At 33.6% G+C, this 57671-nt stretch carries 64 protein-coding genes and 1 tRNA gene (1 of these 65 running past the window's edge); 57 read left to right on the top strand and 8 right to left on the bottom strand.

The features are described 5' to 3' along the window. A protein-coding gene (locus tag NSA47_RS05980) for a beta-galactosidase (RefSeq protein ID WP_257530016.1) crosses the window boundary here: on the top strand, positions 1–326 show its 3' end. 1624 nt of this gene lie to the left of the window's left edge; only the last 326 of its 1950 coding nucleotides appear in the window; the start codon falls outside the window, past its left edge; its stop codon occupies positions 324–326. 160 nt (positions 327–486) lie between these two features. Further along, on the top strand, positions 487–1494 hold the full coding sequence (locus tag NSA47_RS05975; protein WP_257530014.1) for a LacI family DNA-binding transcriptional regulator: 1008 nt from the start codon (positions 487–489) through the stop codon (positions 1492–1494). Positions 1495–1547: 53 nt separating this feature from the next. Here the strand turns inward: NSA47_RS05975 and NSA47_RS05970 are convergent, their stop codons facing one another. From NSA47_RS05970 to NSA47_RS05960, 3 genes are all read right to left on the bottom strand, one after another. Next, complete coding sequence (locus NSA47_RS05970; RefSeq protein ID WP_257530012.1) at positions 1548–2039, bottom strand: spore coat protein; 492 nt, start codon at positions 2037–2039, stop codon at positions 1548–1550. Between the two features lie 299 nt (positions 2040–2338). Further along, positions 2339–2734, bottom strand: a complete 396-nt coding sequence (mscL, locus tag NSA47_RS05965; RefSeq protein ID WP_257530010.1) for a large-conductance mechanosensitive channel protein MscL — start codon at positions 2732–2734, stop codon at positions 2339–2341. 99 nt (positions 2735–2833) lie between these two features. Further along, positions 2834–3529: a beta/alpha barrel domain-containing protein gene (locus tag NSA47_RS05960; protein WP_373370311.1), complete on the bottom strand. Its 696-nt coding sequence runs from the start codon at positions 3527–3529 to the stop codon at positions 2834–2836. A 526-nt stretch (positions 3530–4055) separates the two neighbouring features. Here NSA47_RS05960 and NSA47_RS05955 point away from each other — a divergent pair. From NSA47_RS05955 to NSA47_RS05915, 9 genes are all read left to right on the top strand, one after another. After that, a complete protein-coding gene (locus NSA47_RS05955; protein ID WP_257530006.1) occupies positions 4056–4490 on the top strand; it encodes a CBS domain-containing protein in 435 nt (144 codons plus the stop codon). Between the two features lie 143 nt (positions 4491–4633). Next, complete coding sequence (locus NSA47_RS05950) at positions 4634–5131, top strand: AI-2E family transporter (RefSeq protein WP_257530004.1); 498 nt, start codon at positions 4634–4636, stop codon at positions 5129–5131. 189 nt (positions 5132–5320) lie between these two features. Next, the gene (spoVAC, locus tag NSA47_RS05945; RefSeq protein ID WP_257530003.1) at positions 5321–5800 is read left to right on the top strand and encodes a stage V sporulation protein AC; all 480 of its coding nucleotides are present in this window, start codon (positions 5321–5323) and stop codon (positions 5798–5800) included. Then, on the top strand, positions 5801–6802 hold the full coding sequence (gene spoVAD, locus NSA47_RS05940; protein WP_257530002.1) for a stage V sporulation protein AD: 1002 nt from the start codon (positions 5801–5803) through the stop codon (positions 6800–6802). 15 nt (positions 6803–6817) lie between these two features. Further along, on the top strand, positions 6818–7171 hold the full coding sequence (spoVAE, locus tag NSA47_RS05935) for a stage V sporulation protein AE (protein WP_257530001.1): 354 nt from the start codon (positions 6818–6820) through the stop codon (positions 7169–7171). A 244-nt stretch (positions 7172–7415) separates the two neighbouring features. Continuing rightward, complete coding sequence (locus tag NSA47_RS05930) at positions 7416–8135, top strand: ABC transporter ATP-binding protein (protein ID WP_257530000.1); 720 nt, start codon at positions 7416–7418, stop codon at positions 8133–8135. Beyond that, positions 8128–9729 carry a hypothetical protein gene (locus NSA47_RS05925; protein ID WP_257529999.1) on the top strand — a complete coding sequence of 534 codons (1602 nt, stop codon included), beginning with the start codon at positions 8128–8130 and terminating at the stop codon, positions 9727–9729. Before NSA47_RS05930 ends, NSA47_RS05925 begins: the two co-directional genes overlap by 8 nt. Positions 9730–9833: 104 nt before the next feature. Next, positions 9834–10259 carry an NUDIX hydrolase gene (locus tag NSA47_RS05920; protein ID WP_257529998.1) on the top strand — a complete coding sequence of 142 codons (426 nt, stop codon included), beginning with the start codon at positions 9834–9836 and terminating at the stop codon, positions 10257–10259. A 149-nt stretch (positions 10260–10408) separates the two neighbouring features. Beyond that, entirely contained in the window at positions 10409–11023 is a 615-nt protein-coding gene (locus tag NSA47_RS05915; RefSeq protein ID WP_257529997.1) for a lysozyme inhibitor LprI family protein, read from the top strand. A gap of 63 nt (positions 11024–11086) precedes the next feature. Here the strand turns inward: NSA47_RS05915 and NSA47_RS05910 are convergent, their stop codons facing one another. After that, positions 11087–11578: a prolyl-tRNA synthetase associated domain-containing protein gene (locus NSA47_RS05910; protein WP_257529996.1), complete on the bottom strand. Its 492-nt coding sequence runs from the start codon at positions 11576–11578 to the stop codon at positions 11087–11089. Between the two features lie 180 nt (positions 11579–11758). Here NSA47_RS05910 and NSA47_RS05905 point away from each other — a divergent pair. The 3 genes from NSA47_RS05905 (at position 11759) to uppS (ending at position 13122) form a co-directional block, all read left to right on the top strand. Further along, positions 11759–11835, top strand: a tRNA-Lys gene (locus tag NSA47_RS05905). Between the two features lie 122 nt (positions 11836–11957). Next, positions 11958–12305 carry a DUF1292 domain-containing protein gene (locus NSA47_RS05900; protein ID WP_257529995.1) on the top strand — a complete coding sequence of 116 codons (348 nt, stop codon included), beginning with the start codon at positions 11958–11960 and terminating at the stop codon, positions 12303–12305. A 148-nt stretch (positions 12306–12453) separates the two neighbouring features. Next, a complete protein-coding gene (gene uppS, locus NSA47_RS05895; RefSeq protein ID WP_257529994.1) occupies positions 12454–13122 on the top strand; it encodes a polyprenyl diphosphate synthase in 669 nt (222 codons plus the stop codon). Between the two features lie 53 nt (positions 13123–13175). On the opposite strand, the gene NSA47_RS05890 is transcribed toward uppS, so the two are convergent. From NSA47_RS05890 to NSA47_RS05880, 3 genes are read right to left on the bottom strand one after another with little or no spacing between them, the layout of a single operon-like run. Beyond that, the gene (locus tag NSA47_RS05890; RefSeq protein ID WP_257529993.1) at positions 13176–13700 is read right to left on the bottom strand and encodes a hypothetical protein; all 525 of its coding nucleotides are present in this window, start codon (positions 13698–13700) and stop codon (positions 13176–13178) included. Positions 13701–13704: 4 nt separating this feature from the next. Continuing rightward, entirely contained in the window at positions 13705–13875 is a 171-nt protein-coding gene (locus NSA47_RS05885) for a hypothetical protein (RefSeq protein ID WP_257529992.1), read from the bottom strand. Between the two features lie 10 nt (positions 13876–13885). After that, positions 13886–14059, bottom strand: a complete 174-nt coding sequence (locus NSA47_RS05880) for a hypothetical protein (protein ID WP_257529991.1) — start codon at positions 14057–14059, stop codon at positions 13886–13888. A 184-nt stretch (positions 14060–14243) separates the two neighbouring features. On the opposite strand from NSA47_RS05880, the gene NSA47_RS05875 reads away from it, so the two are divergent. The 3 genes from NSA47_RS05875 (at position 14244) to fakB (ending at position 16100) form a co-directional block, all read left to right on the top strand. Continuing rightward, entirely contained in the window at positions 14244–14456 is a 213-nt protein-coding gene (locus NSA47_RS05875; protein WP_257529990.1) for a heavy-metal-associated domain-containing protein, read from the top strand. 141 nt (positions 14457–14597) lie between these two features. Then, positions 14598–15119, top strand: coding sequence for a peptidylprolyl isomerase (locus NSA47_RS05870; RefSeq protein WP_506323673.1), 522 nt, complete (start codon positions 14598–14600; stop codon positions 15117–15119). A gap of 105 nt (positions 15120–15224) precedes the next feature. Next, positions 15225–16100: a DegV family protein gene (fakB, locus tag NSA47_RS05865; RefSeq protein ID WP_257529989.1), complete on the top strand. Its 876-nt coding sequence runs from the start codon at positions 15225–15227 to the stop codon at positions 16098–16100. A gap of 62 nt (positions 16101–16162) precedes the next feature. On the opposite strand, the gene NSA47_RS05860 is transcribed toward fakB, so the two are convergent. After that, complete coding sequence (locus NSA47_RS05860) at positions 16163–17005, bottom strand: DegV family protein (RefSeq protein ID WP_257529988.1); 843 nt, start codon at positions 17003–17005, stop codon at positions 16163–16165. Positions 17006–17182: 177 nt separating this feature from the next. Here NSA47_RS05860 and NSA47_RS05855 point away from each other — a divergent pair, with 177 nt between their 5' ends. The 40 genes from NSA47_RS05855 (at position 17183) to NSA47_RS05660 (ending at position 57152) form a co-directional block, all read left to right on the top strand. After that, entirely contained in the window at positions 17183–19201 is a 2019-nt protein-coding gene (locus tag NSA47_RS05855; RefSeq protein ID WP_257529987.1) for a penicillin-binding transpeptidase domain-containing protein, read from the top strand. A gap of 137 nt (positions 19202–19338) precedes the next feature. Continuing rightward, positions 19339–20670, top strand: a complete 1332-nt coding sequence (locus NSA47_RS05850) for a PhoH family protein (protein ID WP_257529986.1) — start codon at positions 19339–19341, stop codon at positions 20668–20670. Positions 20671–20809: 139 nt separating this feature from the next. Further along, entirely contained in the window at positions 20810–22156 is a 1347-nt protein-coding gene (locus NSA47_RS05845) for a glucose-6-phosphate isomerase (RefSeq protein ID WP_257529985.1), read from the top strand. A gap of 105 nt (positions 22157–22261) precedes the next feature. Next, the gene (locus tag NSA47_RS05840) at positions 22262–23314 is read left to right on the top strand and encodes a BMP family lipoprotein (RefSeq protein WP_257529984.1); all 1053 of its coding nucleotides are present in this window, start codon (positions 22262–22264) and stop codon (positions 23312–23314) included. A gap of 83 nt (positions 23315–23397) precedes the next feature. After that, positions 23398–24939, top strand: a complete 1542-nt coding sequence (locus tag NSA47_RS05835) for an ABC transporter ATP-binding protein (RefSeq protein ID WP_257529983.1) — start codon at positions 23398–23400, stop codon at positions 24937–24939. Continuing rightward, on the top strand, positions 24929–26071 hold the full coding sequence (locus NSA47_RS05830; RefSeq protein WP_257529982.1) for an ABC transporter permease: 1143 nt from the start codon (positions 24929–24931) through the stop codon (positions 26069–26071). Before NSA47_RS05835 ends, NSA47_RS05830 begins: the two co-directional genes overlap by 11 nt. After that, a complete protein-coding gene (locus NSA47_RS05825; protein ID WP_257529981.1) occupies positions 26061–26990 on the top strand; it encodes an ABC transporter permease in 930 nt (309 codons plus the stop codon). The genes NSA47_RS05830 and NSA47_RS05825 overlap by 11 nt, the downstream gene beginning before the upstream one ends. A 198-nt stretch (positions 26991–27188) precedes the next feature. Continuing rightward, positions 27189–28262: a rod shape-determining protein gene (locus NSA47_RS05820; protein WP_257529980.1), complete on the top strand. Its 1074-nt coding sequence runs from the start codon at positions 27189–27191 to the stop codon at positions 28260–28262. Positions 28263–28447: 185 nt separating this feature from the next. Next, positions 28448–28993 (top strand): hypothetical protein, encoded by a 546-nt coding sequence (locus NSA47_RS05815; RefSeq protein ID WP_257529979.1) that lies wholly within the window; start codon positions 28448–28450, stop codon positions 28991–28993. Between the two features lie 40 nt (positions 28994–29033). Further along, positions 29034–29429 carry a holo-ACP synthase gene (gene acpS, locus NSA47_RS05810; RefSeq protein WP_257529978.1) on the top strand — a complete coding sequence of 132 codons (396 nt, stop codon included), beginning with the start codon at positions 29034–29036 and terminating at the stop codon, positions 29427–29429. A gap of 97 nt (positions 29430–29526) precedes the next feature. Then, positions 29527–30147, top strand: coding sequence for a LolA family protein (locus NSA47_RS05805; protein WP_257529977.1), 621 nt, complete (start codon positions 29527–29529; stop codon positions 30145–30147). 45 nt (positions 30148–30192) lie between these two features. After that, positions 30193–31356, top strand: a complete 1164-nt coding sequence (alr, locus tag NSA47_RS05800; protein WP_257529976.1) for an alanine racemase — start codon at positions 30193–30195, stop codon at positions 31354–31356. A gap of 140 nt (positions 31357–31496) precedes the next feature. After that, positions 31497–31772 carry a CopG family ribbon-helix-helix protein gene (locus NSA47_RS05795; protein ID WP_257529975.1) on the top strand — a complete coding sequence of 92 codons (276 nt, stop codon included), beginning with the start codon at positions 31497–31499 and terminating at the stop codon, positions 31770–31772. 1 nt (position 31773) lies between these two features. After that, the gene (locus NSA47_RS05790; RefSeq protein ID WP_257529974.1) at positions 31774–32124 is read left to right on the top strand and encodes a type II toxin-antitoxin system PemK/MazF family toxin; all 351 of its coding nucleotides are present in this window, start codon (positions 31774–31776) and stop codon (positions 32122–32124) included. A 361-nt stretch (positions 32125–32485) separates the two neighbouring features. Next, a complete protein-coding gene (locus tag NSA47_RS05785; protein WP_257529973.1) occupies positions 32486–34063 on the top strand; it encodes an ATP-binding cassette domain-containing protein in 1578 nt (525 codons plus the stop codon). A 710-nt stretch (positions 34064–34773) separates the two neighbouring features. Then, positions 34774–35475 (top strand): hypothetical protein, encoded by a 702-nt coding sequence (locus NSA47_RS05780; RefSeq protein WP_257529972.1) that lies wholly within the window; start codon positions 34774–34776, stop codon positions 35473–35475. Positions 35476–36202: 727 nt separating this feature from the next. Next, complete coding sequence (locus tag NSA47_RS05775; protein ID WP_373370306.1) at positions 36203–36346, top strand: cyclic lactone autoinducer peptide; 144 nt, start codon at positions 36203–36205, stop codon at positions 36344–36346. Further along, on the top strand, positions 36346–36936 hold the full coding sequence (locus NSA47_RS05770; protein WP_257529971.1) for an accessory gene regulator B family protein: 591 nt from the start codon (positions 36346–36348) through the stop codon (positions 36934–36936). The genes NSA47_RS05775 and NSA47_RS05770 overlap by 1 nt, the downstream gene beginning before the upstream one ends. Positions 36937–37222: 286 nt before the next feature. Beyond that, the gene (locus NSA47_RS05765) at positions 37223–37954 is read left to right on the top strand and encodes a LytR/AlgR family response regulator transcription factor (RefSeq protein WP_257529970.1); all 732 of its coding nucleotides are present in this window, start codon (positions 37223–37225) and stop codon (positions 37952–37954) included. Beyond that, positions 37945–39246 carry a sensor histidine kinase gene (locus NSA47_RS05760; protein ID WP_257529969.1) on the top strand — a complete coding sequence of 434 codons (1302 nt, stop codon included), beginning with the start codon at positions 37945–37947 and terminating at the stop codon, positions 39244–39246. The genes NSA47_RS05765 and NSA47_RS05760 overlap by 10 nt, the downstream gene beginning before the upstream one ends. Before the next feature lie 216 nt (positions 39247–39462). Next, positions 39463–40194 (top strand): C39 family peptidase, encoded by a 732-nt coding sequence (locus NSA47_RS05755; RefSeq protein WP_257529968.1) that lies wholly within the window; start codon positions 39463–39465, stop codon positions 40192–40194. Further along, complete coding sequence (locus NSA47_RS05750) at positions 40188–41339, top strand: hypothetical protein (protein WP_257529967.1); 1152 nt, start codon at positions 40188–40190, stop codon at positions 41337–41339. The genes NSA47_RS05755 and NSA47_RS05750 overlap by 7 nt, the downstream gene beginning before the upstream one ends. Positions 41340–41401: 62 nt before the next feature. Next, the gene (locus NSA47_RS05745; protein WP_257529966.1) at positions 41402–41998 is read left to right on the top strand and encodes a hypothetical protein; all 597 of its coding nucleotides are present in this window, start codon (positions 41402–41404) and stop codon (positions 41996–41998) included. A 104-nt stretch (positions 41999–42102) separates the two neighbouring features. After that, on the top strand, positions 42103–42213 hold the full coding sequence (locus NSA47_RS05740; RefSeq protein ID WP_257529965.1) for a putative holin-like toxin: 111 nt from the start codon (positions 42103–42105) through the stop codon (positions 42211–42213). A 275-nt stretch (positions 42214–42488) separates the two neighbouring features. Beyond that, on the top strand, positions 42489–43370 hold the full coding sequence (locus NSA47_RS05735; protein WP_257529964.1) for an alpha/beta hydrolase: 882 nt from the start codon (positions 42489–42491) through the stop codon (positions 43368–43370). 471 nt (positions 43371–43841) lie between these two features. Next, positions 43842–44507, top strand: coding sequence for a response regulator transcription factor (locus NSA47_RS15435; RefSeq protein WP_257529963.1), 666 nt, complete (start codon positions 43842–43844; stop codon positions 44505–44507). A gap of 110 nt (positions 44508–44617) precedes the next feature. Then, positions 44618–45478 (top strand): sensor histidine kinase, encoded by an 861-nt coding sequence (locus tag NSA47_RS05725; RefSeq protein WP_257529962.1) that lies wholly within the window; start codon positions 44618–44620, stop codon positions 45476–45478. A 187-nt stretch (positions 45479–45665) separates the two neighbouring features. Next, positions 45666–46343 (top strand): ABC transporter ATP-binding protein, encoded by a 678-nt coding sequence (locus NSA47_RS05720; protein ID WP_257529961.1) that lies wholly within the window; start codon positions 45666–45668, stop codon positions 46341–46343. Between the two features lies 1 nt (position 46344). Beyond that, entirely contained in the window at positions 46345–48840 is a 2496-nt protein-coding gene (locus tag NSA47_RS05715) for an ABC transporter permease (RefSeq protein ID WP_257529960.1), read from the top strand. Between the two features lie 349 nt (positions 48841–49189). Beyond that, complete coding sequence (locus NSA47_RS05710) at positions 49190–49600, top strand: sensor histidine kinase (RefSeq protein ID WP_257529959.1); 411 nt, start codon at positions 49190–49192, stop codon at positions 49598–49600. Between the two features lie 304 nt (positions 49601–49904). Continuing rightward, a complete protein-coding gene (locus NSA47_RS05705) occupies positions 49905–50546 on the top strand; it encodes a hypothetical protein (RefSeq protein WP_257529958.1) in 642 nt (213 codons plus the stop codon). 70 nt (positions 50547–50616) lie between these two features. After that, complete coding sequence (locus NSA47_RS05700; protein WP_257529957.1) at positions 50617–50715, top strand: putative holin-like toxin; 99 nt, start codon at positions 50617–50619, stop codon at positions 50713–50715. A gap of 480 nt (positions 50716–51195) precedes the next feature. Next, complete coding sequence (locus NSA47_RS05695; RefSeq protein WP_257529956.1) at positions 51196–51660, top strand: hypothetical protein; 465 nt, start codon at positions 51196–51198, stop codon at positions 51658–51660. A 17-nt stretch (positions 51661–51677) separates the two neighbouring features. Continuing rightward, positions 51678–51971, top strand: coding sequence for a hypothetical protein (locus NSA47_RS05690; protein ID WP_257529955.1), 294 nt, complete (start codon positions 51678–51680; stop codon positions 51969–51971). A gap of 217 nt (positions 51972–52188) precedes the next feature. Beyond that, the gene (locus NSA47_RS05685) at positions 52189–52362 is read left to right on the top strand and encodes a hypothetical protein (RefSeq protein ID WP_257529954.1); all 174 of its coding nucleotides are present in this window, start codon (positions 52189–52191) and stop codon (positions 52360–52362) included. Between the two features lie 114 nt (positions 52363–52476). Continuing rightward, a complete protein-coding gene (locus NSA47_RS05680; RefSeq protein ID WP_257529953.1) occupies positions 52477–52980 on the top strand; it encodes a hypothetical protein in 504 nt (167 codons plus the stop codon). Continuing rightward, on the top strand, positions 52958–54304 hold the full coding sequence (locus NSA47_RS05675) for a TrkH family potassium uptake protein (protein ID WP_257529952.1): 1347 nt from the start codon (positions 52958–52960) through the stop codon (positions 54302–54304). Before NSA47_RS05680 ends, NSA47_RS05675 begins: the two co-directional genes overlap by 23 nt. 11 nt (positions 54305–54315) lie before the next feature. Beyond that, entirely contained in the window at positions 54316–54996 is a 681-nt protein-coding gene (locus NSA47_RS05670; RefSeq protein WP_257529951.1) for a potassium channel family protein, read from the top strand. 75 nt (positions 54997–55071) lie between these two features. Then, a complete protein-coding gene (locus tag NSA47_RS05665; RefSeq protein ID WP_257529950.1) occupies positions 55072–56460 on the top strand; it encodes a sensor histidine kinase in 1389 nt (462 codons plus the stop codon). Next, positions 56460–57152, top strand: a complete 693-nt coding sequence (locus tag NSA47_RS05660; protein ID WP_257529949.1) for a response regulator — start codon at positions 56460–56462, stop codon at positions 57150–57152. Before NSA47_RS05665 ends, NSA47_RS05660 begins: the two co-directional genes overlap by 1 nt. The last annotated feature ends 519 nt before the right edge of the window (positions 57153–57671 follow it).

Raw genomic sequence — 57671 nt, 5'->3', positions numbered from 1 at the left:
TAATTATTCCAGAAAATGCAAGGGTGCTCTATGGCTATGATGATCAATTCTATGGGAACAGAGCTTGTATTACAGAGAATTCCTATGGGAAAGGCAAAGTGTATTATATAGGTGGTGCTATAGATGAGGATACATTGCAGTCCATTATGGATAAAATTATTCATGAAAAGTCTATAGTCCATATCAAATCCCCTAAAGGTTTAGAAGTATATGAGAGAGAGTATAATCACAAGAAATGGTTATTTATAAATAACCATACTAGCCAAGAAATTATTTTTGAAAATAGGACGATTTCCCCTTACGGAAGTAAGATTATGGAAAAGTAGAATTCTAACGAATTAGGATAGTTAGATATAAAAGGTTGCATAGGGAATTTTTCTGTGAGAATGTATTATTTTAACCTGTAGTGTTGGTTAAGTGGGAATTTAACCAGCACTACAGAGAACTTTACCTTATTTGAGGCTAAATATTAAAGGAGAGAAAGGTATGGCTACGATAAAAGACATTGCTAATATTACTGGGGTTTCCCCTACTACAGTATCTAGAGTATTGAATTTTGATACCAGTCTTTCTGTAGCTGACGAAACAAGAAGACGTATTCTTGAAGTAGCAGAGGATTTAGATTATAAAACTCCAAAACAAAGATCCAGAGCTGTGGATAAACTTATCAAGATTGGATTGTTACACTGGTATTCTCAAGAGGAGGAATTGGGAGATCCCTATTACCTATCCATTAGGCGGGGAATTGAAAAAGAATGTTTTCATAGAAAAATTGAAATGGTAACTATTTTTAAACAAGATGATCGATATAGAATCAATGAGTTAAATGATTTGGATGGTGTGGTAGCCGTAGGGAAATTTAGCAAAGAAGATATTGAGGAGTTTATGTATTATTCTAAGAATATTTCCTTCGTGGATTTTTCTCCTAATGAAAAGCAGTTCGATTCTGTAGTCATAGATTTCAAGAATGCCCTAAGAGAGGCTTTAGAGTATTTATACCATAGTGGACATAGGGAAATAGGCTATATTGGGGGAAGGGAATATATTGGACGCAAAAAAGAATTAATAGAGGATGAAAGAGAAATAGAATATCATAGATTTGTAAAGGAAAAGGGAATTTATAATCCTGAACATGTTTATTTTGGTCAGTTTAATTCTGCCTATGGTTATCAAATCATAAAAAAAGCCATTCAAAAGGGTCCACTACCTTCAGCCTTTTTTTTGGGCAATGATTCTTTAGCCATTGGAGCCATGAAGGCCCTCTATGAATCAAATATTAAAGTCCCTGATGATATCAGTATTATGGGATTCAATGATATACCCACAGCAAAATATTTAACTCCTCCTTTAAGCACCATAAAAGTTCATACAGAATTTATGGGAGAAACAGCTGTAGGATTATTATTGGAGAGAATAAAGGGAAATAGAAAAATTCCTAAAAAAGTAGTCATACCTTGTGAATTAAAAATAAGAAAAAGTATTAAATCCATGTAAAAGGGGCTGCCACACTAAAAATAATTAGTGCCCAGCCCCTTTTAAAAAGTTGTTTATTGAGGATTATACATTCCATGACTTTGCATGTAGTTGAAGATACTTTCCCCATGTTCCTGTTCTTCTTTTTGGATATGATTTAATACATTTCTAATATCCTTTTGTGTACATTCAAAAATCGTGGTATCATAAGTACCGGAAACGTATTTTTCTGTTGCCAAAAGGTCGTTACAAAGATAAGCATCACTTGCATTGGGCATACCGCTTCCTGAAGCACTTTGGTTTTGCATATTCTGCATGTTTTGCTGATTTTGTTGTTGATTTTGTTGTCCCTGTTGCTGTTGGTTCATATTAGGGACTTGGCCGCTAAGTATACTATTAATGGTATCTAAATGTTGCTGTTCGTGCTGACCAAGGCTTGTGCATAATTGTTTAAGCTGAGGGTCTTGTGCTTTATTTGCATAATCATTATATTTTTTTATACACAATTCCTCATGACTCTTTTGATCTTCTAAAAGCATTCTTTCCTTCTGCGTTAAATTTACCATTTTATCACCTCCTCTTTTCTTAGTATTGTATAATTTCAAGAAATAATGCATCATAAAATACTTTTGATTTTTTGATGCGAGCAGAAATATAACCAACTTAATTGAGATTAAAGGAGGTAATGGGAATATGTCTGCCCATCATAGTGCTTTTTATAGAAATACAGGCGAACCAAAAAACAATAACTGATTTGCACTTCGTGGAGGGAAAAGTGATTGTTGGAAGATGAACAAAGTCCATATAATGAATAACAAAAGCATGGCTTATGCATAAGCCATGCTTTTGTTATTTATTATAATCTTTATACTTTATCCTTAAGCAGATCCCTAATCTCCATCAATAATTCTTCCTCTGGAGAAGGTACTTTGGGGGATTCTTCCTTTTCTTTTTCCTTTTTGTGAAGAAGGGAATTAATAAGTTTTATAAATACAAAGATAGAAAGGCCAATAATCAAGAAATCTACAATAGATTGAATAAAGGATCCATAGGATATGGACACCACATCCCCATTGGGATTTCTAATATGCCATTTTAAATTTGTAAAATTAATTCCTCCCATAAATATGCCTAGGACAGGCATAAGCACATCATCTACCAGGGAAGATACAATTTTCCCAAAAGCCCCGCCTATGATCACTCCTATTGCAAGATCAAGTACATTACCTCGTAGAATAAATTTCTTAAATTCTTCTAACATTCTATCACTCCAAATAAAAAAATAAATTTCTATTAGCCAAAATTACTGTATGGATTAATTTTTTAGTAGATATTACTTGTAGCTAGAGATAGAATATATCTATTTGTTATACTTTGCATTTTCTTCTGCCCTATAGATTTCCATTCTTTCTTTGAATAGTTCTGCAGTAGATGGAGGAGTAAAGCTAATGGCATTGGCGCCAGCCTTTATGGTAGCCTTGATAGACTCCTCAGTATTTCCTCCAGTGGCAATAATGGGTATATAGGGAAAACTCTTTCTAATAGCTGTCACAATACTGGGCGTTTTAGAGCCTCCACTTACATTAAGCATGTCCACTCCTACATCAAGTTTTTCTTGGATATTGGTATGCTCAGAAACAATAGTAATGGCAACAGGAATATCCACTCTTTCTTTCACCGCTTGAATGGTCTCATTAGGTGTAGGCGCATTCATTACAACACCTAAAGCCCCTTGAAATTCAGCATGTAGTGCAATATCCGCTGAGCGTATTCCTTGGGTAAGCCCACCCCCTACGCCGCAAAGAACGGGTATATCTGCTATTGTTAAAAGAGCTTGGGTGATAGATGGTTGTGGTGTAAAAGGATATACAGCAATGACTGCATCCGCATTGGTATTTTCAATAATAGCTACATCAGTGGTGAAAATAAGAGAACGTATTGTCTTGCCGAAGATATTTATACCAGACGCAGTTTGAATAATGGGCGGTACACTCACATAATTTCTGCGCAATCTGCTAGTAAGATGTGGAATATAAATTTGATTATTGTCCACAATTATTCCCTCCTATTCTAATAAAGTCTAGAACATTCATATTATATTATATACCCCTTATATGTACAAGTTAAAAAGGGGAGTATAAATCCTAGGGGATTTTCCTTTGTTTCGTTCTATTTTATCATGGGAATAATATATTTATAAAGGTTAATGAGGATTAAAAAAATAACAATATGTAAATAATGATAGGGAGAATGAATATAGAAAGGAAGTCGGAATAAATGGTAAGATTTATTTTAGTTTTTATCAGTTTTTTATTTTTATTAATTGGATTGTCCTTAAGCCCCATTCCATTAATAGAGAGTTTTTCTAAAAAGCTAACTCCCCGCACAGAAGAATGATTCCTTAGGGTAATCATTCTTTTTTTTTATTTTACATATTGCTCACAAATTAGTTATATGAATATAGTACAATCTAATAGGTATAAAATTAGTAGAGAAGAGATTTTGTATAAAAGAGATAATCGATTAGAATACAAGTAGAGGGAATGATTTCAATCAGTCTGACGTAAGAAAGGAGCAGGGCTATGAATGTGATATTTTTTCTAACTCCCAAAAATGAGGTCATTTATGAAACACCAGATTCCACTATGAGGCAAGCATTGGAGAGAATGGAGTACCATCGTTATTCAGCTATTCCATTAATTGATGGGAAAGGTAAATATGTAGGAACCATAACCGAAGGGGATTTGTTATGGAAATTAAAAAATACACCGGATTTAAATTTTATGAATACCAGTAAGATACTTCTTAAGGACGTACCTAGACATGCGGATAATGTTCCAGTATCTATTGATTCAAATATTGGGGATCTCATTTATTCAGCTATCAATCAAAACTTTGTTCCTGTAGTAGATGATCAAGGAATTTTTATCGGGATTATAAAAAGAAGCGATATTATTAATTATTGCTATGAATCCTTATATGGAAAAAGAGAAGAGAATAGTGTAATATTTAAGTAATCTATAGCTAAGGATAAATTTCACAAGACAGTGGCTATCGCCGCCCTAGTGATATGGGAAAATTTACTTCCTTGTTAGCAAGAATAACTTTCCCATAGCATAAAATAATATGAAATGATAAACTAAAAATGAGGGAAATTAAAGTGAATAAACCTGAAGAATATCCTAAAGGAAAAAATAATGATAGGGATAGCCTATTTAAAGAAATTAAAAATGTATTTTTCACCTATTTTAAAGGGAAATTAACCATTGCACTAATATTAGGAGCACTAGCCTGGGGAATGCTTTGGATTTTAAAAATTCCCTATAGTGGGATAATGGGCGTACTTATTGGAGGATTAAATCTTATTCCCTATATTGGCCCTTTGCTAAGTGCCATTCTTGTGGTGGGGACAACACTAATTTTGACCAATCTAAAAAAGGCATTATGGGCATTAGCCGTAGTCATTCTTTTACAGATAATGGATGACTGGATTTTACAACCTAAAATCCTCGGTAAAGCCTTTGGAATTAACCCTATTATGATTTTTGTTTTGGTTTTTGTGGGTGGTCTAGCCTTTGGTATTCCCGGTATGATTCTAGCTGTCCCTATTGGGGCGATATTAAAAATAATATTTAAAAAATATAAAAGAAATTTATAATCATCAAGCCTTCTAACAAAGTTTAGAAGGCTTTTGTTATGCCGTCATAGCATTATTTTAGAAAAACTGGGGAAAATAACTCTCAAGGTCATATATTTACTATTTAGATTATTGGAGGTGCATAACAGCATATTAAGATTTTCATCATTATTGCATAAAATTATATCGACAAGATTAGAGGGTGAAATAATGGCAAATAAACAAAAAAATAATTTAACTGCGCAGCAACAGCAATATCAAGAATTTGCAAAAGTCAAAGAGGCTAAAAGGCCGATATTGAAAAATTGTCTCAAGGCCTTTGTATCTGGAGGATTAATTTGTACCCTAGGTCAATTTATAACATGGATATTTACAACATATTTTGATTTTACAGATACAACTGCCGCCAGTCCCACTTCAGCGGTGCTCATTATTATTGCTATGCTACTTACTGGGTTTGGGGTTTATGACCATATAGCCCAATGGGCAGGGGCAGGTACAGTTGTACCCATTACAGGCTTTGCCAATGCTATGACTTCTGCGGCCATAGAACATAGAAGTGAAGGTTATGTTTTAGGGGTAGGAGGAAATATGTTCAAGTTGGCAGGCTCAGTTATTGTATTTGGGGTATTTTCTGCCTTTGTAGTGGCGATTATTAAAATTACAATTATGAAGTTGGGTGGGATGTAGATGCTAGTAGGAAAGCAAACGTGGAAATTTGATTCCCAACCTGTTATTCTTTCTTCGGCTGCTGTAGGTGGACCCTTTGAAGGACAGGGAGCCTTAGCACAGGATTTTGACGTGATTAATGATGACATATGGATGGGACAGGATAGTTTTGAAAAAGCCGAGCAAATACTACAGGAACAATGTTGTCAAAAAGCCATACAAAAAGCCAATTTAAAAGAAGAAAATATAGATTTTTTAATTAGCGGTGACTTAATTAATCAGATTACAAATAGCAGCTTTGCTGCCCGTACATTGGGAATACCTTATTTAGGAATATTTGGGGCTTGCTCTACTTCTATGGAAGGTCTAGCTCTAGCATCCCTAATCGTGGATAGTAAGGCAGCCAATTATGTGCTAGCCGCTACTTCTAGTCACAATGGTACCTCAGAAAGGCAGTTTCGTTATCCCACTGAATATGGGATCCAAAAACCTCCTACAGCTCAATGGACGGTTACTGGGGCAGGAGCAGCGTTAGTGGCTCAACAGGGAAAGGGACCTAAGGTTACCCATGCTACCATTGGGAAGGTCGTAGATATGGGACTTACTGACCCCATGAATATGGGGGCAGCTATGGCGCCCGCAGCTGTAGATACGATTAGAGCACATTTTCGAGATTTAAATATACAGCCTACAGATTATGATTTAATTGCCACAGGGGATTTAGCCAGTGTTGGATTTGAGATTACTAGTGAAATATTGGAAAAGGAAGGATTGATTATTCCGCCAGAAATATTTACAGATTGTGGAATGTTAATATACAAAGAAGACCAACCAGTCTTTGCAGGAGCCAGTGGATGTGCATCCGCTGCTACAGTTACCTATGGACATCTTCTCAATAGAATGCGTAGGGGAGAACTGAAAAAAATATTAATTATAGCCACTGGGGCTTTGCTCTCCCCTCTTTCCTATCAGCAAAAGGAAACTATCCCCTGTATAGCCCATGCAGTATCCATAGAAATGTAGAAAGGAGTGACAAATTTGGAAAAATTTTTTTGGGCTTTTGTGGTAGGTGGAGGTATTTGTGTACTGGGTCAAATTTTAATTGATGTATTTCGGTTAACCCCTGCCCACGTTACGACTAGTTTTGTATCCGCAGGAGCTATATTAGGAGGTTTGGGTTGGTATGATCCTTTAATTAAATTTGCAGGAGCAGGAGCAAGTATACCCATAAGTAGTTTTGGTAATGCCCTTTTAAAGGGAGCAATGATGGAGTTTGAAAGAGATGGCTTTGTCGGAGTTCTGACAGGAGTTTTTGATATTACCAGTGCCGGGGTATCGGCAGCTATTATTTTTGCCTTTATTGCCTCCTTGATCTTCAGGCCCAAGGGATAGGCTAGAACCTTGTAAACCATATATAGACCATAAAATAGATTTCAAGAAATAAAGTGAAAGCATTTGGTTTTTCCTTACAAAAACCAGATGCTTTTTTATGTCGCAAGTAATAGAAATTATCTTAATTTTTCTATTGAAATGATGCAAAATCTATTGATATGATAGGAGGAAAGGAATAGAATAAAATGGAAGATTTTCCAAAGGGCAAATTAGATGCATACATAAAGTCGGAGGAGGTTCAAAGATGCTATCTTTAAAAAATGTCAGTAAAAGTTATGATAATAAGAAAAATGCAGTGGATAGTTTAAATTTAGAAGTAAAAAAAGGAGAAATCATGGGATTTATTGGCCCCAATGGAGCCGGTAAAACCACAGCCATTAAGATGATTACAGGTATTCTCTCTCCCTCGGAAGGGGAAATTACTATAAATGGCGTAGATATAGATAAATCCCCCTTAAGAGCCAAGATTAATTTTACTTATGTACCTGATCATCCAGCTATTTTTGATGCCATTAAGGGCATTGATTATTTAAACTTTATTGCGGATATGTACGATGTAGCAGTAGAGCAAAGAAGGGAAAGGATTGAAAGATTTACTAAGGCTTTTCAAATTGACCATGCCCTAGGTCAACCCATTAACTCATTTTCCCATGGAATGAAACAAAAACTACTGGTTTCAGGCGCATTAATTCCCGATCCCAAACTATTTATATTGGATGAACCTTTGGTAGGGCTAGACCCCCAATCAGCAAAAATATTAAAGGATGTCATGAAAGAACATTGTAATAATGGAGGCACAGTATTTTTCTCCTCCCATGTGTTGGAAGTCGTAGAAAATCTATGTGATCGGGTGGCCATAATTAATAAAGGGAAATTAATAGCCTGTGATACCCCAGAAAATATTAAGAAAAATACCAATGCTACGCTAGAACAAATTTTCTTGGAGATGACCAAAGATGAATAAATTTATGTCTTTAACCAAATTACAATTAAAGGATTTTTTTAGTCGATACCAGAGTGGACTAAATCTGAAAAAAGGAATACTGGGAAAAGGACTTTTTATAGTGGTTGGGTTGTTATTACTATTTCCTGCCATTCAATTATCCCAGAGTCTTTATACTCCCTTGGCCATGGTGGGTTATCCTCAAATACTGGTTACCCTTGCCTATATAGGTGCTGTGATTGCTATGTTATTTGCCGCAATACCTTTTATCATGTCTATCTTTTTTTATTCTAAGGACATTACATTTTTATCTTCCCTACCTATAAAAGAAAGTGCAATAGTTTTGTCAAAATTAAGTGCGATTTATATTTATCTTTTAGGGATGAGTGCATTTATCTTTGGACCAGCTTTAGCAATCTACACCATAAATCAGGAAATGAATATTTTACTGATTTTGTTATCTCTTATTGCCTTTATTGTTTCGCCTATATTACCTCTAACCATTGCCACTTTGATTATTTTACCTATTATGCGATGGGTGGGGGGAAGCAAAAGGAGGAATTTATTTTCCATATTGGGAAGTATCCTTTTTCTATTTTTCATTGTTGCCTTGCAATTAATATTGTCAAGATTTCAGTCTGATCCAGAAAGGATGCAACAATTACTAGCCCAACCAGAGGGGTTATTAAAGGCAGTGGGGAAACCCTTCCCCCCTAGTCTATGGCTTACCAATATGGTCCAGGGTTCATTTGTAGACATGATATTGTTTTTAGGAATAACCATTATTCTGGTTTTGCTTCTACAGGGTCTATCCAAAGCCATTTATAGAAAGGCTATGATGTCCTTTAGTCAAGAAGGTAGTGTAAGCATAAAAGAAGGAAGCATTTATTATAAAAAGAGAAGTGTAGGATTACAACTCATTAGGAGAAATTTTTTCATTATTACCTCCAATCCCACATTTTTTCTCAATACTTTTTTGAATATGTTGGTCCCCGTATTAGTTTTTGGAATAAGTATGTTTACAGGAGAAACATCTATAGAGGCTTTAAATTCACCTTTATTAGCCCCCTATAGAGTGCTTATATTTGCAGGGGTATTATCTTCTCCTGCTATCATTAGCAATATATCTGCTACGGCGATTACAAGGGAAGGAAAGGCTTTTTGGGAGACCAAAGTTTTACCTATTTCTTTGAAGGATAATCTTCGCTATCGGGTAATCACTACCATGATTTTAAACTTATTTGGTTCATTATTATTAGGTATAGGCAGTATGTTTATTATGGATCTTTCGGCCATGGATATTCTTTTAGGCATAGTGGTTACCATTTCTTTAACCCTATTTTTAGCCACTGTGGATATTGTGATCAATATTTTTAGACCGATGTTGAATTGGACCCATCCCACTGCGGCAGTGAAAAACAATATGAATGTGATGATTTCCTTGGCTTTACGAGTAGTTATAGGCTTTGGTATATATGGAATATTTATGGTGGTAAAGGCCAAAAATGAAACAATGATTATTCTTATATCAGGTATATTTTTCCTTCTTTATCTTCTTGCAAGACATCTTGTGTATAAGGTTTTTGTGAAAAAATTTAAAGAAATTTCAATTTAGGGAGGACAGGTTGGAAAGTAGAAATAGATGTTAGTAACTTAGAGATAGAACGTTAAGGGTAGGGGAGTGTATAGGAAAGATAATACTTAAGTGGGGGAAACGCTATGAATTGTAAAGCCTATGAACTAAACGATTTAAAGAATTATAAATATGTAGTCATTATAGCAAAGTACCATGGGAAATGGGTTTTGTGTAGACATAAAAAGAGAGAGACATGGGAAACCGCTGGTGGACATATAGAGTTAGGTGAAACTCCCTTGGATGCTGCTAAAAGAGAATTGTTTGAAGAAACAGGTGCTACTTCATTTGATATAAAACCCATATTTGATTATTGGGCTGGCGATGAAACTTCATGGGCTAATGGAATGGTCTTTTATGCAGAGATAAAGGAATTAAATGACTTACCCGAAAGTGAAATGGAAAAAATAGAATGTTTTGAAACATTGCCATCTAACTTAACATACAAAGATATTACGCCAAAGCTATTTCAGCATTTAGAGAATAACTTTAAGCATATATTTTCAGCATAATCTATTGGATTCTTGTGTGTTCTTGTATCAGTAGAGCTATATGAATTTGATAAAAATGTTCACAAAATAGTAGAAAAAAACTCCTTAATTTTGGACTGTTATTATGTTAGGATAAAATGTAATGACAAAAAATCAAAAGGAGCTTACTCATGAAGAATAAAAAAATTGTATTTCTTATTGTCATAGCATTATCAATCCTCACATTGGTAGCATGTACAAAAGATAGTAAAAAAGATCAAGAGTCTGCAAGTGAAACAGGAGAAAATCAGCAAGTAGAAGATAATCTGAATAAAGATGATGATACAGGGAAAACAGCTCTGCCAGATGGAGAATCTGATGAAAAAGCAAATGAAAATGTTTCGGAAAGCAACACACCAAATTCAATAACAAAAGTAAAAGGAAGAAAAGAATTTCTGACAAGATTAGATGACATACAAGAAGAACTTGATACCTTACCAGAAAAAAAGGATTCAGATGCTGGAGCAACAAATGCTATGCGCAGTTTCTACGGAAAATCCTATGATATGTATGATGAAGCCTTAAATGATATCTATGCTTTATTAAAAAAGCAGTTGTCCTCAGAAACAATGAAAAATTTAAAAACTGAACAAATTAAATGGATAGAACAAAAAGAAGCTTTAGCAGATCAAGAAGCTTCCCAATACAAGGGTGGAACCTTTGAATTTGTTGCCTATCATTCATCCCTTTACCAATCAACAAAAGATAGATGTTATGAGTTAGTGAACAAGTATATGACAGAATAAAAAATAGAAGTGAATGTTAGTGAGGGCAGATGGATCGCTTTATCCATCTGCCCTCATTATTTTCTAAATATCAATATAAGAAACCGAATTCTCTGTCCAATCTAAAAATTTCCCAAAATCTTGCCCACTGATGGTCACTGTTGCTGTATTGACATTGGGATGAAAGTTTATTTTATCAGCTTCTTTTAAATCCTTATCAATCAATACCTCAACCGCATCCTGTTCATCATTAATGAGGCCAAAGGGAGAAACCGCTCCAGTTTCCAATCCTAAATATTTAGTGAGGCGCTTATCCGAGGCAAAGCTAAGTTTTTCTCCACCTACATAACTAGATAAACGACTAAAATCTACTTTTTTTGAATCGGTTAATACCACGAGAAAGTGTCTTTTTCCCTTTTGATTTCTTAAAAATAAATTTTTACAATGCACACCTTCAATATCTGCCCAATATTTTTCCGCTTCTTCCACCGTATATACGGGAGGATGTTCATGGCGTTGATAGACAATACCTAACTCATCTAAAACTTCATAAACGCTTTGTTCTTTTTGATCCATTTATACTTCCTCCTATGCTCATCAATATACTGTTAGAAATTACAATTATGCCTATTATACCAAATAATGAAGAATTTAACAATTTTATGGGAATTTGCTAATCATTCCACAGATTCCCTGTGGACAAAATAAAGGTTTTATTTTATAATAAATAGGTAATTGAGAGAAAGAATCATTTTCACTCCCTTAGCTCAGCTGGTCAGAGCACCTGACTCTTAATCAGGGTGTCCAGGGTTCGAATCCCTGAGGGAGTACCATACATAAGATAAATATATAATGCAAGGAAGAAATTCCTTGCTTTTTTGTTTTTAAAAGACTTATAATAGGATATCCTTAAGAAGAAGGATAATATAGAAAACAATTTTAAGGAGGGGTATTTATGGGTTGTAATTGTAACGGAGATCACGATCATAAACATGACCATGATCATGGGGAGTGCCAATGCCATGGAGATCATCATCATGAAGATGCTGAGATGATGTATTTGACTTTAGAAGATGGTAGTGAATTGGAATGCGAAATTGTGGTTGGATTTGAAGTGGATGGAAAGGATTATATTGTTTTGCTTCCTGAAGGGGAAGAAACAGTATTTATTTATGGCTACCAAGAAACTGAAGAAGGGCCAGTGTTATCTGTTATTGAAGATGATGATGAATTTGAAAAGGTAGCTGAAGTATATGACGCCATGCTGGACGAAGAATTTGAGGATGAATTAGAGCAAGAATAATGACTTTGCCTTTAGCTTATTCTTGGAAAATTTTATAAAGTAGGTTTATTATAACACTCCTGTGGAATAATCATAATAAGAAAGTTTGATCCCTTACATACAAATCAACTTTCTTATTTTACAAAATGATTGCAGGAGTGTTGTATTTATGAGAAAATTTAAGCGATTACCTCAGCATATAGGGGTCATCCCTGATGGCAATAGAAGATGGGCAGTAGCCCAGGGGATGGAAAAACAAGAGGGATATGACCATGGTATTGATCCGGGTTTTCAGCTTTATCAAATGTGCCTGGACTTAGGAGTCAAGGAGCTTACCTTTTATGGATTTACCCAAGACAATACAAAGAGACCAAAGCAGCAAACCACAGCCTTCCAAAAGGCCTGTATAGATGCAGTAAATAGTTTGGCCCATAGAGACGCTGAACTTTTGGTCATTGGAAATACCTCCTCTCCCTTATTCCCCAAAGAACTTCTTCCTTATACCAAACCTGTAAAATTTGGGGAAGGAAAAATAAGAATTAATTTTTTAGTAAACTATGGATGGAATTGGGATTTAAGTCATGCTTTAGATAAGCAAGGGCAGTGTTCCCAAGCTTTAGGAAAACAAATGATTAAAAATATAGCCTCTTGTGATATCTCACGGGTAGATCTTATTTTAAGGTGGGGTGGGCGAAGAAGGCTAAGTGGATTTTTACCTGTACAATCCATTTATTCAGATTTTTATATTATAGAGGACTATTGGCCAGACTTTAAACCCGAACATTTTTATAATGCTTTGGATTGGTATGAAAATCAAGATATTACCCTAGGAGGGTAGTAAATTTTCGTGTAAAATTGCAAAACTAAGCACTTGTTGATATCAACAAGTGCTTAGTTTTGTTTGCTTCTATTAAGGGTATTTTTTAGGTGTTCGGCTTTCCCTTTGGTAAGAGATTTAAGGGCAGGGACATGATAGTATTCGAGTACTTTATCCTTATCAATATTTTTATTGGATAATAAGGCCTCTAGTTTCTTAGCCTCCACATCAGATATAATATTTGAGGAATCATCCTTTGATGAAGAATCATCCTCTCCTAGTTCTTCCAGAGCAGTCATTCCTATATTGGTAAGGTCACGAAGAGCTCTGGCTTTTGCTCTAGTCTCTGCCATACGGATGATATGCCTAGAGATCATTCTATTGACATTGGTGGTATCCGCATCCCCATAGCCAGTGAAAGATCCTTCCTTGGTGTGGGCAACAGCCCTAAAGATGGCTCTATGTTCCTGGGGATCATAGCTTACCATCTGGGTTTCTATGCCTGTTAAACCTTTTTGATGGGCAGTATCTAATAATCCTTCATAGGTAACAAATTCTTTTCCTTGCAAATTGACAATAAATCTTTTATCTATAGACACCTTATCATTCCTCCTGTCTATCATTAATGGTATGTCTTAAAATCATCTTTTCATAGCGACTTCTCATTTCTTCTTCAATTTCTTTATTGGCTAAGTAGAGCTTTTCGGATTGTTTTTTATTGGAAATATAGTGAAATAATAATTCGCTATCGGTCATTTCATTAGGAATTTTCATGTTTTCACTCCTAAAAATCTTCTGGGATTCTAATATCCTTAGGCAAATACTTTGCCATATACTTTATTTGCTGTTGGGAACTTTCATATCTTTGTTTCCAATATTCTTTTTCTATAAATAATTCTTGCATATATTTATCTTTTTTTTGCAAAATAGTTAATGTATCATCAGTAAGATTGATCATAATCTAACCTCCAATATCTATTCCTTAATCTATTTTTCCCAGACTTTAAAAACTTAACTCAGAATTTAGTCTATCAATTAATGGTAATAAACAAGAAAATAAAGGGAATTATATTTATTTAAAGTCGGTGGAATATCAATTAATATATTTGTAAATGTGAATACTATTTTTAGGAGGTGAGATGATGAAGGCAAAAAAATTTAAGCTTTCTAATTTTGAAATACCCCATGATTTACGGGACAAAGCTCAAAGTATTGAAACACAAATAGGTGAACTATCAGGTGTTAATGCAGTAAGAGTAGATCCATTTGCCCAAACGGTGACAGTTGACTTTAATGAAGGGGAAGTATCTGAAAAAGAGATTACCTCTATATTAGAGGAAAATCAATTTATGTAAGGTTCCTCAATAGGGATACAAAGCAAGTCCTTTGGGACTTGCTTTGTAAAAATAATTCTAATAAATCAAGACAAATTTATGTTATAATCATATCTAAACAATAGCTATAATATAAAAAGGGAAAAAGAAGGGATGATCATATTGACTAAAAATCCAGTGGTTACTATTGAAATGGAAAAGGGAGGTACAATCAAGGTAGAACTATACCCTGATGTAGCACCTAATACAGTGAATAACTTTATTGATCTTGTAAATAAGGGATTTTATGATGGCACAATTTTCCACCGTGTTATTCCAGGATTCATGATACAAGGAGGCGACCCTCAGGGATCTGGAATGGGGGGACCTGGATATGGAATTAAGGGAGAATTTAAAATTAATGGCTTTAATAATGATTTAACTCATACTAGAGGGGTAATTTCTATGGCAAGAGCACAAAACCCTAACTCTGCTGGTTCACAGTTTTTTATCATGCATGAAGATTCACCTCATTTAGATGGACAGTATGCTGCCTTTGGCAAGGCCATAGAGGGCATGGAAGTCGTGGATGAAATAGCAAATGTAAAAAAGGATTTTGCAGATCGTCCCAGAGAAGAACAAAAAATGAAAAAGGTAACTGTAGAATTATTTGGGCAAGAATATCCAGAACCTGAAAAAATATAAATCTGCAAAGCAGAGGGTAATCAACGGATTACTCTGCTTTTTTGCTTCTTTTCATCATAGGATTGTATTATAATAAAGAAAATAGAGGAAAGAGGTGGTTATAGAGTGGCTGTTCAAATCATTACTGACAGTGCGGCAGATTTACCTAAGGAATTAATTCAAGAATACAGTATAGATGTTATGCCCCTAAGGGTCTATCTAGGGGAGAAAGAATACATAGATGGGGAAACCATTCAGCCCCTGGAGGTATTTCAAAATATGCGGGAGGGTACCCAATACAAAACGGCTCAAGTGCCCTTGCAAGTATTTGAAGATATCTTTAGTAAATATGCCGAAAAGGGGCAAAGTTGCATTTATATCGCTTTTTCTTCAGAATTATCCGGTACATATCAATCCTCTGTAATGGCAAAACAACAGGTATTAGAGGAATACCCAGATTTTGATATAGAAGTCATTGATACCAAGGCAGCTTCTATGGGATTTGGCTTGATTGTAAAATATGCTGCCCAAATGGCCCAAAAAGGTAAAACAAAAGAGGAAATTGTAGAAGCCATACACTTTTTTTCCAACCATATGGAGCACATCTTTACCGTAGATAATTTAGAATATCTCTATCGGGGTGGAAGGGTAAGTCGTACTGCTGCCTTCGTAGGGGGAATTCTCAACATAAAACCTGTTTTACATGTGGAAGACGGGAAATTAATTCCCCTTGAAAAGATTAGAGGAAGAAAAAAAGTGATTAAAAGAATGGTAGACATTATGGAAGAAAGAGGAGTAGATTATTCCAATCAAACCATTGGAATAAGTCACGGAGATGATATGGAGGCAGTAGAAGCTCTCATGGACCAGATCAAAGAAAGATTAGGTTGTAAGGAGTTTATCATCACCCTAGTAGGATCTACCATAGGCTCCCATTCCGGCCCAGGTACATTGGCACTGTTTTTCTTGAATAAAGAAATTCCAGATAGGTATAAATCATAAGAAAAAATACATACAAATGAAACAATAGGACCATGGAAATTAAATTTCCATGGTCCTATTGTTTAAAAGGCTATAATAACTCCCCCATCATTGGCATATACCGTACTGATACCTGCTGTTTCTACAATAATAATATCTTTGAAGTCATAACGCTTAAGAATTTCCTCTTTTAGTTCTTTGGCTTTTTCAAAGGCATTACAGTGGGCAATACCCAGAATCTTATCTTCGAATTTTTCTCCTTGATCTCCGATGATTTCCACTAGGCGTCTAAAGGCTTTTTTGGAGCTGCGCACCTTTTCCACTTCTTTGATGTTCCCATGTCCATCCTCTCCCATAATGGGTTTTATATTTAATGCAGAGGCAATTTTTCCCTTTAACTTGCTCAAACGTCCTGCTTTTACAAGATTATCTAAGGACTCTAAAATGAAAAAGGTTTTTAATTCAGAAATATAATGATTTGCCTTTTCTACAATGCTTTCTTTCTCTAAATTTCCATCTATTAATTCCTGTAACTTCATGGAAATAAGAGTTTCTGCAATGGAAGCACTTAAAGAGTCAAAAACGTGGATGAACTTATCCCCTATTTGCTCTAAAAACATCTTTTTTGCCAGCATAGCACTATTATAAGAGCCGCTTAAAGCAGAGGAAAGGGTGACCACAAAGATATTGTCTGCTTCTGCCCTTTTAAATCTTTCCATGTAATCTCCAGGAGATGGACAAGAGGTTTGGGGAGCAGTAGGACTATCTTTCATTAATTTAACTAATTCCATAGAATCTAAACTCTTATCATCTACAAGCTTATGATCTCCCACCCTTATTGTTAATGGAATTAGGTCAATGTTTAATTTTTTTTCTAGCTCTCCATTTAGATCACAACAACTATCTGCTAATAATTTAAAACTCATATTTGTAACCCTCTCCTCTCAGGTTGATTAGATTTATCATAACATAAAACAAGAAAAATGCATCAAAAATTAAATTAATTATTTATATTCCCAAATAATTAATTTATATTCATATTTTTTGGGGCTAGTCTGTTACAATGTTATAATAAATATAACAATAAAGAAAGAGGGGAGAAGATGAAGTTTAAAAAGACTATTTTACTTTTACTTATACTTGTAATCATGATATTTACAGGATGCTCAAAGTCATCAAAAGCAGAAGACATATTTGAAAGTTATTTTTCCCAATGGCAACAGGGAGAATATAGTGCCATGTACGATTTACTCACTAGAGACATAAAGGAACAGCTATCTAAAGAAGATTTTATAAAAAGATATGAGAACATATTTGGAGGAATTGAAGCAAAAAATATAAAAGTTGAAATAAATAAAGAGGAGAAGACCAAAAAAGAAGATGATCGCCTCATTATTCCATATACTGTGAAAATGGATACCCTTGCCGGGAAAATTGAATACTCCCACCAGGCTCTACTCACTAAGGAAAAGGAAAATGGCTGGCGGCTAAGTTGGGATGAAAAAATGATTTTTCCTCAAATGGAGAAAAATGATCAAATAAGAGTAGAGACCGTTGCAGCCAAAAGAGGAATAATCAAGGATAGAAACGATATCGAGCTTGCAAGCAATGGACAAATTCAGATGATAGGCATTGTCCCTGAAAAACTTGGAGATCAGGAAGAAGAAGTAAAGAAAAAACTTTCTGAGCAATTGCATATTACTGTAGAAGATATTGATAAAAAACTAAGTGCAACTTGGGTAAAACCGGAATTATTCGTACCTATTCGGGCTATAGCTAGCGAGGAAAAAGGAAAACTTGAAGAATTAACCCAACTATCAGGAGTCACCAATCAAAGACAATCAGCTAGAGTCTATCCCTTAAAGGAAAAAGCCGCCCATCTCGTGGGGTATATAGGAAACATCAATCAGGAAGAACTAGAAAAATTAAAAGATGAAGAATACAATTCAAATAGCATCATTGGTAAGAGTGGTCTAGAATCTCTTTATGAAAAACAATTAAGAGCTATAGATGGTAAAAAAATAAATATTGTTGGAGAAGACAATAAGATAAAAGAAACCCTTGCACAAAAAGAACATAAGGATGGACAAGATCTACAATTGACCATCGATGTTTCTCTTCAGGAATCCATTTACGGAGAAATGCAGGGGGAAGTAGGTACTGCGGTAGCAATGCACCCTAAAACAGGGGAAGTTCTTGCTTTGGTCAATAGTCCGTCCTATGATCCAAATGCCTTTATCCTAGGCCTATCCAGTGAACAATGGGAAAACTGGAATGAAGATCCTGCTAAACCCTTATTAAACCGTTTTACCCATACCTATACGCCAGGATCGGTATTTAAACCCATCACTGCCGCTATTGCCTTAGAGGAAAAGGCTATTGATTCTAATGAAAAGGTCAATATCTCCGGATTACAATGGCGTAAGGATTCATCTTGGGGAGATTATTATATCTCTCGGGTAAAGGATCCTGGTAAAGCAGTGAATCTTAGAGACGCTTTTGTGTATTCTGATAATATTTATTTTGCTCAAGCGGCTTTAAATACAGGAAAGAAAGCCTTTATAGAGGGCACCAAAAAATTTGGAATAGGAGAAAAAATTCCCTTTACCTATTCGATAAATTCATCCCAACTGGCTAAGGATGAGTCCCTAGGAAAGGGAGATGTACAACTGGCAGATAGTGGTTATGGTCAGGGAGAAGTATCCATGAGTCCTCTCCATCTTAGTATGGTGTATACCACCTTTATTAACGATGGAAACATCCTTCAACCTACTTTAAATAAAAAGGATACCTTAGAGAATACAAAACCATGGAAAGAAGGAATTATCTCCAAAGAAACCGCTCAAAGAATAAAAGATGATTTAGTAGAGGTAATAGAAAATCCAGAGGGAACGGGCAATCCCGCAAAAATCCCTGGGACTACCCTGGGAGGGAAAACTGGCACGGCAGAACTAAAGGGAAGTAAGGAAGAAAAGGGCCAGGAACTAGGATGGTTTGTTGCCTTCAACCACGATGAGCCAGAGATATTAGTCACCATGATGATAGAACAAGTTGAAAACAAAGGTGGAAGCGCCTATGTAGTGCCAAAGGTAAAGAAAGTAATAGAAAACTATGGGCAATAAATAGGAAAAATAATGAAATAACGAGGGATCTTTATGAAGATCCCTTGCCCTCTAAATAACTTTCCAAAATAAAGTAGGAAAGTTATTTTTTCTTTTTGAATACACTTAAACAAAGAGCATATTGAGGGGGCAGAAAATTGAAAAAAACTTTTGTTTTGGACACTAGCGTCTTATTAGAAGACCCAAATGCACTATATCAGTTTCAAGATAATGAAATCATCATTCCCATAGTGGTGCTGGAAGAATTGGATGGGAAAAAAAGATTAGAAAATCAATTGGGACGCAATGCCAGGCAAGTTTCAAGGGAATTAGATAAGCTAAGAGAAAGAGGGGATTTACAAACAGGAGTTACCTTAGAAGGGGGAGGATGCATAAAGGTTGAAATCAACCACAAGCATTTAACAGCAGTAAAGGAATATTTCCCTCAGGTAACCAATGATAATAGAATATTGGCAGTGGCCTTTAATCTCATGGAAGAAAGAAAAAACCAAGAAGATGCTGAAAAGGTGATATTGGTCAGTAAAGATATTTTGGTGCGGGTAAAAGCTCATGCCCTAGGCATTATAGCCCAAGATTATATGGCAGGAAGAATGGTACCCAAAAGAGAATATTATCAAGGCTACATCACTTTGGAGGTTCCTTCCTCCCTAATCAATGATATCTATAGCCATGGAAAAATAAATCTACCAGAAGAATATTTTGAGTTGTATGATTTTTACCCCCATGAGTTTATCATATTAAAGGATCAAGAGGGAGGCTCTCAATCTGCAGTAACCTATTATGAATATGATACCATGGCATTGAGACTCATGCCCTTTCCCACCCAAGATGTTTGGGGCATCCATCCTAGAAACCTTCAGCAGAAAATGGCCATAGAATTATTATTAAATGAGGATATTCCCTTGGTGACCCTTACGGGGAAAGCTGGTACAGGAAAAACTCTATTGGCCCTTGCCGCAGGATTATATAAGACTGAGGATCTAAATGTTTACAAGAAGTTATTGGTTGCCAAACCCATTGTACCCATGGGCAAAGATATTGGATACTTACCCGGGGATAAAGATCAGAAATTAAAACCTTGGATTCAACCAATTTATGATAATTTAGAATATATTTTTGGGGACTATAAGGGAGGGGCAGGAGATATACTCGTAGGGCTAAGAAAGATAGCGATCGAGCCTTTAACCTTTATTCGAGGCAGAAGTATACCCCAACAATTTATTATTATTGATGAGGCCCAAAACCTCACCAAACATGAAATCAAGACCATAATATCAAGAGTAGGAGAAGGGAGTAAAGTTGTATTAATTGGAGATCCAGAACAAATTGATAACCCTTATCTGGATTCTTGCAATAATGGTTTGACCTATGTGGTAGAAAAGTTAAAAGAATATCCTGAGGCTGGTCATGTGACTTTTACCAAAGGAGAACGCTCTAGGTTAGCCCAATTGGCGGCCGATGTATTGTAAAGAGACAGCAAAAAGGGAAAGGGGCCTACACCCTTAAAAAGTTTCGATATAATCCTAAAAATGAGATATAATAATTCCTAAGGATAAATTGTTTTTTAAAAAAACAAAGGGGTAAAATGATATTCAAGGAGGCTGAGTGATGAATAAAATTAAATTTGATTTTTCCCATGGGGGAATCGAGGAGCATGAGCTAAACCAAGTACAAGCACAGGTACAATGTGCCCACAATATTTTACATGACAAAAAGGGTGCCGGCAGTGATTATTTGGGCTGGTTAGATTATCCTATTTCTTATGACCAAGAAGAATTTGCAAGGGTGAAGAAGGCTGCGAAAAAAATTAAATCCAACTCTGATGTACTGATTGTCATAGGTATCGGGGGATCATATTTAGGGGCTCGAGCAGTTATAGAGGCTTTTAATCATTCCTTTTATGATCTATTGCCCAAGGAAAAGCGTAGTCATCCTACGGTTTTATTTGCAGGACATCATATCAGTGGTACATATTTAAAGGAATTATTAGAGTATGTAGAGGATAAAGACATCAGCGTTAATGTGATTTCTAAATCAGGAACCACCACTGAACCTGCGATTGCTTTCCGAGTTTTCAAAGATTTATTAGAAAGAAAATATGGCAAGCAAGAGGCTAAAAATAGAATATATGTGACTACAGATAAGGAAAAGGGAGCCCTAAAAAAATTAGCCAATGATGAGGGCTATGAAACCTTTATTATTCCTGATGATGTGGGAGGCAGATATTCAGTGTTAACCCCTGTAGGACTTCTCCCCATTGCGGTAGCGGATATCAATATTGATGAGCTGATGGAAGGGGCAAAAGCTGCTAGAGAAGAATATGCAATAGAGGATCTTGAGCAAAACCCTTGTTATCAATATGCAGCTATACGGAACATCCTATACAATAGGGGAAAAGACATAGAGATTTTAGTGAACTATGAACCTTCTTTGCATTATTTTTCAGAATGGTGGAAACAATTGTTTGGGGAAAGTGAAGGTAAGGACGGCAAGGGAATCTTTCCAGCAGCAGTAGACTTTTCTACCGACCTTCATTCCCTGGGGCAGATTATTCAAGAGGGAAAAAGAAACTTATTTGAAACCAATATTCAAATTAAAAAGCCACAAAAAGATATGGAAATTCTTCACGATCCAGAAAATATTGACGGGTTAAACTTTATCAGTGGAAAAACCATGGATGTTGTAAATAAAATGGCCTTCCAAGGAACCTTATTGGCCCATATAGATGGGGGCGTGCCCAATCTAGTTTTAGAAATACCAGAAATGAATGAATATTACATGGGCCAACTCATTTATTTCTTTGAAAAAGCCTGTGGATTAAGCGGATACATTTTAGGGGTAAACCCCTTTAACCAACCAGGGGTAGAAGCCTATAAGAAAAATATGTTTGCCCTTTTGGAAAAGCCTGGATTTGAAGAATTAAGAGAGCAATTGCAAGCTAGGATAAACAGATAAGATCTTTAAATTTTTGTGAACAAAGAAGGATTTTTACTGTTCGTATCGAATAGTTTATAGGAGTCATAAGTATCACAATATAAAAATTTAAGGGGGAAATACAACATGACTAAGAAGTTGCTAGTATTGCTTTTGGTATTAGGACTTGTGATGACTGCATTTGTTGGCTGCAGCAGTGGTGATACAACACCAGAAGGCGAGCCAGAAGACCAAGAGCCAGCTGCTGGAGAAGACGCAAAAATCACAATGGTTACCGATGTTGGTGGAGTAAATGATAACTCCTTTAACCAATCTGCATGGGAAGGATTACAAAAATCAGAGAAGGATCTAGGCGTAGAAGTTGCTTATATTGAATCTAAAGATGCAAGTGACTACGTAGCAAACTTAGAGTCCGCTCTAGATGCAGAAAATGATTTGATTTGGGGCATTGGCTTTTTAATGGGTGATGATATCTTAAAAGCAGCTCAAGATAACACAGACCAAAAATATGCCATTATTGATATGGCCTATGATGATACCCCAGAAAATCTTATCGGTGTGGTATTCCAGGCTGAACAACCTTCTTTCCTAGTAGGTTACATAGCAGGAAAAATGACTGAAACTGGTAAAGTAGGCTTTGTAGGCGGCGAAAAAAGTGCTGTAATTGATGGATTTGATTATGGTTTCCATGCGGGAGTTAAATTTGCCAATCCCGATGTAGAAGTATTTAGACAATATGCAGACAATTTTAATGATGTTGCCAAAGGTAAAGCGATAGCAACCAAAATGTTCCAAGATGGTGCAGATATTGTATTCCACGCTGCTGGCGCAACAGGCGATGGAGTAATTGAAGCAGCTAAAGAGCAAGATAAATGGGCTATTGGTGTAGATAGAGACCAAAGCGACTTAGCTCCTGAAAATGTCTTAACTTCTGCCATGAAACGTGTAGACAATGCTGTATATAATATTGCTAAAGATCTTAAAGAAGGTAAATTCCAAGGAGGAGAAACTGTTGTATATGGATTAAAAGAAAATGGAGTAGATATTGCTCCAACTTCTGATAAGCATGTTCCAGCAGATCTTCTAAAGGAAGTAGAGGACTTAAAACAACAAATGATTGATGGAAAAATAGTTGTTCCCTTTGATGAAAAAACCTTTGAAGATTTTAAAGTAGAATAGTATAATATTACTATTAGAATGTCAAACAGCGCAGGCGATTCGTCTGAGCTGTTTGAATATTGCCTGTATTGGAGGATAGAAACATGGCAAATATTAATTTTGACCGTAAAGTTATTGAAATGAAAGATATTGTAAAAAAGTTTGGAGACTTTACTGCCAATGATCATATTAATCTTACAGTGCATGAAGGGGAAATACATGCTCTTTTAGGAGAAAATGGAGCAGGTAAGACCACCTTAATGAATGTATTGTATGGGTTATACCAACCTACTGAGGGAGAAGTATATATAAAAGAACAAAGAGTGGATATCCTAGATCCCAATATAGCTATTGGTTTAGGAATAGGTATGGTACATCAGCACTTTATGCTGGTACAGCCCTTCACTGTAGCAGAAAATATTATTTTAGGTAGTGAGATTACAAAGCCCCTAGGGGTTTTAGATATGCCAAAAGCAGTAGAACAAGTAAAAGAGTTATCACAGAAATATGGTCTTCATGTGGACCCCCATTCAAAGATACAAGATATTACCGTAGGTATGCAACAAAGGGTGGAAATCCTGAAAGCGCTATACAGAGGAGCAGAAATATTGATCCTAGATGAGCCCACAGCGGTACTTACTCCTCAAGAAATTAAAGAACTTATACAAATTATGCGTAATCTTACAAAAGAAGGAAAAACCATTATTATTATCACCCATAAATTAAAGGAAATAAAAGAAGCAGCAGATTTTTGTACCATTATCAGACGAGGAAAACACATCGATACAGTAAAAGTAGAAGAGACTAGTGAATCAGAATTGGCCTCTATGATGGTAGGTAGAGAAGTGAGTTTTGAGGTAGATAAGGATGAAAAACAACCTGGAGACAAGGTATTAGAAATAAAAAATCTTATGGTAAAAGACAATAGGGGAATCAATGCGGTAGAGGGATTATCCCTAGAGGTTAGAGCAGGGGAGATCTTGGGAATTGCCGGAGTAGATGGCAATGGACAAAGTGAATTAATTGATGCCATTACAGGGCTTAAAAAGATTGAATCCGGTAGTGTAAGTATAAATGGAAAAGATGTCACAGGTAAAACAGTCAAAGAAATTATTGAAAGTGGAATATCGAGTATTCCAGAAGATAGACAAAAAAGAGGCTTGATCATGGATTTTACTGTGGCAGAAAATATGGTACTAGAAAATTATTATAAGGAACCCTTTGCAAAAAAAGGAAGACTTAGCTATGAGAGTATGAAAAAATTTGCCAGAGAATTGATAGAGAAATTTGATGTTAGACCTACCAATGAAAATCTACAGGCCAAATCCCTTTCGGGTGGGAATCAACAAAAGGTTATTATTGCAAGGGAAGTGACCAATGATCCAGATCTTTTAATTGCAGCTCAGCCCACCAGAGGACTAGACGTAGGTGCTATAGAATATGTACACAAATCTTTGGTAGAACAACGGGATAAAAACAAAGCGGTATTATTAGTTTCCCTAGAACTAGATGAAGTGTTAAATGTATCGGATAGAATTGCTGTAATCTATGAAGGGAAAATTGTAGGTGTAGTAGATGCTAAAGAAGCAGATGAAAACACCCTAGGGATCATGATGGCAGGAGGTGACCCAAATAATGGAAAGTAAAAAGAAAAAATCTTTCCCTATTAAAAGTATATTTAAAGGAAATTTTGGATTTACCCTAATCTCTATTATTATTGGATTTATTGTAGGGGCCATTATGTTAAAGCTAGTAGGCTTTGATCCCTTAGAAGCCTATAAAATCATGTTTAAAGGTGCCTTTAGCAGACCTAAATATATTGGTTGGGTGATTATAAGATCTACTCCCCTAATCTTAACAGGGTTATCTGTGGCCTTTGCATTTAGGACAGGGCTCTTTAATATAGGAGCAGAAGGACAATTTATTGTTGGAGCCTTAGTGGCGACAGCAGCAGGCTATTTTTTGAACCTTCCCCCTATTATTCATCCTATTGTAGTGTTTGTATTGGCAGTAGCAGCTGCGGCCCTTTGGGGAGGAGTTGCAGGTTATTTAAAGGCTAAATTTGGTATCCATGAAGTTATTGCAACCATCATGCTAAACTGGATTGCTTTTTATGGAAGTAATTATTTTGTCCACTTTGATGCTTTTAAAAGACCCCATAGCCAAGCCACTTATAAAATTTTAGAAAGCGCCCAAATAGGAATTTTAAGTCAATGGAAAAAGACGGCAGGCGGAAAAGCTTTTCTAAATAATATCCCCTTTTTAAAGGATTTACTTGGGGCACCTATTAATTTAGGAATCATTGTAGCCATTTTGATGGCGGTAGTGGTATGGTATATTTTAAATAAGACCACTTTAGGCTATCAATTGAGAGCAGTAGGATTTAATCCCCATGCGGCAGAATATGGGGGGATTAATGTAAATAAAAACATCGTTGTTTCCATGCTTATTGCTGGTGGACTAGCGGGGGCAGCAGGGGCAGTGCATGTCATGGGCTTGACCCACTCCATAACAATATTATCTGCCATGGAGAACTATGGATTTAATGGTATAGCCGTTGCCCTAATTGGAGGCAATACAGCTTTAGGATCGGTATTATCGGGACTATTGTTTGGCTTTTTCCAATATGGAGGTCCCAAAATACAACCTGCTCTAAGGGCACCCTCAGAAGTTATAGACATTATGATTGGTACCATTGTATTTTTCATTGCTATTCCTAATTTTATTAGGATGATCCTTTCTGTTAGAAGAAAAAGAGGTGAAAAGCATGCTAAGTAGTATAGGATTTTTACTGGGAACTACATTGATGTATTCCTCACCTTTAATTTATACAGCCTTGGGAGGAGTTATTTCAGAGAATTCCGGGGTTGTCAATATCGGTCTAGAAGGAATGATGACTATAGGAGCCTTTGCTGGGGCTGCCGTAGGCTTTTATACCCAAAATCCTTGGTTGGGCTTTTTGGCTGCAGGTTTAGCTGGAGGAATTTTGGCCCTTTTACACGCCATTGCTACCGTCACCTTTACAGCGGATCAAGTGGTATCGGGCATTGCCATTAATTTCTTGGGACCAGGACTTGCTCTTTTCTTAAGTAGAATATTTTTTGAAGGAGCAACGCAAACAAAGGCTATATCTTTAGATCATAAGATGCCTAGACCCTTCAATGGGCTATTTGCCAAAAATTCCTTTGGGGATATGGTATTTAACCAATATGCTACAGTATATCTAGCCTTTGTCCTTGTGGTTCTTTTATGGTTTGTTCTATATAAAACTAAATTAGGGCTTAGAATTAGAGCAGTAGGAGAATATCCTAAGGCAGCAGATACTCTAGGAATTAATGTATTTCGCCTACGATATCTTGCAGTTATTCTTTCAGGAGTTTTTGCAGGATTTGGTGGGGCTGCTATGAGTATAGCAGTGGTCTCTAGCTTTAGGCAAACCTTGATTTCAGGCCATGGCTTTATTGCTCTAGCAGCGATGATCTTTGGTAAATGGAGACCTCAAGGAGCTATGTGGGCTTGTTTATTATTTGGAGCCACCCAAGGATTAGTCGTATTTTTGGGAAGTACAGCTATAAAAGTTTCAGATCAACTATTATCCCTATTACCCTATGTGATCACCTTAGCGATATTAATGGGTTTTGTAGGCAGAGCTTCTGCCCCAGCGGCTAGTGGTGAACCCTATGAGAAAAGCAATTAATGATTTTAGATAGACAATAGAGGATAAAAGATCAAGAATTCAAGATATAATAAGGATAAAAAATAAAGAAAAATTTAAAATGTCCAAGTAAAAAGAATTCTTTTTGCTTGGACATTTTAAAATAGGAAAGGTTAAGAAGGATAAAAGAAGAAATGGCTGGTTAAACTAAACAAAAGTCATTAGAAAGGACAGGATATTATGTGCCCAAAACAAATTGCCATTGATTTTGGAACTTCAAATACATTAATTTATATTAAAGGCAGAGGCTTGGTTCTTCAAGAGCCTTCAGTAGTAGCCATAAACAAAAACAATGATAGGATTCTAGCAGTGGGTTTTGATGCCCAGCGAATGATAGGTAAAACACCGGTAAATATTCAAATCATTAAGCCCTTAAAATATGGGAGTATAAATCATTTTGATATAGCTAAAGTTATGCTCCAAAATTTCATTGAACAAACAAAGCAGGGGGGAAGATTTTTCAAAGCCTTTTCCAGAGCAGAGGTTTTGGTGGGAGTGCCTAGTGGCATTACCCAAGTAGAGAGAAGAGGAATTGAGGAAGTCATCAAAGAGGCCGGAGCAAGAAAGGTAATGGTAGTGAAAAGCGTAGTAGCCGCTGCCATAGGTTCGGGAGCTTCCATCAATAAACCCAAAATCACTTTTGTAGTGGACGTAGGGGGAGGGACCACAGACGTTGCAGCCATTACCCTTGGAGGGATCTTAGTAGAAAACTCCATAAAAGTAGGAGGCAATAGTATAGATGAAGCCATTATCCACTACTTAAAGAAAAAACATAACATTAATATTGGGGAAATAACCGCAGAAAATATCAAGATAAAAATAGGTGATGCTATTGGGAAAGAGGAAAAAGTCTTAGAAGTAACAGGACAAAACTTGACCAGTGGTCTCCCTATATTAGTAAATATTAATAGTGCAGAAATATTTACGGCCATAAAAAGGCCCCTAGATAAAATTGTGGCAGCCATTAAAAAAGTCATTGAACAATGTCCACCAGAAAGTGCTGCCGATATCTTGGAAAACGGTGTGGTACTGACAGGTGGAGGGTCATTATTAAATAACTTTGATACCCTCCTAAGAAATGAGTTAGGGATTAAAGTAACCAGTGTGGAGCAGCCCTTGATTATGGTTACCCAAGGTCTAGGAATTACCTTAGATCATCTAGATTTATTGGATAGCATGATGCTAGAATACAGTCCTAGGGATATACAAAATAAGGAATCCATTATTCAAGAGGATAAGGATATAGAAGAATAAAAATTAGCCTATGATGGGCAATAATTCCCACTAGCCAAAGAGGGAAAAAAGGAATAAGATATACAATAGGATATAATAGGAAAGACCCTTGAAGCCTCAGGGGTTTTTTGTATTTTATTTTATAGATTGTCATAGGGTACATCAATGATATATAATAAGAAAGCAGAATAAAAGGGGGTGAGGAAATGATAGAAATTTATTTTCTTTTGACGGACACTGGAACAATTTTTAATAGGACGATTAAATTTTATACGAAAGACCCATACAACCATGTATCCATTTCCTTAGACAAAGAATTTAATGAACTCTACAGTTTTGGAAGAAAAGTGCCTTATAATCCCTTTAAAGCTGGCTTTGTAAAAGAAGAACTAGACGGTATTTATACCTATTTTAAAAACACATCCTGTGCAGTGTATTCTATGAAAGTACCCACCAATAGCTATAGAAGAATGCTTGAAATTATTGAGGATTTTAAGAATCAGCCTCTACGATACAATCTTATTGGAGTAGTAGCTGCAGCTTTTAACAAGCCAATGAAAAGAGAAAGCGCATATTTTTGTTCCCAATTCGTTGCAGTTTTATTGCAAGAAAGTGGTGTTTGTTTGTTTTCTAAGGATCCTTCTCTGATAAAACCTTCTGATTTTCAGAAATGTCAGGAACTTACATTAATTTACGAGGGAAAACTGGCTAATTACAATCCATTATTTTTACCAAAAGTCAGTATAGTTTAATGATGGTATAGTAAAGAATGTAAATAACTGAGGTGAAAACATGATTGTTGGAACTGGAATTGACATTATAGAAATAAAACGCATTGCCAAAATTGTTGAAAAAAGGGTAACCTTTCTTCAACGTTTTTTTACAATAGAGGAAAGACAATATTTTGATAGTAAAGAAAAAAATAAGATAGAAAGTATTGCAGGATACTATGCGGCTAAAGAGGCTGCAGCCAAGGCTCTAGGTACAGGATTATCAGGCTTTAAGTGGCAGGATATAGAAATAAAAAAAACCCCCCAAGGACAGCCCCAAATAGAGCTTAGGGGACAGGCAAAAATTCAGGCCCAAAGTAGAGGCATCGAAAAGATGGTATTATCTATCTCCCATTGCAAGGAATATGCTGTGGCCCAAGCTATAGCATGGGGAGAACCAGAAGAAAAAAAACAATAATAATATACTAATAGGACAATACCCCCCATAAATATAATGAATAGTAGATAGTATCCTAGAGAGGGTTTATCTCAGAATATAAAGGGGGTATTTAAAGGTGAAGGCTAAAATCCTTATGCTATTTATAGGTTTATTTATATTTTTAACCGGTTGTGGCAATCTTACCAATGAAGAGATTATAGAAAAAACCGAAAAGCAACTCAAAGAAATGAAATCCTACCAATGTACTTTAGAGATAAAGGTGACAGGAAATAAGGGTAGTCAAGAATATGAAATAAAGCAGTTTTTTCAAAGTCCTGATTCCTATAGGTTAGAGACCCTAAGCCCTAAACAATTAGAGGGCAAAACAACCATCTTCCAACAGGGAAAAGCCAAGATATATCATCCCCATATTGATCAAAGTATTATTATAGAAAACTTTGAACCCAAAGGGGAAGAGGTTATGTTTTTAGGGGATTTTTTAAAATGGGATTTTGACAAGGAGACCAAGATAGAAGAAAAAGTGCAGGGCGAACAAGAATATTTGGTGCTAACTAGGGAAATTGCTAAGGGAAGTTACTATCATCACAAGCAAAGCCTTTGGATTCACAAGAAAGACATTTTACCTCGATATATCAAAATCTATGATCAAGAAGGAAACCCTAGAATTGAAATCACCATAAAAGATTTTAAAATTGCTCCAGAATTTGATAAAATGTTATTTGAGATAGAGAAATAATGGAAACATAAAATACTTTTAGCCTATGGGAAAAGAGGAGTTATTATGGAAAAAGAAGGATTTCATCGTCCTACTTGGGTTGAAATTGACTTAGACGCTATCGCTCATAATATTGAAGAAATAAAAAAGTTAATAAAAAATAAGAGAAAAATAATGGGGGTTGTAAAGGCTGATGCCTATGGCCACGGAGCTGTGGAAGTGGCAAAGACCCTATTAATGCATGGTGTAGAATATCTCGCTGTGGCCATGGTGGATGAGGCCCTTGTCCTTAGAAAGGCAGGTGTTGACTGTCCCATCTTAGTCTTGGGATATACACCAGAACAGCAGGTAAATGAACTGATAAAATGGGATATTACTCAGACGATTTATAGCGAAAATATGGTGGATTTTATACACAAAGTGGCAGTCTTGCAAAATAAGATAGTTAAAGTTCATATAAAAGTAGATACAGGAATGGGAAGAATAGGATTTAAAAGTAAGGACGAAATTTTGAAGATTCTGAGGAAAATAGGAAATCTTCCTAAATTAGAAGTGCAGGGGATATTTACTCATTTTGCTACGGCAGATGAAGAAGATAAAAGCTTTGCCCAAAACCAGCTAAAAACCTTTAGGGACATCTGCAACTTCCTAGAGAAAGAAAATATTCACATACCTATTAAGCACATAGCCAATAGTGCAGCCATTATTGATATGGAGGACACCTACTTCAATATGGTAAGGCCAGGAATTATTTTGTATGGACTATATCCTTCAGAGGAAGTTTTCAAGGAGAAAATTTCATTAAAACCTTCTATGACCTTTAAAACAAAAATAGTGCATATTAAAAAAATTGATAAAGACACGAGCATTGGTTATGGCAGAAAATATATTGCTCCTGAGGAAAGGCGAATTGCCACATTGCCTGTAGGTTATGCCGATGGCTATTCTAGAATGCTGTCTGGAAAGGCAGAGGTATTGGCACAGGGAAAAAAGGTCCCTGTGGTGGGTAATATTTGCATGGATCAATGTATGATTGATATCACCAATCATCCCAAAGTACAGATGGGAGATGAAGTGACTTTATTTGGCCAGGGAATGACTGTAGAAGAAGTAGCACAAAAACTAGGGACGATTAATTACGAAGTTTTGTGTATGGTTAATAAAAGGGTGCCTAGAGTCTATATAAAAAACAAGGAAATAATGAAAATAAGCAATACTTTAATAGATTAAAAAATAAAATGTTAAATTATTGCATATTGACACATTCTTACAGCATAATATATAGTATATATTATGGTATATACTATCAGCCATGGAATATTTATACTGACAGAATAATTTATTTGCCAATGATATCGGGAGGTGCTATAGTGGCGGAGTCAAAAAGAATCATAATTAGTTTGCCGAATTCACTATTAAAGGAAGTAGACGACATTGTTCAGATGGAAAAAAAGAATAGAAGTGAATTTATCCGAGAGGCAATGAAATTGTATATACGAGAGAAAAGAAAAATTGAGATTAGAGAAACCATGAAAAAAGGATATACGGAAATGGCAAATATCAATCTAGCTCTTGCAGAGTCTGCCTTTAGTGCAGATTTTCGCTCGTTAGATTTATACGAGGCTAAACTATCGGAGAGTGAATAGGGTGAACGTGAAACGAGGAGATGTATTTTATGCAGATTTAAGTCCCGTTGTTGGATCTGAACAAGGGGGAGTCCGTCCAGTGCTCGTAGTTCAAAACGATGTTGGTAATAAATATAGTCCTACCATAATCGTGTCAGCTATCACTTCACAAATCAATAAGGCTAAACTGCCCACCCATATAGAGATTAGCGCCTCAGAATTTGGGTTAAGTAAAGATTCTGTCGTATTATTAGAACAAATACGCACCATTGATAAAAAAAGATTGAGAGATAAAATAGGGCGATTTGACGATGATTTAATGGAAAAAGTGAATGAAGGACTCCTAGTCAGTTTCGGATTGATTGATTTTTAGATAATTAAGGGAGAATATAGGATGACCTATATTCTCCCTTAAATAATATATAGGAAAATTGGTATAATTTATGAGAGAATTTATGGAGATTTATTACAATACTTGATAAAATAGATACAAGATAATCGGATAGAAGCAGGGTGTGGTTGCCACTTCTGTACTCAAGATGAAGGGAAAAAATAATCACCTCGCACGGGCCGCAGGGTGATTATATAAAATAAACTCCATGTGGCAATCGCATTTTGCGAATCCGATTACCTTTTTTATTATTATACCCTAGATAAGGGAAAATAAATAAGACTTTCAAAAAGGCTATTCTTGTAGGCCAATTATACATAGAGTATGGAAGGTGATCTATCAAATGAAACTACTGGGAAGTATTTCTAAAATTAAACTCTTATTTCTCTTTATATTTGCGCTTGTTGTGGGATTCTTATCTATGCTTCCCATGATTTTTTTGCAGCGAACCATTGATTTCTCAGTCCACAATAAGCATTTAGGGAAAGTCTTGTCCAATGGACTAGCTTATATAGGAATCTACGTCCTCTCCTATACGCTGCGTTTACTCATCCTCAACGAAGCCAATAAGGCCAATAATAAAATAAAACAAAATATTAGGGATCAGATGTTTGAGGGGATTTCCGAGACAAAGATTCCTATGATTGAGCAAATGGGCAAGAATAATCTTATCAACTCAGGGTTGGATAATTTAAAAGAACTGGAAGAAGATATTTTGATCACCACTGTTCAATTTATCTTTACATTATCCAGCTTTATTACTGGTATAGGAATTATGGCCAGGTATAGCGTCAAGCTGCTGCTCATTATTATCCCACTGTCCATCATTTCAACATTCATCATCAATTTATCCTCTAGAAAATCAAGTTCTTTAGCAGAAAAGGCCAGTCAAATACGCACCAAAACTTGGAGTGCATTTACTGAAAACATCTTAGGCCATAGGGAAATTTATTTATATAATCAGCAAGAAAGGCTTAGTACAGAGTATGTAGATTGGAGTTCCAGTTGGAATAAAGTGGAGAATCAGCGTTTAAGGATAGAAAACCGATCAGCAATTACAGCAAATCTGAGCTTTTCCATATTCATTGGAATTATTATTATTTTGGGAACCAATGCAATCATGCATAACAATCTTTCTGTGGGAGCGCTGGTGGCAATCCTAATGTATAATCATATGATTACCGACCCGGTTTTTGATCTTCTTCAAAATCAAAGAAAAGTATTTAAAATCATAACAGCTTCCAAAGTTTTAAGCCGCATTTTGGGAAAATTAGAGGACAATAAACTCAATACCCAAAAGCCCTTGGAACACTTTGAGAAAATGGAGTTAAAGAACATTACCATAGGATATGACGACAGAAGTATTTTAGAAAACTTTAACATATCCATCCATAGGTCCCAGAAGATCCTTATTAAGGGAAGATCAGGAGCCGGAAAGTCAACCTTATTAAAACTATTTACAGGAGCCTATTATCCTAACTCTGGGAAAATATTACTTAACAATATCCCTATACAAAATGTCAGAATATCAGTTGGTTGCGTATTCCAGGACGATATTTTATTTCACGGTACTATAATTGATAATATCAAATTTAGTAATCCAACAATTGATGAATCTGAATTATTGAAAATAATAAGAATTGCCCAATTAGAAGATTTAATTAGTGATTATGGACAAACAGATATTGGCGATGCTGGTGTAAGGCTTTCGGGTGGAGAGAAAAAAAGAGTGCTATTGGCCAGGGCCCTAGCGAGTAATGCCCAACTTCTTCTTTTCGATGAATTAAGTGCAGGTTTGGATCATGAACTATTTGAAATCATTATGAAGGATATTCTAAAAAATTATGGGGATAAAACAATTGTATTTGTAGAACACAAAGATGTGAGTTCCTACAAATTTGACCAAGTTTTCAATCTATAAAAAATAATATAGGATGTCAAGAAATGGGCTTTGTAAGAAGAAAGAATATGTCGGGATGCAGAAAGCACCCTAATATAAGCCTATTTTGGGATTTTTATAATATAGATGAAGGTGAGCAGAAAATCTAAACAATCTGCTCTATTTTTTTATCCCAAAATGCCAGTTGAGACATGATGTAAAAGTAAAAATCTTAGTTCATTACAAAGACAACTATGAGTTATGACAAAAACCCGCAGGATTAAAATTTTTATGGTAGGATGAAGGCAGAAAAATAATAATAGAAAGGATGAGAGCTTTGAAAAAATTAATTTTAAAATGTAGTGGAATTGCAGCTTGTATAGCATCAGATACTGCATATTTTCCATAGAAATAATATAAGTAGTTCCTTTAGGAATGAAACTGTTGTTATGGAGAAACTTCATTTACTTGACAGCACTTTCTGTACAAAAAAAGTAGTGTATTTATTCTTATACCAGTGGAATATAAGAATAAACTTTTAAACCAAATAAAAAATATAGTTTATAAGAAACTAATACGAATTATTTCAAATATTTTGGAATGTACTTTGTTATTTTGATCTATGAGGTGAGGGTAAACTCTTAATTTGCATGCCAATGACCGTTGCTTTATCTTCTGCTTGTTCTGAGCTTTACAATATATTAAAGTTTTGCCCATAGATACATTATTTCAATCAAAAGAGGAGGAGAAATATGTTTAAAAAAGTATTATCTATGTTATTGGTAACAATGTCTATTATGGTAATTGCTACAACTGGAGTATCTGCCATGATAACTGAAAAAAATATTGATGGATTGCAAGATGCAATAGAAAAAATAAATCCTGAATATATAGAAGAGTATAAATCATTAACTGAAAATGAAAAAGAAAAAGAAAAAGAATTATCCCGTATACAAAATGAATACCCACAAGGAAGCATTCTTAATGAACGTGATTCTGCATTTATATTGCTTGATGGACAGGATGTCAAGAAAAACCAAATAAGGGCTGGCTCTTCTTCAAAATCTTTTAGTGTAGATAAAACACAATATAATACTACTGTTCATTTATATGGAACTATGACCCAGAATATAGCCTATGTTGCTGGTAGCAGTAGATTTGGTGGTACTGCGAATCTTTACAGAATGTCTGGCAGCTTATCTAAAGTTAAGTTAGAGATATTCCATACCGCCTATGGTCTTATCGGTAGCTCCGCACCCTATGTAGGAGTATTATATAACGGAAGTGTGTCCGCAACAAAAACATCCAATTTAAATTTAAGTAAAATGGATAAAACAAAGGATTATGGATCAATTCTTCCCATGTATACAACTATGTATGCTAGGGCAACTGTTACTACCGGAACTGGCGATCAGTACACCGTGTCAAGTGATTCTTGGAAACGGGCTCAATAATCGTAGAATTTAAATAATACTTAGGCAAGATTAAAACATTGCATAGTGGACACCGAGGTATTTAAAATGAATCATAAAGGAAACTAGCTAAAAATTTATAGTAGAATAAACAATGTACTATGATATTGATTCTTGCCTAAGGCATAATATATACTATAAAACTAATATATAGAAAGCATGTGAGCAAAATGCCAATAAATATAATAACTTTCCTTTTCTTAGTAGCCTTATTTATAGTCTTTATTGTTTATATCATTAAGCATATTATTAAAAAGAATTAAATAGAGCTACAAATATGAAAAAATCAGGGCTTTTACTAGAAGAAGTACCTTGAAAATTCAAATTGGTATTTGAAATCCAATTTAACAGTATAAGCTTATTATTATATCTACAACAAATGATAAAGAATATAAGCTTAAAGGAAAAGATAAAAGTCTGTTTAATAGAATATCGGGTTTCTTTAATAATTTAAGAGTTATTCACTAAAATATAAAAAAACAGGGATATAAACGCTAATGCATCCATAAGGATATAGAAACTAATTTGAGCAGGAGAAATAAATACCTGCTCTATTTTTTTACCCTAAAATGCCAGTTGAGGCATGATGTAAAAGTAAAAATCTTAGTTCACTACAAAAACTACTATGAGTTATGACAAAAACCCGCAGGATTAAAATTTTTATGGTAGGATGAGGGCAGAAAAAATAATAATAGAAAGGATGAGAGCTTTGAAAAAATTAATTTTAAAATGTAGTGGGATTTTAGCGAGTTTTGCATTAATGGTAACGACATTAAATATGAACATGGCCTGTATATTTTTAGTACATCAACCAAAGCTTCCACAGGAAGCTAAAAAGCTTAGAAAATTTTAATGAAAATGAGCACAGCCCAAAAAATTACAGAATCATTTATTCACAATGACATAATCTTGGCTGAAGATAAAGATTTATACATCTATGGACTTAAACAAGGGGTATTCATTTTATTAAACATCTTTACAATCATAGGAATGGGTCTTATCTTAGGAATGCTATGGCAAAGTTTTGTTCTTATGCTTGTATATATTCCTCTTCGATCCTATGCTGGGGGGTACCATGCTAAAACCCCCCTAAAATGCTACCTATTTTCTATAGTAATGTTGTGGGTAGCCCTTCTGGGAATAAGACTAATCCCCTGGACAAATTTTACCAGCCTAATGGTTTCTTTCTGTGCTGGAAGTATTATCTTCTTTCTTGCACCTGTAGAAGATAGCAATAAACCCTTAGATGAAGTGGAAAAAAAGATTTATAAAAAACGCTCAAGAATTCTTTTAATCGTCTCAATAGGAGTAGAATTACTACTTTGGATAATAGGGTTTAAAAAAGCAGCAATATGTATAATGATGGCGATAATCATGGCAGCCATGATGGTTGTAATGGGATTTTTAAGGAATAGGGAGACAATTTTAAAAAATTCAAGATAGGGATATTGCATAATAGGAGTACTAAACATGAAGAAAAAAGTCATATTCATTTGCCTTGTGATGATTATCCTGTGTTGCTTATTTTATATATATAGTATCTATATTCATAAAGGCAATGCTAAAGAAATTATAGATATACTATTTTTTAATGAAAGTAAAATAAAAATAATAAAATAATATGGAAAAGGAAACATATTAGAATAGGTGGAACGCCTCCCATTATAAACTCCTTAATGATATAATGAAATAAAGCATTACATTATATGGAAAAAAGGGGATGGGGATTATGTTTCAAATTGCCATATGTGATGATGAACAGCTTATCTGTTCCCAGATTGAAGACATTATTTTAGATTATCAAAAACTCATCAACGAAAAAATAGAAATTGAGATATTTTATTCAGGAGAAGAATTGTATAGATATATGGAAAAAGGACATTATTTTGATCTAATATTTTTAGACATTGAATTAAAAGAAATAAATGGAGTTAAGGTGGGTAGAAAAATCCGTGAAGAAATGGACGATCAAACCGTACAGATTGTATATGTATCAGGAAGAGATAGTTATTATAGAGATCTCTTCGAAGTAAGACCAATGCACTTTTTGTCAAAACCCATAGATAGGGATAAGGTGATTAAAGACATTGAACTAGCAATGAAGCTAACAGATAAATTAGACGGGACTTTTAACTATAAAAAAGGACATATCTATTACAAAATACCCTTCAAAAATATCATTTATTTTGAAAGTCTAGGTAGAGAAATCAAGATGGTTTCTACCCAGGGGGAAGAGTTGTTCTATGGCAAGCTGAAAGATGTTTATCATGAAGTAGCCAAGCATCACTTCCTATACATCCATAAATCTTATATTGTAAATTATGCCCATGTCACTATATTTAAATATGATGAAGTCACTATGTCAAATACTATTTGTTTGCCTATTAGCCAATCCAGGAGAACAGCAATAAGGGAATTGCAACTAGAGTTTGAAAAGAGTGGATTATACCAATGGGCATAAATACATATACTATCATCTATATCTTAACTAATATTTTTGGCATTTACATTATTTACAGATTTATGGATGTCTTTTTTGATCAAAGAGAAGCCGATAGGAAAATAGAGTTTTTATCCTATTCTCTATATTTTATTTTGAATACTTTAATCTATTTTTTGATTAATATTCCCATAGTCGTTATGATATTTAATATCGCTGCTTTTATGGGCCTATCCCTCAATTATAAGGCTACCATGAAAAAAAGGATATTAGCGGTGACCCTTATATACCTGATTTTAATGTGTGTTGAAATCATTGTGATCCTTCTATTATCCGGTATCGGGTTTAATGTTACTTCAAAAAATGAATATTCCCTGTCCTATAGCTTAATTGTCTTAAAAGTGGTTTCTTATTTAGTAGTTATCCTCTTAAAAAAATATAAAAATGTTAAAGAAGGAGAGACCGTTCCTTTTGCCTATTGGATTTGTATTTTCCTCATTCCCTCATCTTCTTTATATATCATATTGCTACTCTTTCAAGTCCAAGGAATTTCATTAGACCAAATGATTCTGGGTACTTTTTTTATGCTATTGATCAACTTTTTAACCTTTTATTTATATGATGTGATATCAGCGACTCTAAGAGATAAATTGGATAAAGCTCTTCTTACTCAGCAAAACAAATATTACGAGAGACAATTTAACCTAATGGATTCATCTATAAAAGCAACAAAATCCATTAATCATGATTTGAAAAATCACTTATCTGTCATATATTCTTTGGTGGAAAAAGGGAAAAGGGAAGAGTCCCTAAAGCATATATCCCAAATGGCTCATGTTTTCAATAGTCCAAAAACCTATGTTTATTCAGGAAATATGGATATTGACAGTATTCTAAGCTTTAAACTACAAGAAGCTCAGCAAAAGAATATAAAAACTTCCATCAATCTTAAGGTCCCAGAGAAAATGAATATTCCCTCTTTCCATATGGCTATTCTATTGGGAAATCTACTGGATAATGCCATTGCAGCAGCTGCTATTCTAGGGGAAAAAGGATACATTGATTTCCATATGAAATATGACAAAGGAAGATTAATTATAAAAATAGATAATCCCTATAAAGGAGAAATCCTAAAAGAAGGAGACAGATATATTACCACAAAAGAAGATAAAGATAACCATGGAATAGGTCTTGAAAGCATAGAAAAGGTTTTAGAAAAATACCATGGTTCTATAGCAATAGAACATGAGGAGAATATCTTCTCTGTTACCTTATTAATGTATATAGAAGGATTGGAGCAGGAAGTTAAATAACCTGCTCCATTTTTTATCCTAAAATATTAATTTAGATATGATCTAAAAAGAAAAAATCTTAGTTTATTACAAAAACTACTATAGTTTATTACAAATGGCGGCACAGATGGAAATTTTATGGTAGGGTGATGTCAAAGGAAAATGATAGCAAAGGGGGGATGCCCTTGATTGTAAAAATGTATTTCAAAAATAAAAACTAACGAGGGGGAGAAAAGTATGAAAAAAACTTTGTTAATCATGTTTTTGTTAGTTGGTTTTTTACTTCCTGTTAATGCTGTTTATGCAAGTGATGAGGGATTTGATGGAGACTTGACATATGAAGAAGGAGGAAAAGCCTATATCTTAACAGAAGAAGATGAAAAATTATTAGAAGAAAAAAATCAAGAAATCCTTAAATTTAACGATAATAAAAACAACGACAATATACTTCAACCAATGTACTATCCAGATGGAGAATATCGAGAATTATCAGTTCCTGTTTTTAAACAAGCTAATGGTTATTACTGTGGACCTGCTACCGTAAAACAAGTTACACATTTTATAAAAGGCTCATCAAGTAGTCAAAGTTATTATGCTGGAAAATTAGGTACAACTAAAGCAGGTACAGATATGACAGTCATTGCTAATTACTTAAAAAACAATGTTAAATCAAATTATGTATATGCATCAATTGGAACTTTTGATGCATGGATGAATAAAGTGAATTATGGAATGAAGAATAAAATGCCCGGAGTGATAGACATTAATACTAAAAATATATCAGCCTTTCCATATGATACTGATACTGGACATTTTGTTAATATGAGTGGCTATGACACAAAATTTGGCCCCGGAGTTAAGGTAAGGATCACTGATCCTTTTGGACCCGGATTAGGAAATAGATGGTATAATGCTCGTGATGTATATAATGCTAACAACAATCATTTTAGACGAGCTATAATATGGTAAAAGGCAAAAAGTTAATAATTTTACTTGCATTATTGGTATTGATTTTATTAGGGGCCTATGCCCCTAATAAAATCAATGTAAATAATTTCAATCCTAGTCCGATAACTTTTGAAAAAAAAGATAATTTTAATGTTTCCCATAAAACCATTGAGCTTAAATTTGATGAAAGTCAGAAGAACTTAGAATTAATAGATATTAAGAAAGATAATGAAATCTATGTAAGATATGATAATTCTGGAAAAATGGTATATGCAATTAAAAATTTGAATACGAATAAAGATTTAATATTATATAAAAGTGAAAGTGTATTTGCTACTGCATTATCAGGGGTTTATAAGGATAAATTATATGTAGTAGAAACACTTATTGAAGGAGATAAATTTATCTCCTATATAGTCCTGGTGGACAAACAAAAAAATGTGCATCGATATCCGCTAGGGACGATGAATAAAATTCCATATGTATATCAAGTAGATAATTTATTATTAATCAATTATGAATCAGGAGAAAAAAATCAAATAAATAGCTATCTATCATATTTTGATATGGATACCAATCGATTGGATAGCATTACGGAAGAGCAATATAAAATAAATTCATCAGGAACAGTGACAGGAAATTATATTTTATTTGCTGGGGGCATGGAGAATTCTATTTACTATCAAGTTGTAGAGTATAATAATGAAGATATAGAAAAAGACGGGAAATCATATTTATATAAGATAGATAGAGATAATAAAGAAAGTATTAAAAAAATAACAACATTAAATGAAAAGTTAATTTTTATTTCAGGAGATGAAAATAGCCTTATTACATCAGATTATATGTATGAAGCCCCTTTCTATGATTCTGGTAAATTATATGTAAAAAACAAAAATAAATGGTTAAAAACTACTATACCACACATAACAGCTGGAAGAGATATAATTGGTGTAGAAAAAATTGGTGATAATGTTTTATTAATTTATAATAATGAGTCTTATTACTTATATAATTATGAAAGCAAAAATTATGTAGAAAAAACATATAGAAAAGAAGATTCAATATTTTCTAGAATAAGAGTATCTAAGAATAATTTTTTTTATTTAGAAAAAACAAACAACAAATACTTTTTGCAACTATATACTTATATTGATTCCAATTAATATAAATTTAGGAGAGAAGGTTTAAATTGAAAAAGAATATATATGTTTATATTTATATATTGATGATATTATTTATAATAATAGGGTGTACGAATAAAACATCTATAGATGAAGGGAATTCACAGGTTGAAAATTTGCAAAAGCAAATTAAAAGGTATGAGCATAAAATTGAAAAGCTAGAAGTAAAGAACCATGAATATGAAATAACAGTTAAAAATTTTGAAGAAGAAAGAGATACTTATCAGAAGTTCATTGATAAAGCAATAAAATATTTAGATAAGGATGAATTTTTAGAATTAGCAAAAAGTGAATGGCATTATAGCCTAGAAATTGATGAACAACCTGTTCCATCGGATGGGAAAATAGTGATTGACAAAAAAGACTTTGAAATACTATATTCCGCAGAACAAGCTATGTCCCCAGGCCTACCTAAAGAAATTTATACTCAGGGAAGTATTAGCGGAGAATACTTTGATCATTTGAAAATATTAGACATCAAACCAAAGGATATTAGACTCCTTGATGGAACTGTAGTATCAGCATTTGTCTATGAATTTGAAAATCTCTCTGGAAATACAGATTTAAAATTAGAAGTCAGTGATGAATTAAAAGAAAGGCTGGGTTTACAGACCAATATAATCAATATCCATATAAAATGATTCATGGTAAGTAATGATAATATTTGATAAAATAGATACAAGATAATGGGATACAAACAGGTGTGATTGCCACCTTACTTTCTGATGAAAGGAGGTGGTGCGGTATGAGTACATACGAAGCAATATCTTTAATGCTAAGCTTTGGTGTATTTACCATATCGCCAATCTCCTTAATTGTTATTCTGTTAAAGGATAACAAACAAGGAAAAAAGTAATCACCCTGCAAGGCCATGCAGAGTGATTATATGAAATAATCCCTAAGTGGTAATCGCATTTTGCCAATCCGATTACCTTTTTTATTGTTATACTATAGATAAGAGAAAATAAACAAAATTTTGAATAATATTTTGAATAGCAATAGTTATAGGAAGATTAACCAGAGCAGAATTATTTACCGAGTTTTTAATGATTATAATATTGAGAAAAATACTCAGATAGTGAAACACTATTAGAAAAGATTAATGGTGTTAAAGAGGAAGGAATATAAAAAATGAAACAGTATTTTTTAAATAATAAAAATACAAAGGTACGGGTTTGTGAATGGGGAAGAAAAGAGAACCCTACAATTATTTGTTTACATGGACTAGGCAGTACTAATTTGAGTTTCTTAGAATTAGGGGAGCTTTTAAAAGACAAATACTACATTATATCTATTGACTTACCTGGTCACGGAAGAACACCAGCATTTGAGAATGACGAAGACTATGGAATCCCCAATTTAATAAAATGGATCTCAGAGGTAATCCAATTAGTGGAGAAAAATAGCTTTTACATATTGGCACATTCTTGGGGAGGATGTATTGCTTTGTATTATGCAGCGCAATATCCAGAAAAGGTAAAAAAAATACTATTACTAGATGGAGGCTATCATATAAAGCAGATTCAGTATGATTATTTTATAAATATAGATAAAAATCAGTTGGATTTTAAACCTAATTGCTCTTTAGAAGAGGAAATAAAATCATATATAGCAGATTTTGATGGCTATGTATTCACAAATTGGAATGACTTTTTAGAAGTGGAGAGGAACAACTATTTAAGATGGTCGAAACTATTAGAACAGGCTGCCAAGGATTTGATGAAAGAAGAAGAGGATGGAACAATCAGATTTTGTGCATCTGGAGATACGGCAAGAGGGGCTATTAAGTCTATGTATAACTTCCCTACGGATGGAATATATCCTAAAGTAGAGACGCCAATATTGCTAATGCAAGCAACAATCCCAGCATCTTGGAATGAGATTAGGACTTTATTAGTAGAAGAATTTCAAAAACGTACGAATTCTTTGGTAAAAAGAGTAGAAGCAACACATTTAATGCATTGGGATAATCCTTTTCAAATAGCAGAAGAAATAATAGAATGGATGAAATAATTAATTTTGGCCTGAACTCATTTTATTGCAGTAATGGCTATACAGCGAATAGAATATCATATCTTTATAAGTAAAGGATGAGGCTATATCTGTTTGTTATAAGAAAAAATTGGAGAATGTTGCAAGCGTAAAATCTCTAGTAATTATGCCCAGCAAGATAATTGGAGCAGAAGTGTTAAATAACCTGCTCTATTTTTATATATAAAATAAGAGAGTGCTTGCTATTTTGATATTGTTCGTTTAAACGTATATAGTAGAGTGAGCGAAGAGAGATTGTATGGACTATATTTCAATAAAAGAAGCAGCAAAAAAATGCTGAAAAACATACAGATGCGATGATTTGAGAACAGAGCAGAATTAATGAACTTTTAAGAAGAAATGCAGTAAGTAAATTTACTCTGATGAACTATACTATATAGCTAATAACAGTAAATGAAGGAATCATTATTAATATAAAGGAGTTGTTAAGAGGTGAAAATATTAATACTTGAAGATGACAGTACGATTGCTTTTGCTATTCAATCTTATATGAAGCGGTTTGAAATAAAAACGGATATCTTTGATTCATTGGAAGCAATTTCTGATATAGATATGAATGACTATGATTTGGCGATTTTAGATGTAAATCTTCCTGATGGTTCAGGCTTTGAGTATCTTAAATATATTCGAGAATATTATGACATACCAGTTGTAATGCTGACAGTTAGAGATAGTGAAGAAAATATTTTAACGGGATTTGATTATGGAGCAGATGAATATATTACGAAACCCTTTTCACTGCCTATTTTAAAGGCAAGAATGGATAATATATTCAAGAGAAGATCTCAAGATGGGGAAGATCTCACTTTTCAAGAACTCGTTTTAGATAGTGCATTTAAAACAGCAAGAATTAATAATAAAAACATTGAATTAAATAGGCAAGAATTTGATGTACTTGAAATCTTCCTCCTTAATAAAGGACTTAATATTACCAGAGAACATCTTATTGATTCTGTGTGGGGATATAATTTATATGAGATTAACGATAACACATTGACAGTAACAATAAAGCGATTACGGAACAAGTTGGGAACTTATGGAGATAATATTAAGACTGTACGAGGCATCGGATATCGTTGGGAAAGTGAGAAACTATGAAAAGTAATAAAATCTTTATAGGAATCGTTATTTTTAATTTTATTCTGTCTATGTTTGTTGTTTTCATTAGTCCGAGATTTGATATAGTCACCGCATTTGGGCTTTTTATTGTGAATGTAGTTCTATTTATATTGATTAAATTAAATGATATTAGACAAGATAAAATGATCAATAAAAAAATACATAGTGTATTTGAATTATTAAATACATTAGATGCAGATACAGACAATTATGAAGTTATTGATGATGAGTTTGGACGATTAAGGGACGAGATTGTAAAAACTGTTATTGAGAAAAGACAAGTAGCTGCAGAAGCTACAAAGAACAGAGATACTTTAAAAACATACGTAGAGGATATAGCTCATCAAATCAAAACACCCTTAACAGGTATATTGCTTATGTTGGATTTAATAAACGAAGAGCCAACGAATGTAGATGAATACGCAAGGTATATCAGAAATGATGTGAATAGATTATATCAATTAACCGATATCCTTCTTAAAATGGCGTCTTTGGATTCTGGTTTAGTGCCAATGAGAAATGAAGTGTTTAGTGTAAAAGAATTGCTCATAGAAATTAAAACAAGTTTAGAATCATTTTTTGCAAAAGATAATCTTCCAGTAGTTATAAAAGGTGATGACTTTACTTTATTTCGTGACGAACAATGGGTATATGAAGCCGTATTTAACATAATTAAAAATGGTCTAGAAGCTTCGGAAGAAAAAGGTATTGAAATAGAGTTAAAAACATCAAATATCCATCAAAGTATACTTGTTAGAGATTATAGTGAAGGGATATCTGACAAGATGTTACAGAAATATTATACACGATTTTATAAGTCCAATCCCAAGACGAAAGGGTTTGGGATTGGGCTTCCAATGGCAAAATCAATTATGGAAAAACAAAATGGAGATTTATTGTATTTTAGGGAAAAGAATTCGAATTATTTTGAGTTGAGATTTTATAAATAGAGAATTTATCCTTTAATTGTATATACAAACAAATAATACAGTTTATAAGAATAGATTGACAGCCCTTGTGTCTGTCAATTTTTTTGATTTGAAATTATTAACTTATTTTTTAGGAATTTATGTTGAGTCACATTGCAGTCACATAGCTATGATATTTTTAATGTATAAATTTAGGAGGGATTTCATTATGAGTCTTGTAAAAGCAAACGATTTAACGAAAACATATGATTCCACAGTTCCTGTTACTGTCTTAACTGATGTGAATTTTCAAATGGAAAAAGGAGATTTCGTTTCAATTATTGGTGATAGTGGGTCGGGAAAATCAACGTTTCTTCATTTATTAGCTGGCGTAGATACACCAACAAGTGGGGATATCTTTATCCAAGATAAAAATATTACAAAATTAAGCAAAGAAGATTTAACTGTTTTTAGAAGAAGAAATATTGGTGTTATCTATCAATTCTTTAATTTAATTCCTAATATAACCGTTAGAAAAAATATTCTACTTCCACTATTACTGGATTCTCGAAGAGAAGATAAAGGATATTTTAATGAAATTATATCCACGTTAGGTATAGAGGATAAATTAAACCGTTACCCCAAGCAACTCTCAGGGGGAGAACAACAGCGAGTTGCCATTGCAAGAAGTCTGATTACGAGACCTGCCATCATTTTAGCTGATGAACCTACAGGGAACTTAGATAGGAAAAATTCAGAAGAAATAACAGCTTTATTCAGGCTTGTAAATAAACGTTTCATGTCAACCATCATGATTATTACTCATGATGAAAAAGTCGCAAATTCTTGTGATAAGGTATATAAGATGATCGATGGCAAATTGCAAGTAATGAGGGAAGGAGATTAATATGAAGATTATTAATGAACTTTCAAGTTCTGCAATTAAAAATAATAAAAAGGATACATTGGCAACTAGATTTTCTATTCTTATGGCTGTGATATTGCTTGGTACAATTGTGTTCATTATGGGGTCATTCAAAGCTGATGACTATAATAATATTAAATCCATGATTGGAGACTATCACGTCTCATTTTCAGAAATTGATGAACCAATCTATGATTATTTGACAACTCATAAAGAGATAAACCACGTTGAATTTGATAAAATTATTGAAACAGGTATGAATGAAGTGATTTATGAAAAAAGTCCAGATTACTGGAATACGCAAGATTTTGAGATTATTCAAGGAAAAAAGCCAACCAAGGAAGGGGAACTGATTGTTCCATCCCGTTTCTTAGTAAAGAATAACACATATACAATTGGGTCAGAATTAAAATTCGGTGATAGAAACTACATTATTGTTGGCGAATACAATGATTATGGATATGGATATAGTTTTGAGGATTCCATTCTCTTCGGTTACTTAGAAAATCAAACAAAAGAGAATTTGCTTCAAAATAATGCAGGTGTGCGAGCATATTTATGGTATGACTCTCCAAGAGATACCTATACGCTCACAAGACAAATGTTAAATGAATTTCAGATTAATGAATCTGAAGCTGAGAATTCTGGAAGATTATCCTATAATACAGGTATTTTAGAATATAAAATGATTTATCCATCAGGACTTATTCCTCCTAAAAGTGTTGTGGTTGATGTCATTGAAACTTATAGTCTTTGTTTTCTATTAACGATTCTTTTTGCCGTAATGATATACGGTGCTTTTAATGTATGGAATAGTCGAGATATTAAAGAACTTGCGTTGCTCAAAAGTGTAGGAATGACCGAGAAACAAGTGAAAAAAATGGTACGACTTAAAGTTTTAAGACTTTCTGTGACACCAATTTTAGCTGGTACAGTGATTTCTTACGGTGTTGCTAATCTTCTTATGTATTTGGTTTGGTTGAATAATTCTATTAGCAACAAAAATCTATCTGACTTATTTGGTGCGAAAATGCGGGCTTATGATTTTCATTTTATTGGAATATCTGTATCACCCATCATTTTGATTATCATTTTGTCATTACTTACTGTTTATTTTTCAGCATTGATACCATCTAGAAAAAGTGCAAAATTGCGTATTATAGAAGGACTAAATGGTAGAAAAGATAAAAAAAATAAATACGGGGCTTCTAAAATTGGTGGACAAATTGAAATATCATTAGCAAGAGATTACTTTAAGTCTTATAAATCTACCTATAGAACAATTATTTTGGCTATGATTATTTCAGCTATGGCTATAACAGTCACACTGGTTTCACAGTCATATAGAGCATTAAACATGGAATACGACCAATTTAATAACCCCTATCATTTTACTTCAGATATTTTCACATCTTCTAAATTAGAGGATGAAATGATAAGTAAAATCAATGATGTAAAAGGCATTGATGAGTTACATGTTTATGGGTATAAAGACTTCAATTTTCTTTTAGAGGATAATGAGAATTTTGCTTCTGAGGAGTTGTCGGGTGCTTTTACTAAAGGCAAAAAAAGCAGTAATAACATGTATTTGAGGCTATATGGATTATCAGATAATGATTATCAGAATATTCTCAAAGAAAATAACTTGGATAATGATATCGGGTATGTTCTTTTAAATAAGACACCTAAAAGTAATTTCGTTCCTTATACATTTAGAGAGTATATCCCTTTGACCGAGAAAGATGATAAAAATATCGTTGTCGGATATGACATCGAGGGTAAGTCTGCAAATGTGCCCATTGGTGGGTTTATCGATACTTTTCCTTATGAATTAGATGAACATGGTGACAGCGGAGTATATATTTTTACCGCTATGAATAACCTGGAAAAATTTAATGATGAAGCAGACCCTGTAAATTACTATACCATACAGTTCAAAGCAAATCAGGATTTAGCTAGAGTATCAGATGAAAGTGAACGTATTATATCATCATTCATTCCAGAATCAGATTATTCTATAAGCACTACTCTACTAACAGAAGCTAGTGATAATGAAATAATAAGAAATGAACATCTTTTGAACGCAGGTATTCAGATTATTTTTCTGATTATTGCATTGTCCAATGCATACAATAGTTTTCATGGGAATCTTAGGGCTAGAAAAAGAGAATTTCAACTTCTCACTACTGTCGGTATGACAGAAAAACAAATAAAGAAAATGATTTTATCTGAAAGTCGACTTCTTTTTACAAAGACACTGATAGCTTATATTGCAGTATTCATTGTAGCCGTCATAGCACGTGTTTATAGAAGTAATTATAACTTTGGATTTGGATTGAAAGAACTATTAGCAAATATTAATTATATTCCAATTATATTGGTGTTTGGGATCACCCTACTTGGTATGTTGCTTGCAATTCATAGTAGCATTCAGACCATATTTAAAGATGATTTAAATGACACTATCAGGGAAATTTAAAAACTATCTGATAATACTCTTTTTATATATTTTAAATTCAATAACATTTTACACCTAGATAGAGAGGAAAAACACTATGGAAAATATCAAAGAAGCGATTAAAGAGAAACCAAAAAAGTTAACATGGAATTTACTTTTAAAAGTTTGCCTAATATATAAGAAGTTAACTTAATACCTTTTAGTAGAATTTCCATTGAATTCACCTTCTAATACAACCGTACATTTGGAAAACCTCCTAAATGATTTAGGTCTGGCTTTTCACATGGAAGAATCTCATGAAGTACCAATTGATAATACTCTTGTTGATTTAAATGAACTAATTCGATAGATAGTCGCAGAAGTAGCAAATATGTCCCAACAATTTCAAAATCACTTTGAATGTATTTTTGATGAAGAAAAAATTCTCATTAATGGCGATTCAAGTTTACTTAAAAGAGCATTTCTAAAGGTTTTAAGTAATGCAGTAACTCATAATGAGAATGCAATAAAAGTTATAATAAAAGTCAAATCGGCTAATGAGAATGTCGTTATAAGTATCCAAGATAACAGAAAAGGAATTAATGAAAATGATTTAGAACACTTATTTGATCGGTACTATAGAGGAATAACTACTGAAAAAAATTCTAATGAAACTAAATTAGATATGGCAATTGTTAAGGAAATAGTTGATTTACACAATGGTTCAATAGACGTTTCAAGTAAGGCACATGAATACACAAAATTCGAAATTAAGTTACCTTTAAAAGAGAAACATTATTAAAAAATGCAACTGCCAGACAGTAACAAAAAGCCCTTACCCTACAGTATCCTTTTCATGCGATAAAATTATACTTTATTTTCCAGACGACGGTTTTAAAAAAACGTCGTCTCTCTTTTTAAAAGAATATACAAATGGTGTTTTAAGAAAAAGGTTTTAAAAATAAAATTTTAGATGATATATGGCTAAAAAAGAAAAAACTTGGTTTATGACAAAAACCAGTATCGTTTATTACAAAAAGCTGAATAGTGGGAATATTATGATAAGATGGTAATGAGATGAGGTAATTATAGAAAAGGGGAGAACGATGAAAAGGATAGTAGTATTCTTATTTTTAGTATGTACAATGCTATTTATTACACTTAGTCTTGTAGGATGCACCAATCAAGCAAAGAAGCATGAGGATAATTTAGAGGTTGAAAATTTGCAAAAGCAAATTAAAAGGTATGAGCATAAAATTGAAAAGCTAGAAGAAAAAAACCATGAATATGAAATAACAGTTAAAAATTTTGAAGAAGAAAGAGATACTTATCAGAAGTTCATTGATAAAGCAATAAAATATTTAGATAAGGATGAATTTATAGAATTAGCAAAAAGTGAATGGCATTATAGCCTAGAAATTGATGAACAACCTGTTCCATCAGATGGAAAGATAGTGATTGACAAAAAAGACTTTGAAATACTATATTCTGAAAGACTGTCTATATCCGCAGGACTACCTAAAGAAATCTATACCCAGGGAGATATTAGCGGAGAATACTTTGAACATTTAAAAATACTAGATATTAAACCAAAGGATATTAGACGTCTTGATGGAACTGTGGTAACAGCATTCGTCTATGAATTTGAAAACCTCCCTGGAAATACAGATTTAAAATTAGAAGTCAGTGATGAATTAAAAGAAAGACTGGGTTTGCAGACCAATATAATAAACATCCATATAAAATAATTACAAGGTAATCGGATAGAAGCAGAGTGAAATTGCCATCTTACTTTCTAGTGAAAGGAGGTGGTGCGGTATGAGTACATACGAAGCCATATCTTTAATGATAACCTTTGGTGTATTCACTCTATCGCTAATCTCCTTAATTGTTAATCTGTTAAAGGATAGCAAATAAGGAAAAATAATCACCCTGCACGGCCATGCAGAGTGATTAAGTAAAATAAGCTCATCGTGGCAATCGCATTTTGCGAATCCGATTACCTTTCCTTTTATTATACCATAGATAAGGGGAAATAGACTAAATTTTGAAAAAAATCTGGATAATAGTTATAGATAGACTAACCTGAGCAGAAATATTCACCAATCTGCTCTATTTTTTCACTATAAAATCTTAGTCGAGATATGATGCAAAAACCAAAAAATCTTAGTTTACTACAAAACTACTATTATTTGTGACAAAACCCGCAAGATTTAAGCTATTTATGATAGAATATAAATAGAAAATATTTACAATATTCTTATTATTTTGCTGTCTTTGTTTGATAAATTTGTTTATATATTAACAATGAAGAAGTGGTACGGTATGGGGAATGGAAGAAGATAATGATTTCAAATACAAGAAAAAATGATTATCTTTTACAGGAGGTGTGTATTTATGCCAAAACGTTATGAAAATCCTAGGACACGAATTATTATCTATATTCTAATATTATCTATGTTTGGAGTTCGTTGGGTGAATACTTATAGAGTAAAAAGCATGAACAGCTTATTCGATCTGAGGATAGATAGAGCTAAGGTTGTCTCAGTCTCCATTGATGATGGGGATATTTATGGAAGAACTAAGGATGAAGAAAAAGTTAATGAAGTAAAAAAACATTTAAAACCTTTAAAAGTGAGACGTATGCTAAAAAATGAGGAAGCTAAAGTTAAAGATTTTGAGGAAGGATATGTTGTTGAACTTTATGAAGGAGATTTTTTAGGGGGAATTGCAGTCTATAAAAACAATAAGAAGATTATCAGCGATGGTAGTTATTATTATAAAATCACTAAGGGAGAAATAGATCAGAAATTTATAGAAGATTTATGGAATTCTTTAGAAGAAAAATATGGTGAAAAGTGATATCGGAGAGGTTATATATGAATGACTATGGATCTGTGTTTATATTTTTATTTATTTTAAATGGTCTTTTATATGAGGCTATATCTAAACCGAGGCTAAAAGAAAAAACAGCTAAACTTCTTCATAATAGCTTAGACTTACTGCTTATTCCCCTTATGGTATTGTATGTTTATAATGTAGATCATTCTATCTATTATGATGAGGGCGTCTATCTTCCCTACGTTGTTTCAGGTGGAAGTATAATATTCCTTTTAGGTAAATGGCTAAAGACGATATATAAGTATTTTTGGAAAAAGGCAGATAAAGCATAATATATTTCATAATGGTTAGCCACTAGAAAACAGTAGTATGGGGAGTTTTTATTGTTTTACAAAAGCCACTATTATTTACAACAAACTCCGATACAACATAAATCTTTATGCTAGAATATGGATAAAGAAAAGGTTTGTAAGAAAGAGGAAAAGTTATAAAAAGCTTCACCATGGGATAGGAAAATAGTAGTAAAAAGTTTTAAATAAGAAGTGGAAATTGAAAAAAGAGGATAGATATGATCCCACACTATTTGGGGATAAGTTTAGAAATCAGGTTTTAAGTAGAAGTTTCTTGCAATTTGGTTTAAATAAGTATTATAAATTAAATGAAGAGGATATTGAATTTTTAAATCAAATTTTTAAAGATAATTTTAAAGAGACAAGCATATAAACTATTGTTTTCTATAGTTTTTACATATTAACACAATATTAACACCAAATATAAAATATTAACACAAATCTTATATCTATAGATTTAAACTATTATCGAAGGGAGATGAATCCTGTGACTTTGATAATAGTTTTCTTCGTTATTGCTTTCTTACTTTTTGGATATTATATTATGGATAGAATTGATAAATTTATAGAGAGTAATTTTCTCATACCAGATGAGTATCACCCTTATCAATATTTGTCCGATAATGAAGATAAGGAAATAGTAATATTAATTTATGGGGATAATGCTTTATCAAAGCATGTAAAGAATTATTGTGATTCCCAAAAATATTTATATGAAAATATAATAGATATCCATTATATTAGTAAGGACTATAGATATATGTATTTACTTGCACTGTCTTTAAATGATGTAGATAATTTAATGGTTAGCTCTATTGGATTGAAAGTTTACGGGATCCCACATATTATCATACTATGCAACAATAAAAATAATTTAAAGATATATAGGGAGTTTAATTTTGACAAAGTATTGTTATACACTGACGAAATAGACAAACTTTTGAACATTATGAAGGAGACAATAGAAAATGCAGTTAAAAAAGAAATTTAATCTATCTTATCCAAAGTTAAGTGTTCTAGGCTTTTTTTTAATTATAATTATTGGGGCAATACTATTGTCATTGCCAATTTCATCGAGAGATGGTGAGTTTATACCATTTATTAATGCCTTATTCACCTCTGCATCTGCAACTTGTGTTACCGGCTTAGTAGTGTATGATACCTATAGTCATTTTTCAGTATTTGGTCAGATAGTCATATTAGCACTTATACAAGTTGGTGGTTTAGGTTTTATGATTATTGCAACTATGTTTTTGCTAGCTCTACGTAAAAAAATAGGAATTAAAGAGAGAGGATTTTTAAAAGAATCTGTAAATTCTGTACACATAGGTGGTGTTGTACGATTAACAAAGCATATATTGATTGGGACTTTTCTTATGGAGGGTATAGGAGCCATTATACTTTCCATTAAATTTAGTTATGAAATGGGAATGGCAGCTGGCATATATAATGGTGTTTTTCACTCAGTATCGGCTTTTTGTAATGCAGGTTTTGATTTAATGGGACGATATAGTAAGTACTCATCATTAACTAGGTATAGCAATGATACCCTGATCAATCTTGTTATCATGTTTTTGATAGTTATAGGAGGTATTGGATTTATTGTTTGGGAAGATATTTATAAGCATAAGTATAAATTTAAGAAGTATCAACTACATTCCAAGATTGTCCTATGTACAACATTTTTACTGATAGTATGTTCGGTTATTATATTTTATTTTATGGAAATGAACAATGTGTTAGAAGATGTTGGAATAAAAGAGCGGGCACTTTCATCTCTATTTCAAGTTATAACGCCTAGAACAGCGGGATTTAATACAGTGGATATCGCCTCGTTATCAGAGGGATCAAAACTTCTCACTATGATACTTATGATAATTGGTGGTAGCTCTGGTTCAACAGCTGGCGGTATTAAGACGACAACTTTTGTAGTTTCCATTCTTTCAGTAGTATCTTTAATAAGGCAGTCAGAAGATTTGAACATATTTGGTCGCAGATTAGAGAGAGGTGTATTGAAGCAATCCTCTAGTATTATTACTATCTATTTATCAGTGGCACTTTTGGCTATGCTGTTTATTAGCTTTAATCAACCTGAATTAGATTTAAGGGATATCGTCTTTGAAGTTTTTTCAGCAATTGGAACTGTTGGAATGTCCACTGGCATAACAAGTAGTTTGGATATTGCATCCAAAATGATGATTATTGTATTGATGTTTTGTGGGAGAATAGGTAGCCTTGCTGTGATTATGGCAATTTCTAATCATACAAACACTGTACTTACAAAAAGCCCTGTGGAAAAAATAACTATAGGTTAATTAATAACACTATGGAAAGGAAAAACGCTATGTTCATGAAAAAGAAATCAGTATTAATAATAGGAATAGGTCGATTTGGCAGATACTTAGCACATAAATTTTCAGAACTAGGTAATGAGGTAATGATTGTAGATCGATCTGAGGAGAAATTAAATGATTTAGTCTCTATTGTAACAAGTGCTCAAATAGGAGACTGCACCAATTTGGAAGTTTTACGTTCTTTAGGTGTTTCCAATTTTGATATTTGCTTTGTTTGTATTGGGTCTAACTTTCAATCTTCTATTGAGATAACTTATCAATTAAAAGAATTAGGTGCCCAATATGTCATTGCAAAGGTAAACAGAGAAATTCATGAAAAATTTCTTCTACGCAATGGGGCTGATGAAGTTGTATATCCCGAGAAGGAGAGTGCGAATAAAACCGCTTTAAGATTGAGTGCTAATCATGTATTTGATTATATTGAATTAACGTCTGAATACTCTATTATTGAAATACCTCCTCTAAGTTTATGGATTGGTAAAACTATTGCTAATGTAGATGTACGAAGTAGATATAATATTAATATACTTGCTATTAAGATAAATAATAAGGTATCCCCACTTCCTGATGCAGATTATATTTTTAAGAATGAAGAGCATCTAATCATTGCAGGAAATAGAGCGGATCTAATGTGTCTTATGAAAAAATTATAAATAGGATAATGGTGATAGAATAGTTTTACGGGGGTGATTTTTATCAATAGAACTAAGTATATTCACCTGATTTATATGGTGAAATTAATTTTACTAATAACCCTTTCCACAATATTATCATTGTTTCTGGGTAACTTTGGTATTGGTAAAGAAAGTATTATTATGTTATTTTTGGTGAGTGTTTTAGTTGTAGCCATTGTTACAAAGGGGTATTTTTATGGTATGCTAGCTTCTATTATTAGTGTATTTATATTTAATTATTATTTTACAGAACCCATTCATACCCTTGTGACTTATAACACCAATGATATTATATTAATGATTGCATTTTTAGGAGCATCGTTAATATCGGACACCATGACAAAAAGATTCCAAAAACAACTATTAATTGCTAAACAGAATGAACATACTGCGAGGCTTCTATATAAAATCACAGAAAGTTTTTTACACATTACTGGGAAAAAGAATATTATCCTAGAGGGCATTAATTATATTTATCACAATACTCATTTTAATAGCAGGGTAATCTTAGAATCAAAAGAAGTCTATACCGATGAAGGGAGAGAATTTTCCACTGATAAAATGAATATTATGGAAATCCCCATTCAAGGCTTAACCAAGCAATTGGGAGTAATGCAGGTAGTGTATTGTAAAGAAAATTTCGCCTTAGAGCATGAACTCCTAATTAAGACAGTTGTCATCCAAATGGGATTATCCCTTGATAGGGAGTTTATTTATAATGAACGTGAAAATATACGTATTGCTATGGAAAGAGAAAAAATGCGTAGCAATTTATTAAGGGCAATCTCCCATGATCTTAGAACTCCATTGACAGGTATTGTTGGAGCGAGTGATGTCATCCTTGATAATTTAGAGCAGCTAGAAAAGTCGAATATAGATAAACTGGTAAATGATATAAAAGATGAGGCTCTTTGGCTAAATAAAATTGTTATAAATATTTTAAACATGACTCGAATTGATGAAGGAAAGCTAGTATTGGATAAGTCTTATGAAGTAGTTGACGATATTATATATGAGGCAATGGACCACATATATCATATTGCAAAAACAAAGAAAATTTCTGTTTCTATACCTGATGAGGTCATTGCCCTCTATATTGATGGAAAGCTTATTGTCCAGGTACTCATTAACTTAATAGATAATGCAATAAAACATACACAAGATAATGAAAGTATTTTTTTACGAGTATATGCAAAGGGACAGTCGGTAATCTTTGAAGTAGCAGATAGTGGTAAAGGTATTGATAAGAATATTGAAAACTCATTGTTTGATAGTTTTGTAACTTCTTCTAACAAAATTATAGATGGTAAAAGAGGAATGGGACTGGGATTGACCATATGCAAGGCCATTGTTGAGGCACATGGTGGTACAATATCTGCTAGTAGGGCAGTAGAAGGAGGAGCATTATTTACATTTACACTACCCCTAATGGAGGAAAGATAATGGAAAATCCAAAGATATTAATCATTGAGGATGACAAGTATATATTAAACTTTATTTCTCTTTCTTTAAAAACAAATGGCTATGCCTTTGAAACTGCTAGTACAGGCATAAAGGGGATTTCCCTTTTTTATAGTAATCATCCAGATATTATTTTGCTTGATTTAGGACTACCGGATATTGATGGTATTGAGATTATTAAATCCATTCGCATGATATCAGAAGTCCCAATACTAGTAGTATCAGCAAGAGGGCAGGAAAAGGAAAAAATTATAGCATTGGATGAGGGTGCTGATGATTATATTACAAAGCCATTTTATATGGGAGAGCTATTGGCACGTATTCGAGTTATACAGCGGAAATTAAAAAAGGCAGCAAAAGCCGACAATAATGAAAAATTTCAGTTAGACTATTTAACAATAGATTATGAAAAACGATTAGTTTTGATAGATAATAAGGAAATACATCTTACACCTATTGAATACAAACTATTGACATTACTTGTAGCCAACAAAGGTAAGGTTTTAACTCACAATTATATTTTAAAGGAAGTTTGGGGCTATGGTGAAATAGGTGATTCCACAACAATTCGTGTTTTCATGGCAAATCTTAGACGTAAGATAGAGAAGGACAAATCTAAACCCCGTTTCATTTTAACAGAGGTCGGTGTGGGCTATCGTTTTGCAAATGAATAAAGCATTAATAATTATAGTAATAAGACGATATCGCTATCACTGGATTTTGAGTTTTGTAAATTCATTGGGAATACCAAGAATTTAATCTACCTGATCAGAGGTTATAGACCGTTTAAGTTCTTATAAAATGAAGATTTAATGCACAATATTTATAAGAGAAATCCCAGTAAGTGATTATAATGTTTGATAAAATAGATACAAGGTAATCGGATACAAGCAGGTGTGATTTCCACCTTAATTGTTCATCTGTAAGGGATAACAAACAAGGAAAAAAATAATCACCCTGCCTGGCCGCAGAGTGATTAAGTAAAAATTGATCACTAGGTGGCAATCGCATTTTGCGAATCCGATTACCTTTTTTATGATTATACTATAGAGAAGGGAAAATAAACGTAAGCGTCTTTTAATAACATGTACCAATAAATAATGGCGGCCAAATGGCCGCCATTATTATCTATTATTTCGACTTGCATGCTGCCTGAACCTGTGGGTTCCATGGAAGTAGCTTGTCTAGAAAAT

It is taken from the genome of Irregularibacter muris, assembly GCF_024622505.1.
GTDB lineage: Bacteria > Bacillota > Clostridia > Eubacteriales > Garciellaceae > Irregularibacter > Irregularibacter muris.
The sequence above is the reverse complement of the archived record's forward strand: the minus strand, read 5'-3'. Positions and strand labels throughout refer to the sequence as shown.

Excerpts from the sequence above, each read along its gene's own strand:
- NSA47_RS05975 (WP_257530014.1), top strand. The coding sequence starts at position 487 with ATGGCTACGATAAAAGACATTGCTAATATTACTGGGGTTTCCCCTACT.
- NSA47_RS05970 (WP_257530012.1), bottom strand. The coding sequence starts at position 2,039 with ATGGTAAATTTAACGCAGAAGGAAAGAATGCTTTTAGAAGATCAAAAG.
- mscL (WP_257530010.1), bottom strand. The coding sequence starts at position 2,734 with ATGTTAGAAGAATTTAAGAAATTTATTCTACGAGGTAATGTACTTGAT.
- NSA47_RS05955 (WP_257530006.1), top strand. The coding sequence starts at position 4,056 with ATGAATGTGATATTTTTTCTAACTCCCAAAAATGAGGTCATTTATGAA.
- spoVAC (WP_257530003.1), top strand. The coding sequence starts at position 5,321 with ATGGCAAATAAACAAAAAAATAATTTAACTGCGCAGCAACAGCAATAT.
- spoVAD (WP_257530002.1), top strand. The coding sequence starts at position 5,801 with ATGCTAGTAGGAAAGCAAACGTGGAAATTTGATTCCCAACCTGTTATT.
- NSA47_RS05930 (WP_257530000.1), top strand. The coding sequence starts at position 7,416 with ATGCTATCTTTAAAAAATGTCAGTAAAAGTTATGATAATAAGAAAAAT.
- NSA47_RS05925 (WP_257529999.1), top strand. The coding sequence starts at position 8,128 with ATGAATAAATTTATGTCTTTAACCAAATTACAATTAAAGGATTTTTTT.
- NSA47_RS05920 (WP_257529998.1), top strand. The coding sequence starts at position 9,834 with ATGAATTGTAAAGCCTATGAACTAAACGATTTAAAGAATTATAAATAT.
- NSA47_RS05915 (WP_257529997.1), top strand. The coding sequence starts at position 10,409 with ATGAAGAATAAAAAAATTGTATTTCTTATTGTCATAGCATTATCAATC.
- NSA47_RS05910 (WP_257529996.1), bottom strand. The coding sequence starts at position 11,578 with ATGGATCAAAAAGAACAAAGCGTTTATGAAGTTTTAGATGAGTTAGGT.
- NSA47_RS05900 (WP_257529995.1), top strand. The coding sequence starts at position 11,958 with ATGGGTTGTAATTGTAACGGAGATCACGATCATAAACATGACCATGAT.
- uppS (WP_257529994.1), top strand. The coding sequence starts at position 12,454 with ATGAGAAAATTTAAGCGATTACCTCAGCATATAGGGGTCATCCCTGAT.
- NSA47_RS05885 (WP_257529992.1), bottom strand. The coding sequence starts at position 13,875 with ATGAAAATTCCTAATGAAATGACCGATAGCGAATTATTATTTCACTAT.
- NSA47_RS05880 (WP_257529991.1), bottom strand. The coding sequence starts at position 14,059 with ATGATCAATCTTACTGATGATACATTAACTATTTTGCAAAAAAAAGAT.
- NSA47_RS05875 (WP_257529990.1), top strand. The coding sequence starts at position 14,244 with ATGAAGGCAAAAAAATTTAAGCTTTCTAATTTTGAAATACCCCATGAT.
- NSA47_RS05860 (WP_257529988.1), bottom strand. The coding sequence starts at position 17,005 with ATGAGTTTTAAATTATTAGCAGATAGTTGTTGTGATCTAAATGGAGAG.
- NSA47_RS05855 (WP_257529987.1), top strand. The coding sequence starts at position 17,183 with ATGAAGTTTAAAAAGACTATTTTACTTTTACTTATACTTGTAATCATG.
- NSA47_RS05845 (WP_257529985.1), top strand. The coding sequence starts at position 20,810 with ATGAATAAAATTAAATTTGATTTTTCCCATGGGGGAATCGAGGAGCAT.
- NSA47_RS05840 (WP_257529984.1), top strand. The coding sequence starts at position 22,262 with ATGACTAAGAAGTTGCTAGTATTGCTTTTGGTATTAGGACTTGTGATG.
- NSA47_RS05835 (WP_257529983.1), top strand. The coding sequence starts at position 23,398 with ATGGCAAATATTAATTTTGACCGTAAAGTTATTGAAATGAAAGATATT.
- NSA47_RS05830 (WP_257529982.1), top strand. The coding sequence starts at position 24,929 with ATGGAAAGTAAAAAGAAAAAATCTTTCCCTATTAAAAGTATATTTAAA.
- NSA47_RS05825 (WP_257529981.1), top strand. The coding sequence starts at position 26,061 with ATGCTAAGTAGTATAGGATTTTTACTGGGAACTACATTGATGTATTCC.
- NSA47_RS05820 (WP_257529980.1), top strand. The coding sequence starts at position 27,189 with ATGTGCCCAAAACAAATTGCCATTGATTTTGGAACTTCAAATACATTA.
- NSA47_RS05815 (WP_257529979.1), top strand. The coding sequence starts at position 28,448 with ATGATAGAAATTTATTTTCTTTTGACGGACACTGGAACAATTTTTAAT.
- acpS (WP_257529978.1), top strand. The coding sequence starts at position 29,034 with ATGATTGTTGGAACTGGAATTGACATTATAGAAATAAAACGCATTGCC.
- alr (WP_257529976.1), top strand. The coding sequence starts at position 30,193 with ATGGAAAAAGAAGGATTTCATCGTCCTACTTGGGTTGAAATTGACTTA.
- NSA47_RS05785 (WP_257529973.1), top strand. The coding sequence starts at position 32,486 with ATGAAACTACTGGGAAGTATTTCTAAAATTAAACTCTTATTTCTCTTT.
- NSA47_RS05780 (WP_257529972.1), top strand. The coding sequence starts at position 34,774 with ATGTTTAAAAAAGTATTATCTATGTTATTGGTAACAATGTCTATTATG.
- NSA47_RS05770 (WP_257529971.1), top strand. The coding sequence starts at position 36,346 with ATGAAAATGAGCACAGCCCAAAAAATTACAGAATCATTTATTCACAAT.
- NSA47_RS05765 (WP_257529970.1), top strand. The coding sequence starts at position 37,223 with ATGTTTCAAATTGCCATATGTGATGATGAACAGCTTATCTGTTCCCAG.
- NSA47_RS05760 (WP_257529969.1), top strand. The coding sequence starts at position 37,945 with ATGGGCATAAATACATATACTATCATCTATATCTTAACTAATATTTTT.
- NSA47_RS05755 (WP_257529968.1), top strand. The coding sequence starts at position 39,463 with ATGAAAAAAACTTTGTTAATCATGTTTTTGTTAGTTGGTTTTTTACTT.
- NSA47_RS05750 (WP_257529967.1), top strand. The coding sequence starts at position 40,188 with ATGGTAAAAGGCAAAAAGTTAATAATTTTACTTGCATTATTGGTATTG.
- NSA47_RS05745 (WP_257529966.1), top strand. The coding sequence starts at position 41,402 with ATGATATTATTTATAATAATAGGGTGTACGAATAAAACATCTATAGAT.
- NSA47_RS05740 (WP_257529965.1), top strand. The coding sequence starts at position 42,103 with ATGAGTACATACGAAGCAATATCTTTAATGCTAAGCTTTGGTGTATTT.
- NSA47_RS05735 (WP_257529964.1), top strand. The coding sequence starts at position 42,489 with ATGAAACAGTATTTTTTAAATAATAAAAATACAAAGGTACGGGTTTGT.
- NSA47_RS05720 (WP_257529961.1), top strand. The coding sequence starts at position 45,666 with ATGAGTCTTGTAAAAGCAAACGATTTAACGAAAACATATGATTCCACA.
- NSA47_RS05715 (WP_257529960.1), top strand. The coding sequence starts at position 46,345 with ATGAAGATTATTAATGAACTTTCAAGTTCTGCAATTAAAAATAATAAA.
- NSA47_RS05710 (WP_257529959.1), top strand. The coding sequence starts at position 49,190 with ATGTCCCAACAATTTCAAAATCACTTTGAATGTATTTTTGATGAAGAA.
- NSA47_RS05705 (WP_257529958.1), top strand. The coding sequence starts at position 49,905 with ATGAAAAGGATAGTAGTATTCTTATTTTTAGTATGTACAATGCTATTT.
- NSA47_RS05700 (WP_257529957.1), top strand. The coding sequence starts at position 50,617 with ATGAGTACATACGAAGCCATATCTTTAATGATAACCTTTGGTGTATTC.
- NSA47_RS05695 (WP_257529956.1), top strand. The coding sequence starts at position 51,196 with ATGCCAAAACGTTATGAAAATCCTAGGACACGAATTATTATCTATATT.
- NSA47_RS05690 (WP_257529955.1), top strand. The coding sequence starts at position 51,678 with ATGAATGACTATGGATCTGTGTTTATATTTTTATTTATTTTAAATGGT.
- NSA47_RS05675 (WP_257529952.1), top strand. The coding sequence starts at position 52,958 with ATGCAGTTAAAAAAGAAATTTAATCTATCTTATCCAAAGTTAAGTGTT.
- NSA47_RS05670 (WP_257529951.1), top strand. The coding sequence starts at position 54,316 with ATGGAAAGGAAAAACGCTATGTTCATGAAAAAGAAATCAGTATTAATA.
- NSA47_RS05665 (WP_257529950.1), top strand. The coding sequence starts at position 55,072 with ATGGTGAAATTAATTTTACTAATAACCCTTTCCACAATATTATCATTG.
- NSA47_RS05660 (WP_257529949.1), top strand. The coding sequence starts at position 56,460 with ATGGAAAATCCAAAGATATTAATCATTGAGGATGACAAGTATATATTA.